This is a genomic window from Margalitia sp. FSL K6-0131 (assembly GCF_038008735.1).
GTDB classification, from domain to species: domain Bacteria; phylum Bacillota; class Bacilli; order Bacillales; family Bacillaceae_C; genus Margalitia; species Margalitia shackletonii.
This window is the reverse complement of record NZ_JBBOZS010000001.1, coordinates 115343-172083: the sequence shown is the minus strand read 5'-3', so window position 1 is coordinate 172083 and position 56741 is coordinate 115343. Positions and strand designations below refer to the sequence as shown.

Here is a 56741-nt window from a genome sequence, read left to right as displayed (position 1 = left end):
GCAATACGTTAAAACAAGCCTAAGCGCAGTGTCTGAGTCACGTGGCGCTTGGGTTAAACGATTTTGAAAATACTCTAGTCCGCTGCTATCAATCCACGGATATTGCTGTTCCAGTACTTTAATTCGCTTTGAGATTAAATCCGGTGAAAATAATTCTGTTAATGAGGAGGCAACCGCTTCAATCCATGGTTTTGTCCGTGCAAAGTTTACATAAGCGTCAACGGCAAAGCGAACGCCCGGAACAACATGCTTCTCGTTCAATACGTTTTCACGGGATAACCCCACAGCTTCTCCTAGCCTAAGCCATGCCTCAATACCGCCATCTTCTCCATGCGTTCCGTCATGGTCGATAATTCGGCCAATCCAGTCACGTCTCAGCTCCAATGACGGCAAATTCGACAGGATGGCGGCATCTTTAATCGGAACAGATTTCTGATAGTAATACCGGTTAGCTACCCAGCCACGAATCTGTTCACGACTTAATTCACCTTGGTGCATTTTCACATGAAAAGGGTGTTTATCATGATAATAAGAACGCCCCACATTCTTTAAACGTTCTGTAAATTCATCTGCGGTCCATAACACTTTTCTTTCTTGTTCTGGTTTCTTTTCGTGATTGACGAAACCTCCTTTTTCAAGCATGATTACACCTCCACTTCCATTCCATCAAAGGCAACCTCAAATCCAAGTCTTTCTAAAGTAATCCTTTCCCTGGAGCCCATTTTTAATATTGGGTTGCTATTGTTAATGTGTATTAGAATTTTTCGCTCTGCCGGAAATGTCGCTAACTTTTCCGCTGTTCCCCCTCCTCCGCCAATTGGCAAGTGTCCCATATTTCTTGCATCACGCATCGTTGCACCCATCTCTACCAATTCATCCTCTGACCAAAACGTACCATCAACCATTAAAATATCCGCTTTCTTTAAGCTTGCTTCTATAACAGGCGTAATCTCTTCCAACGTAGGAAAATACGCAAGGCATTTGCCGGATTTTTCATTATGAAGAATTAACCCGACCTCCCAAATATCATCCTTATTTGACTTCGTATAAAGCGGTGGCTTTCTGGAAACAGGAACTGTCTCGACGATCATTGTTTCTTCTGCTGTCCCTATCCTATGTGGAAATTCAGGGGAAAGAGATTCCCACTCCCATGAGCAATAGTTTTCCAGCATCGGAAACACTGGAAAGGTGGAATGTAAAGTCTTTCGTACCATTTCCGTTCCATAAATGCTCAAGCAAGAGCCTTCCCGCAGGGACAATAATCCGATTGTATGATCAAGCTCGGCATCCGTTAAAATAACACCGGCTAAAGGAGTTTCTCTTATTCCAGGTCCTGCATGCAGCGCAGGGAATGACTCGATTTGTTGATGAACGTCTGGCCCGGCATTTATTAGGTACCAATCCTTTTCATTCGCACTCACTGCAAGTGAAGATTGTAATAACGGGTGAAATGCATCGTTTTCTTTCCGAACCTCGCGACAGTTTTCACAAGCACAGTTCCACTGTGGAAATCCTCCACCTGCTGCTGAACCTAAAACTCTAATTCGAATTTGGCTTCAGTCCTTTCTCCGGCGAGTCAAGAACTTCATTTTTACTAACATCCCGCGATTTTCCCACTAATCTTCCAACCTGCCATCCAATCACTATATTGGACAAAGCCATGAGGGAAAATAATAGATAGTCGCCAATTGGCTCAGGCGTCAGAAGATCAACACCTAACCACACTCCTGTTGTGGCAGCTCCAATAATCGCGCCTAACAATGACTTTAAGTAACGATTCATTCTATTTGCACCACCTCTTGTATTTGTTGAACCCCATTAGAAGTCGCGAAAGCCCATACTATTTACCAACATATGCATACATCGTCACCTCAGAAGACGTATTTATCACTTTGTATTCAGGCTTCTTCCACATGTTAGTCACCACCTTTCATGACACCAACATTTGTGAAAATGGTCTTAAAGTGTGTCTGATTTTCTCTTTCAAATTAATCTTATGTCGTTCGATTCCCCGAAATAACCAGAATTTTGACTGGAAGTTGTCCAAAAGTGTACGGCTATTTGCAATTTATTACAAAAAGGGACAAGAAGAGATGAGACACTTGTCACTGAAAATAACGTAAAATCGAGTAGGAGGAGGTGACTAACCCCCGACCTCTCACACCACCGTACGTACGGTTCCGTATACGGCGGTTCCATTTATGTCTGACGTAGTTGAGAATATCTCACATAAAGACTCTTCAGCCCTCGCATCTCCCAATAGGAGTTTGTGAGGGTTTTCTGTAGGATTGGGCTTCTGGCTATTCTCCAATATTTCTTTCTAGAGTTTCCCCATTCGTATGCCTTCTCTTTTGGAATCCCTAATCCAATGAGTTTTCTTACTTTGGTTTTTGGTTTCTTCCATTCTTTCCATTGGCACATTCTGAGACGCCTTCTAATCCATTCGTCTAATTCTTTGAAAATAGTGGGTGTATCTGCTAATGCATAATATCCGCACCAGCCAATCAAATATTGATTCAGCTTCTCTATTCTATAATCCATTGGAATTGGTTTTGACCTTGAAGTTAATTCTCGTATCCGTTTCTTGACACGTTGAATACTTTGGTTTGACATCCGCACCTTCGGTTTCTTATGAAATGTGAAGCTAAAACCTAAAAACTTTCTTTTCCAAGGTCTGTCTACAGCTGACTTTTCTCGATTCACCTTTAGTTTTAGAGTAAATTCAATGAAAGTAGTAATCGAGTCCATTACTCGCTCTCCGGCTCTTCTCGATTTTACGTAGATATTACAATCATCTGCGTATCGGACAAACTTGTGCCCTCTCTTTTCTAACTCTTTGTCTAGTTCATCTAGAACGATATTGGAGAGTAAAGGACTTAATGGTCCACCTTGGGGCGTACCCTCCTCGGATTTCGTTATGACTCCATTAATCATAATGCCAGACTGTAGATACTTCCGAATTAGTGATAGGAGCGTTCTGTCTTGAATCCTTTTGGATAGAGTCCGCATTAATCTATCATGATTGACTTTATCAAAGAATTTCTCCAAGTCCATGTCGACTACCCATCGGTATCCCTCTTCGATATATTTCTTCGCTTGTCTAACACCGTCATGACCTCGTTTGTTTGGTCGAAAACCATAGCTCTGTGTTGAAAAAGTCGGGTCGAAGATAGGGGTTAAAATCTGAGTAATCGCCTGTTGGATGAAACGGTCTGTCACGGTTGGGATACCTAATAACCTTACTCCACCGTTCGGTTTTGGGATTTCAACCCGACGGACAGGAGAAGGTTGATAAGTACCCTCCATTAAGGATGTTTTAAGTGTATCCCACGTTTCGAGAATATGTCTTCGTAGGTCTTTTACGGACATATTGTCTACTCCATGACTTCCTTTGTTCTTTTCTACTCGCTTTAATGCCAATAAAAGATTTTCCCGTGACAGCATTCGTTCCATTAACATTGAGATTTATCCTTTCTACGTGAACAATACATTCTCATTAAGTGGGTTCTTTACTAAGCCCTCCCGAAGTCCCCCATGGAATTCACCATTTCTTCCTTTCAGGTAGGTTCCGTAAGAATTTTCTGCTTTCATACATAAAGAACCGTTTGCCGAGTGTTTGTTCTCCTAAAATGGTTCAGTCCTTCCTTGATTCTCTCGAGCAAACCAAGTACTACGACTTCGGCTGACTTCTGATTGTTCAGCTATCCATTACTAGATAGGTTACCAAGTGTACTTGGCGTATCAACCAGACCTCCCCGGGTAAGAGTGCAATCTTTCCTTCCATCTATCTGCTTCATTTACTTTGTATCACCTTCGGCAGAAAGGACTTTGTTTTGTATTGCAAACTCATCCAATGATACCTAGCCTTGTATGAAGTTCGTGTTCCTCAGACCGGAAGTTTGCCGCTCGCTTCCTTCAGATTCCGCGTCACCACGGACACCCTTGCGTTAAGCTAACTGCTACTTCTGCCTTCACAGTTCGGGACTTTCACCCTAGAGACTACACCCATGCCGGGCGCACAATAAAACAACCTGAGTCTTATTGAAACTCAGGTTGTTTACATTACAGTATCCACTTTAAAACATCATTAACTCAGAACGGTTATTTCTTTTGAGACAACCATCTTGCCAACGTTTTCGCATCGTCTCCTGTTGCCATACCAGCAGGCATGCGGCCGCCTCCGTTTATTATCTGATTTAATATATCTTGTTCAGACATTTTACTTCCGATATGCGTTAGGTCAGGACCGACGCCTCCACCAAGATTTTGTCCATGACAGGAAGCACAGCTCTTTTTGTAAATTGCTGGTGCCTCAGTATTACCAGGCTGCTTCTTGCCTTTTTCTTTATTACCGCTACTTCCATCATTGGCATTATCATTTTTACCCGATTCTTCTTTTCCTTGTTCAGGAATAAGTGACTTCTTGCCGCCGAGTCCGTAGGTAACAACCTTGGTGCCCGTAACAAAGGTAACGAATTGTTTACCGTTATCCATATAGATCGCTGGTGCCATCATAACCTGTTGTCCACCGGTTTTTGCGTTCCATAATTTCTTTCCAGTTTTGATATCCATAGCACTAACGGTTCCATCCAACTCTCCGTAAAAAGCAAGTCCGGTAGTCGTACTCGTAAAACCTCCACGCATTGGTTGTTTTGTTTTATTCTGATAAACTTTTTTACCGGTATTCAAATCGATTGCTGTAATGGTACCGGATGACTCCGTACCTTTAGGGCTGGGAAGAACTTCTGTCCCTGGGAATAAACCATTTTTTTGCTCCACTTCTTTTTCATCTTTAGCGGCAACAGCTAAAGATGGCATATTAATTCCAGGAATTAAAACATAATTAGTTCCAGGATCATACGTTTCTGTACCATAATTTTGTCCACCTTCCACCCCTGGCCATTGGAGTACAGCTTTGCTTTTATCCGTTGGTGCCGGCGTATGCTTGATTTTAACAAATGGAACTCCGTCGTAAATGGTATTTCCTGATTTAGCATCCCAAGCAAACCATTTTCCGTTTTTTCCCCCATGAACAACGACTTTTTTCTTTTTGCCTCCCACTGTGGCATTGAGAACCATTGGAGTGGAAGCTGCATCATAATCCCAAACATCATGGCCGACTTCTGATTTTGCCCAAACCAATTTTCCTGTTTTACTATCAAGAGCAACAACCGAGTCAGTGTGTGGATTGTTGCCAGGGCGAATGTCTCCAAAATAGTCAGGAGCTGGATTTCCTACACCGAAATACATCATATCCGTATCCGGATCAAAAGCCATTGGGTTCCATACGGCTCCACCGCCTGTATATTTACCCTTCACCCAATCTTTCCCTTTTTCAGGGATCGTCCAAAATGGCGCGTCCCAAGCAGGTGATAAATCGCTTGCTTTAAAAGCCATAACAAAGCCTCGAATTCCGTTATCACCACCGCTGCTTCCTACATAAATATTTCCTTTGTAGTACATAGGAGCTGAGGTTTCATAATACCTATTTTCAAGAGTGACTCCCTTCATATCCTTAACATCCCAAAAGTTAACCATTTTTTCCATTTTACCAGTTTTCGCATCAAGCTTAATTAAACGATTATCTGCCATAAGTACAAATACTTTGCCCTCCGCAACAGCTACACCGCGGCTGGCAACAATTTCTAAAAGACTTAAATCTGCATGGTCCAGATGGTTTTGTACCTCTTTTGGCGGCGTCCATTCCCATATTTTTTTCCCATTTGAAGCATCCATTGCAAATACTTTGTTTAATGATGTCGTTACATACATGACACCATCTTTAACAACTGGGTAGTCCTCCGAGGCATTGGGTGCTTTTTTATCCCAACCTGCCAAATCTGACTGCCAAACAACGCCTAACTTATTCACATTGTCTTTAGTAATTTTGTCATAAGGAACATGTCTAGTTTGTTGAAGATCATAACCCCAGTTGGGAAATCCCGTTTCCTTCGTTGCTTTGGCTGGTTGATTCGCATTATTAGCATTATTTTTCTGCTTATTTCCTTGATTCGTTGCACAGCCAGCAATCACGAATACCGCGAGCAAAGCAATACTTACCGCTTTTAAATAGCGCTTCAAGAAAAGTCCTCCTATTCTGCAGAATCTAGAGTGGTCAAATGCTTTAAATTTTTCCCTGTTACAGAAAGACTCCTATGTTGTGAGACCTACCTCTTTTTCTAGATTGAGTAAAACAGACCTTAATTATGCAAAAGAAAAAGTAAATAGAGAAAAAGGATATGGAAGACTGTCCTTTTTGCAGAAAAATCATGTTCAGAGTGATAGAGAGGAATATTTCCTAAAAGTGGAGACAATCTAAAATCGAAGGTGACATAAAGCGTAGACATTCTAATTTTTTTACAAACGCAAAGACTTTCTTGTCAGGTTTTATGTACACATACATAAACAATAATAGGATGGTGGTTTCAATTGAAGACTTTCACAAAGATAACGAATTGTTTTGGAGTGTTTGTTTTAACCATTTGCTTACTTGTTGGGTCGACAATCGCCTCTTCCCAAAATTCGAAGGCGGAATCGATTCTTGGATCGACAGAAGATAATGGTATTAAGCTTACACTTCATAGCTATGAAATTCAAAACTATGGCCAAGAAATGATAGTAAATTACACTATTCAAGCGTCAACAGGTTCACTTACGAATGAGGATGGGATGGCACTTATAAAAGACCTGGACTTTTCGATTGGAAGCAGAGTAGTAAAAGGAAAAGATGCTTGGCATAAAAAAATTGGCAATCAAAAATACCAAGGCGTCATGAAGGTTGACCTGCCACAATACAGACCCGCTACCTCTAATGTAATATTCAATACTGACTCTATTTCTAACCAAAAGGGAAAGTGGACTATTAACTTCCAAATACAAAAATAAAGATTATTTCAAATGATAAAAGCCTTAGACTTAGTCTAGGGCTTTCTTTTTAAGATTCTATAAACTTTCCATCACAAACAGTTAAAGTTAACAATCTGTTCCATTTATTAATCCCGTACCATTTTAAAATTTGATACGGGATGCTTATAGGTATTTAACACTTATCTTAGTATTTATCGGTCCTAAGGAGAAATTTAACCGTCCATTGACCCTTTTGATGCAATAACCCATGTGTATGAATGGACATTTCAGAATTATCGGGTCTGTAATGCTGCAGTTGTGCTGTTATTGTTCCTTTATACACGTTATTACTTACCTTTTTAAATGATTCGGATTGCTCCCGAACTAACGTATGTCCAATCCAAATATGCGGATTTTCGACCAAGCTAGTAGTATCCGGATTAACTTGTATATTCGAATTTGATTGTATCGTATAATGCAACTGGATGTTTTGACCGTGGTTTACTATGGAATAGCTATTGATTGTTAGCCTGATTCCTTTATCCTCGGATGAACCTAATCCCTGACTTGATTGGGCTTCTGCACTAGGAGAAGCAAAGCCAAAGAGCAAGCAAATCAATAAGGGGACACTAAAGAATCGCACGGTATATTTCGGTAGATTCCTCATTTTTCCACCATCCTTATTTCGTTTATATTTTTCGACACTTTAAAAAGTCTTTAAATGAAACAACCTGAGTCCGAATAAAAAGATCGGACTCGGATTGCTTCGAGAAAAACATCATTTCTTTTTGGATAGCCAATCTGCTAATGCTTCTGCCTCTTTACCTTTAGCCAAGCCTGCAGGCATGCGGTCGCCACCGTTTAAGATTTGATTCAATATATCTTGTTTGGACATTGTTTTACCTATGTGTTGAAGATTTGGAGCTGTTGCACCCTGAAGATTATCCCCATGACAAGAAACGCAGCTTCTTTTGTAAACGGCCATCGGGTCAACTTTAACAACATCTGCTTGCCCTTGTAATTTTGCATTTTTATTAATAGCTCCAGGTTTTAACTTACCACCAAGTCCATAAACGACAACCTTCGTACCGCCAGTGATTAACGCTACATATTCTTTGCCGTCAACGGTATAAATGGTAGGTGCCATTTTGATTTGTTTTCCTCCACTGTCCATGCTCCATAACACTTTATTGTTTTTAATATCAAGAGCATTCACTTTTCCGCTCAATTCCCCGTAAAAGGCAAGACCAGTGGCTGTACTTGTGAATCCTCCATACATAGGATCGTCCGTTTTCCTTTGATATACCTTTTTCCCCGTATTCATGTCAATTGCTGTAATGGTACCAGAAGGCTTAACATTCTTTGGTAAAGGAAGTATCTTTGTACCAGGGAATGTATTATTATCTTTCGCTATCTCTTTGGCATCTTTAGCTGCTACCATTAAATTCGGGCTATTAATACCCGGAATAAGCACATAGTTGGTGTCAGGATCATAAGTCTGTGGAGCATAGCTTTCTCCACCTGGTGTACCAGGCCATTGTAGTTTAACTTTACCCTCATCGCTTGGTACGCTCGAATGTTGAATTTTCACAAATGGTACGCCATCATAAATGGTTTTTCCCGTTTTTGCGTCCCATGCATACCACTTTCCATTCTTACCGCCTTCAACCACAACCTTTTGTTTTTTTCCGCCAACCTTTGTATTGAGAATCATAGGTGTCGCAGCAGCGTCATAATCCCATACATCGTGATCTACTTGGGAGGATGCCCACTTAAATTTCCCTGTTTTACTATCCAAAGCAACGATAGAATCGGTGTATGGATTTTTTCCTTTTCTATCTGCATCGTAAAAGTCAGGAGCCGGGTTCCCTACTGCAAAATACATCATATCTGTATCTGGATCGAACGACATTGGCGTCCATACGGAGCCTCCGCCCGTATATTTACCTTTCGCCCAGCTCGTTCCTCTTTTAGGAACGGTCCAAAACGGCTCTTTCCATAACGGTTCGAGGGTATCAGCTTTAAATGCCCAAACAAAACCTCGTGTACCATTATCGCCACCGCTGCTTCCAACGTAAATGTTGCCATCATAATACATTGGTGCCGAAGATTCATAATATCTGTTTTCTAACTTGATAGTAGGTTCATGATCCCAAAAGTTAACCATTTTTATCAGTTTTCCGGTTTTCGCATCAAGTTTAGCAAGACGATTGTCTATCATCAAAACATAAACATTTCCATTAGCTACAGCGACACCTCTACTTGCCACATTAGATTGCCATGGCAAACTATTTAGATGGTCAAGTACATTCTTAGGAGGTGTCCATGCCCAAAGTTTCTTTCCGCTTGCGGCATCAATTGCAAACACATGATTCTTGGCACTAGTCACATACATGACCCCGTCATGCACGACAGGGAAATCCTCTTGTAAATTAGGAACATCCTTATTCCAATCCAAGATATCTTGCTGCCATACAATCCCCATTTTATTCACATTATCTTTTGTAATCTCCTTGTAGGGCACATGTCGGGTATGTTGAAGGTCATAACCCCAATTTGGAAATCCTGTCTCTTTTACTTGATTTGCCTGGTTGGATTTCGTGGTTTGCCCTTGGTTATTTGCATTGTTCTGGTTGTTTTTCGTTTGACAGCCAACAATCACTGTACTGGCCAGCAAAACTAAACCTGTTGCCTTTAAAAAACGCCTCACGAAAATACCCTCCTTACACTGTGAAATTTTCATACTTTTGAATTCTGATGACGGAATGCCTCACCTTGTGCTTTATTCCTCCTTAAAACAATCTTATTTTAATAAGACAATGGTATATTGACCTAAAACTTCTTAAATTATACAAATTGAGAACAACCTCCCCATACTTTTTGTTTGAAATTTGAGCTAGACGCTTTTTACATAATTTTCCGCACAGACGATGACTAATACCTCTGAGCTACTACATACCATACTAATATCAAAAGTTTTATTGACTGAGATGCGTGGACAAAAGCATTTTTAAGCATAAAAAAAACCCCCAGCCAAAATAGCTGAGAGTCTTGCAAACGTCCAAAATTAACGTTTTGAGAATTGTGGCGCGCGACGTGCACCTTTAAGACCGTACTTTTTACGTTCTTTCATACGTGGGTCACGAGTTAATAGACCTGCTGGTTTTAATGTTGCACGGTAACCAGGATCTGCTTGTAGTAACGCACGAGCGATACCATGACGGATCGCACCAGCTTGACCAGTGAATCCACCGCCGTTTACATTTACTAATACATCATAGCTGCCAAGTGTTTCAGTAGCAACTAGTGGTTGTTTAATTACTTCGATTAGAGCTGCAAATGGGATGTAGCTTTCTACATCACGACCGTTAATAACAATGCTGCCGTTACCTGGAACTAGGCGTACACGAGCAACAGAGCTTTTACGACGTCCTGTTCCGATATATTGAACTTGTGCCAAAATAATACCCTCCCTTATTTATTATCCGCGAAGTTCGTACACTTCTGGTTTTTGAGCTTGATGTTGATGTTCTGCACCTGCATAAACATGTAATTTTTTGATCATTTGACGTCCTAGAGAACCTTTTGGAAGCATGCCTTTAATAGCAAGTTCAAGCATTTTCTCAGGATAGTTTGTACGCATTTCGTTTGCTGTACGAGTTTTTAAACCGCCTGCGAATTGAGTATGACGGTAGTAAATTTTGTCAGAAAGTTTTTTACCAGTTAATTCGATTTGAGATGCGTTGATGATAATCACATGGTCACCAGTGTCAACATGTGGTGTGAAAGTTGGTTTATGTTTACCGCGTAAAATAGATGCTACTTCACTAGCTAGGCGACCTAAAGTCTTGCCAGCAGCGTCTACAACATACCATTTACGTTCAACTGTATTTGCATTAGCCATATACGTAGTACGCATTCGTTACCCTCCTAAAAATAAAAAATGTCCATTCTCTTGTATTTATTTCATCACAATAAGTTTCCGGGGCTTATCGTGGGGTTAAAAACAATACCATAGGTTATAATATCTTTTTCTGACAACAATGTCAAGAAAATGTTACACCTGGATTAGTTGTTTTGTGAAAAAAGCGGAACGCCATGCTCATCTGCTTGCCGATAGGCGCTATAGCTAGACTTCTCTAAAAGCGAATATCCATCATTCATAAAACACTTTCCATAAATATAATCCTTCTGGACCTGCTGTTTTGCCAGCTAATTTTCTGTTTTTCTCTTCTATTATTATAGGAATCTGTTCCGGCTTTTTTCTGCCTCTGCCTACTTCCAAGATCGTGCCCATCATAATTCGCACCATATTATATAAAAAGCCATTTCCGACGAATTTAAAAACAAGTTCATCTTTTTCTTGGGTAAAACTAATTTCATGTAAAGTCCTTATCTTACTTGTAACAGTTGTTTTGGCAGAACAAAAGCTCGTAAAGTCATGGGTTCCTAGGAAGTAACCTAGCGCCTTTTCGATAGCTTGTAGATCCAATTTATATGGATAATGATGCGAGTAAAAGCGTTTGAACGGATCCCTTTCCGGACTAGTATATACTCTATAGCGATATTCCTTCCCAACGGCCTTATGTCTGGCATGGAAATCATCCTCCACCAGCTCTGCGCTTTTTACCAAAATATCATCCGGTAATGTCGTATTTAGAACAGTTGGCCACTTATCAACCGGAACATCTAGCGGTGAATCAAAATGGATCACTTGGCCATATGCATGAACACCTGCATCTGTCCTTCCTGAACCTTCCACCAAAATATGCTGCTGCTTATGAATCCGGCGGAGAGCCTTTTCTAGCTCCCCTTGAACCGTGCGATCCTTTGGTTGGATTTGATAACCGCAAAAGCCAGATCCATCATAAGAAATAATACATTTATAACGTGACATAGCGAACCTCGTTATGATCTTAGAATAGTTAAAATTGCTGTAATGAAAATTAATACGATTAGACTTGTAGTATCGGGCAGATGCCACAATAACAGCCGATACTTCGTTCTGCCTTCTCCTCCTCGATATCCTCTTGCTTCCATCGCCGTTGCCAGCTCCTCGGCACGCTTAAAAGAACTAACAAAAAGAGGAATCAATAACGGAACAATTGCTTTAATCCGATCCTTTAGAGGACCACTAGAAAAATCGACCCCTCTGGCCATTTGTGCTTTCATAATTTTATCTGTCTCGTCCATCAGAGTAGGAATAAATCGCAAGGAGATAGACATCATCAAAGCCAGCTCGTGAACAGGGAATTTGATCTTTTTTAAAGGATTTAATAATGTTTCTAAACCATCTGTTAACGAAATTGGCGATGTGGTTAAGGTTAGTAAGGAAGTTACAAATATCAGATTCATAAATCTTAATGAAATAAAAATTCCTTGCTTTACCCCTTCTTCATAGATTTTAATAAATCCAAAATGAAATAGAAGATGACCTTGCCTCGTAAAAAACAAATGCAAAACCAATGTAAATAGGATTAACCAAAGAACCGGCTTTAATCCATTAATAAAAAACCGAAGTGGAATCTTGGAGACAAAAATCAGAAAGAATGTAAAAACCGTTAAAATTGCATAGGTAACAAAATTATTTGCTAAAAAAACTATACAAATAAAGGCGAATACAAATATAAGCTTCGAGCGTGGATCTAAGCGATGTACGATGGAGTCCGCTGGTACATAGCGCCCGAATATCATTTTCTCCATCATGTCCGCACACCTCGCAATTCAACATTCTTTAGGGCTTCCGTTAATTCCTCAATGGTAAGGCAAGTCTTTCCTAACTTCAAATGGAATTTTTCCTCAAATAAATATTGAAAGCGAACAACATCCGGAACGTTAAGACCTAGAGACATTAATTCTTGAGGAGCAGAAAAAATCTCTCGCGGACTTCCTTTTTGTTTTAATTCTCCATGCTGCAAAATAACAATTTCATCCGCATACATAGCGGCATCCTCCATACTGTGTGTAACAAGAATGGTAGTAAGTCCTTTTTCCTTATGCAAATGATAAAACATGTCCATAATCTCTCTACGGCCTCTTGGATCCAAGCCCGCAGTAGGCTCATCCAAAACAAGAACTTCCGGTTCCATCGCTAACACACCTGCAATCGCAACCCTTCTCATTTGTCCTCCAGATAAATCAAACGGTGACTTCTCCAGAACTTCTTCAGGCAAACCAACCTGTGAGATTAGCTCTTTTGCTCGCTTCTGAGCATCTTCTTTTGCTACACCAAAATTCATTGGCCCGAAACATATATCCTTTTCCACTGTCTCTTCAAAAAGCTGATGCTCCGGAAATTGAAAAACAATTCCAACCTTTTGACGTATTGGACGCAATTGTTTTTCCTTTTTACCAGATGTAACAGTACGATCACCGATTGTAATTGTACCAGCAGTCGGCTGCAGCAACGCATTAAGATGTTGTAATAAAGTTGATTTCCCCGAACCTGTATGGCCGATTATTGCTAGAAATGTCCCTTGTGGAATATGGAGATTAATATCATGAAGAGCCCGTCTTTCAAATGGCGTACCTGCTTGGTATTTGTATTCTACTTGTTCAAGTGTAATGTCCATAATGCGTCCACCAATTCTTCTTCTGTTAGATAATATGTTGATAAAGGATAACCTACTTCTTTCAGTGATTTAGACATTTTAATCGAAAAAGGAATATCTAAACCCAATTTTACTAATTCTTCATCCATCTCAAATATTTCACTAGGGGAACCTTCCCCATATACCTTGCCACCGTTCATAATGATAATACGATCTGCTTTTGCGGCTTCTTCCAAATCATGTGTAATGGAAATAACAGTAAGACCTGTTTTATCCTTTAATTCTCGAATCGTATTTACTACCTCTAATCGTCCCTTAGGATCTAACATCGAAGTTGCTTCATCTAATATAATTACATTCGGCCGTAATGCAATGATTCCGGCAATGGCTACTCTTTGCTTTTGTCCTCCTGATAAATGGTGCGGCTCTTGATTCAGAAAGCCTGACATATTGACTTTTTCTAAAGCGTCGTGAACTCTTTCAACCATCAGTTCTCGCGGTATTCCGTTATTTTCTAAACCAAAAGCCACATCATCCTGAACTGTTGTTCCAACAAACTGATTATCTGGATTTTGGAAGACCATCCCGATTCTTTTCCTTACATCCCAGACAGTCTCTTCTGATAATGAAATACCATCTACTATAACGTCCCCTTTTTCCGGGAAATGAAGTCCGTTTAAAAGCTTGGCCAATGTTGATTTCCCCGAACCATTATGACCAACAATAGCAAGCCATTCCCCCTCCATCACTTGCAGGGAGATATCTTCTAATGCGTAATTTTCCTGGCCTTCATATTTAAAAAATATATTATTTATTGTAATTATTGGTTCTGCCAACTTCTTTCCTCCTCATTCTAAGCTAGTCTAATCTAGTCTGATGTTTTCTTTCTCTGCTCTTCTATTATGTCATTAAAAAGGAGAATTTACATAATAAATAAAAAAGCCCGCACCCCTCTCCAAGGTTGTGCGCGCCCTTTTTATCATAACTCTTACATAAGAGATGGAGAGGGATACAAGGAGCTAGACGGGACACCTAATAAAAGAGAGATGCCCATCGTAACACTCTAATAGCTTTAACATTATACAAAAAGGGCATTGAAGCAGTTATGAATAACTGTCCTGCCCTTGATGTAAAAAAATATTATACTAATTCAATAATTACTACAGGTGCACCGTCACCGCGACGAGGTCCAAGTTTCATAATACGAGTGTATCCACCTTGGCGTTCTTGGTAGCGAGTTGCAATGTCACCGAATAGCTTTTGAACAGCATCTTCGTTTGTTTCAGCATTTGCTACTTCATGGCGAATATATGCAGCTGCTTGACGACGTGCGTGTAAATCACCACGTTTACCAAGTGTAATCATCTTTTCAACAACTGAACGTAATTCTTTAGCACGAGCTTCAGTTGTTTCGATGCGTTCGTTGATGATTAAGTCAGTTGCTAAATCACGAAGTAATGCTTTACGTTGGGCACTTGTACGTCCTAACTTTCTGTAAGGCATGAAGTTTCCCTCCCTTGTTGAATTATACTTTTTTCATCAATCGTCTTTTCTTAAGCCTAAACCAAGTTCTTCTAACTTAGCTTTTACTTCTTCTAAAGACTTGCGACCTAAGTTACGTACTTTCATCATATCTTCTTCAGTCTTGTTAGCTAATTCCTGAACAGTGTTGATTCCGGCACGTTTTAAACAGTTATAGGAACGAACGGAAAGATCTAATTCTTCAATGGTCATTTCAAGAACCTTTTCTTTCTGATCCTCTTCTTTTTCAACCATGATCTCAGCATTTTGAGCCTCATCCGTTAATCCGACAAAGATATTTAAATGTTCATTTAAAATCTTTGCACCAAGAGAAATGGCTTCTTTTGGTCCAATGCTGCCATCAGTCCAAACATCGAGTGAGAGCTTGTCAAAATTGGACATTTGTCCTACACGTGTATTTTCCACTTGGTAATTTACACGTTGAACAGGAGTATAAATAGAGTCGATAGGAATAACTCCGATAGGGAGATCTTCACGCTTATTAAGATCTGCCGGTGTATAGCCGCGACCTCTTGTTGCAGTCATACGCATACGGAAATGAGCATTCTTTGCCAATGTAGCAATATATAAATCTGGATTTAAGATTTCTACATCACTATCATGCGTAATATCTGCAGCTGTTACAACTCCTTCTCCCTGTACATCAATTTCAAGCGTCTTCTCTTCGTCAGAATAAATTTTCAATGCTAGCTTTTTAAGATTTAGGATAATAGATGTAACATCTTCTACGACGCCTTCAATTGTTGAGAACTCATGCATTACCCCATCTATTTGAATAGACGTGACAGCGGCACCTGGGAGTGAGGATAATAGGATACGACGTAAGGAGTTACCCAAAGTTGTACCATATCCACGCTCAAGCGGTTCTACGACGAACTTTCCATAAGATGCATCATCGTTGACCTCAACCGTTTCAATTTTTGGTTTTTCAATTTCAATCATTCAAATTTACCCTCCTTCAAAACGTCGAAACCCCGGTAAGAATCTAATTCTAATAACCCGAAATTCCCCATGTATACATTCCCGTTTGTGCACAACAACTGGATTAATCTTATCTGTTTCAAAAACATATCATATCCCATTATAGACAGGGATACAAAATCTCATACAGAAAAAATTAAACACGACGGCGTTTTGGTGGGCGACATCCATTATGTGGAACTGGTGTTACATCTTTAATAGCTGTTACTTCTAATCCTGCAGCTTGAAGAGCACGGATTGCAGCTTCACGACCTGCACCAGGACCTTTAACAGTTACTTCAAGAGTTTTCATACCATGCTCCATAGAAGCTTTTGCTGCTGTTTCAGCTGCCATTTGTGCTGCGAATGGAGTAGATTTACGAGAACCTTTAAATCCTAATGCACCCGCACTTGACCAAGCAAGAGCATTACCATGTGGATCTGTAATAGTTACAATTGTATTGTTAAATGTAGAACGAATGTGTGCAACACCTGATTCGATATTCTTTTTCACACGACGTTTACGAGTATTAGTTTTGCGTGCCATTCTATTAAGAAACCTCCTTTACTAATTATTTCTTTTTACCTGCAACAGTTTTACGAGGACCTTTACGAGTACGAGCATTGTTCTTCGTATTTTGACCGCGAACTGGTAAGCCACGACGATGGCGTAAACCACGGTAAGAACCAATTTCCATTAAACGTTTGATGTTTAAAGAAACCTCACGGCGAAGGTCACCTTCTACTTTAAGTTTATCGATAATATCGCGAATTTTATTTAACTCTTCTTCTGTTAAATCACGAACGCGAGTATCCTCAGATACACCTGCTTCAGCTAGAACCTTTTGAGCAGTTGGTTTACCAATACCATAGACATAAGTTAATGAGATCACTACACGCTTATCACGTGGAATGTCAACACCTGCAATACGTGCCATTGAAAAAGCGCACCTCCTTCAAATTATCCTTGTTTTTGTTTATGTTTAGGGTTCTCACAAATAACCATAACTTTACCTCTTCTGCGAATAACTTTACATTTTTCGCAGATTGGCTTTACTGATGGTCTGACTTTCATTTGTCTTTACCTCCTTAACAGTACGGAGTGCATTCATATTATTTATAACGATACGTAATTCTTCCGCGTGTCAAATCATATGGAGAAAGCTCAACCGTAACTTTATCTCCTGGTAAAATACGAATAAAGTGCATTCTGATTTTACCGGATACATGCGCTAAAACGGTATGGCCATTCTCTAATTCTACCTTAAACATTGCATTTGGCAAAGTTTCACTTACAGTACCTTCAACCTCGATAACATCGTCTTTCGCCACCGAACCAGTCTCCCTTCTATCTAACATTTGGGACCACATTTAATACCTCTTTTAGGAGGTATTGGTGTGTCTTCATGTAATTCTTGACCAATCCTATGTTCGGCATACTTGCCAACACGGAAAAAGCCCTTTTGCTACGACAATTAATGAATCGCATGAGAGATGTTCGAAAGACGCTCACCAGGCTTTCATTCTTGTAAGCCATGATTAGTGATTTCTCAAGTCACCTCTAATAGCTTCCCGGTTTCTATGTCAATTGTACCTAAAGGATAGGTCAATAAAGAATCACCATGACAGCCATTATAAATTAACATCGCAAAAGATGCTAGATGATTCCATCTTAAGAACGATCTTATGAAATATAAAGAACAAATTTCTTTGTTCATTTAAGCACATATGCACCCACGCATTTCATTATAACGTTTATAAGAAGGAATTGCATCAAACCTTAAAAGAAATTTTTCAGCAATTACATCCAATTCAGTGTTGTAATTCCTATTTTATTGGAAAATTATTAGCTTAGAAGATTATTTTGATAAACCTTCTAGCAAATTTTCAATATCAGCAAATACTTTATTAATATCTTGCTGACCGTTAATCGTACGCAAATATCCTTTTTGCTCATAAAAATCAAGTAGTGGCTGAGTTTGCTTAATGTTAACCTCTAAACGGTTTTGAACAGTTTCTTCATTATCATCAGCTCTTTGATATAATTCTCCGCCGCATCGATCACAAACACCCGGATTAGCAGGAGGATTAAAGACAAGATGATATGTGGCACCGCAATTTTTACAAATACGACGACCAGTTAAACGCTCCATTAAAATATCTTTGTCTACTTGAATATTTACACAAAAATCTATTTGCTTATTCAAATCAGTAAGAATTGCTTCTAGGCTTTCAGCTTGCGGAACTGTTCTTGGGAAACCATCAAGTAAGAAACCATCTTCACAATCCTTTTTGCTTAATCGTTCTCGAACAATGCCGATTGTAACTTCATCTGGAACAAGCTCACCTTTATCCATAAAGGACTTGGCTTTTACACCTAGCTCCGTGCCCTCTTTTATAGCAGCGCGGAACATATCTCCAGTGGAGATGTGTGGAATATGATACTTATCCACGATTCGTTCGGCTTGTGTTCCTTTTCCGGCACCGGGAAGACCCATTAACACTAAATTCACCAGTACTTCCCCCTTAAGACTTAATCCATGTTTTAGGAACAAGCGACCTGCTCCTAAAACATAGTATTACTTAATAAAACCTTTATAATGACGCTTTACAAGCTGTGATTCTAATTGTTTCATTGTATCAAGTGCCACACCGATCATAACAAGTAAGCTTGTTCCACCGATTTGAACTGCCGGCGGTAACCCTGCAATCGAAGTGAATATTACCGGTAAAATCGATACAACTGCAAGGAAAATAGATCCTACAAATGTTAAGCGATACAATACACGTGTAAGATATTCTTGTGTACTTTTGCCAGGTCGAATTCCCGGAATATATCCGCCTTGTTTCTTCAGATTATCAGCCATTTGTTCTGGATTCACTTGAACAAACGCATAGAAATAAGTGAAAGCTATAATTAACGCAACATAGATTATAGCACCCACCGGTTTCGTATAATCGAATACCCACTGAATCGTATCTGTTACATTGTTGGAACCAAAGAAAGATGCGATTGTTCTTGGTGCTACGATAAACGATACCGCAAAGATAACTGGAATAACCCCTGCTGCATTTACTTTTAATGGTAAATGAGTCGTTTGTCCCCCAACAGGATTACGACCTGCAAGACGTTGTGCATATTGAATTGGAATTTTACGTAAAGCTTGTTGTACGAATATTACTCCAACTACAATTGCTATCACAACTAAAATAATAAGTAATAAGATTATAATTTTTAAAAATAACTGTTGACCAGCATTTTTAAATTGTTGCTCAAATACTTGGCTAATCATGTTTGGCACTCTGGCAACAATACCTGCGGCAATTAGAATAGAAATTCCGTTACCAACACCATATGCCGTAATTTGCTCACCTACCCACATTAAAAATGCAGTACCGGCAGTCAAAACAATAGCTATGATCAGATAAGTTCCCCAGTTAGGATTCAAAATTAACTGCCCTTGTGTCAAGGAGTTGAATCCATATGCCATACCGAGGCCTTCTATAAAAGCAAGAATGATTGTGAAGTAACGTGTAAATTGAGCTAATTTACGACGTCCCACTTCACCTTGTTTAGACCATTCCGTAAACTTAGGAATAACATCCATTTGCAATAACTGAATAATGATGGAAGCGGTGATATACGGCATAATTCCCATCGCAAATAGTGAGAATTTATAAAGCGCTCCACCGCCAAATGTATTTAGGATATTGAAAAATCCATTTTGATCATTCGCTTCCAATGCAGCCGCATTTACAAATGGAACAGGAATGTAAGCTCCAATTCTAAAAACAACTAACATTAAAAGAGTAAAGAAAACTTTACGTCTAATATCACGCACACGCATAAAATTGGAGATTGTTGAGAACATTAAATCACCTCGGTAGTTCCGCCAGCAGCTTCAATTGCTTCTTTAGCAGCAGAGGAGAATTTGTGAGCTTTTACTGTTACTTTTTTCTCAAGCTTACCATTAGCAAGAATTTTCACTCCTGCTTTCTCTTTGCTTACAACACCTGTTTCGATAAGAAGAGCCGGTGTAATTTCAGTACCGTCTTCAAAGCGATTTAATGCATCAAGATTAACGATAGCATAATCTTTACGGTTGATATTAGTGAAACCGCGTTTTGGTAAACGGCGGAATAAAGGTGTTTGACCACCTTCAAAACCAAGACGAACTCCGCCACCTGAACGAGCGTTTTGACCTTTATGGCCTTTACCAGCTGTCTTACCATTTCCGGAACCAATTCCACGACCAACACGATTACGCTGTTTGCGTGATCCTTCTGCAGGTTGTAATTCATGAAGTTTCATTTGTCGGCACCTCCTTGTATAAGAAAAATTAGATTACTGTTCTTTTACTGTTACAAGATGAGCAACTTTAGTGACCATACCACGGATAGCGGCATTATCTTCATGCTCAACAGTTTGATTTACTTTACGCAAACCAAGAGCTTTAACTGTGTCACGTTGATCCTGAGGACGACCGATCAAGCTGCGAGTGAGGGTAATTGCTAATTTGTTTGCCATTATAATTCCCTCCTTATCCTAACAGTTCTTCTACTGATTTATTACGTAATTTTGCAACATCTTCTGCACGCTTCAATTGTTTAACACCCTCGATTGTTGCACGAATCATATTAATAGGTGTGTTAGAACCTAAAGATTTAGATGTGATATCAGCTACCCCAGCTAATTCAAGTACCGCACGCACTGGACCGCCGGCGATAACACCAGTACCTGGTGAACCTGGCTTCATAAGAATAGAACCAGCACCAAAACGACCGATCACTTCGTGTGGAATTGTTGTACCTACCATAGGTACTTCAACTAAGTTTTTCTTAGCATCTTCAACCGCTTTACGAATTGCATCAGGTACCTCTTGTGCTTTTCCAGTTCCGAAACCAACATGGCCGTTTCTATCTCCTACAACGACTAGTGCAGAGAAACGGAAGCGACGTCCACCTTTAACAACTTTCGCAACACGGTTAACAGTAACAACGCGTTCTTCTAATTCAAGTTTGTTAGGATCAATGTTACGCATCTATTTGTCCCTCCTTTTTCTATTAAAATTCTAGTCCGTTTTCACGAGCTGCATCAGCAAGAGCTTTAATACGTCCGTGATAGAGATATCCACCACGATCGAATACAACAGATGTATAGCCTTTTTCTACAGCACGTTTAGCGATAAGTTCGCCAACTTTCTGAGCAGCCTCAACATTGCTTGTAGATTCTAAGCTAAGGTCTTTATCAAGTGTTGATGCACTAGCTAATGTAACGCCACTTAAATCATCGATCAATTGTGCATAAATGTTTTTGTTAGAACGATATACGTTTAAACGAGGACGTGTCGCAGTACCACTTAATTTAGCGCGAACACGAGCATGTCTTTTTTTACGTACTTGATTCTTATCTGGCTTAGTGATCATTTGTGGGTCACTCCTTTCTACTGTCTACGCAGCATTATTTACCTGTTTTACCTTCTTTTCTACGTACATATTCGCCTTCGTAACGAATACCTTTACCTTTATAAGGCTCTGGCGGACGAACGTCACGAATATTAGCAGCTAACGCACCAACGCGTTCTTTACTTGTACCTTTTACAATTACTTTTGTATTGGAAGGTACTTCGATCTCAAGACCGCTTTCAGGTTCAAATTCAACAGGATGAGAATAACCAACGTTCAATACAAGTTTGTTACCTTGTTTTTGAGCACGGTATCCAACACCGACTAATTCTAAAGTTTTTTCATATCCTTTTGAAACACCTTCAACCATGTTTGAAAGCAAAGCACGAGTCGTACCATGTAATGCACGATGTGCTTTTGAATCAGAAGGACGAGTAACATTGATTACATTTTCTTCAACGTTAATTCCGATTTCAGGGTTAAATCCGCGAGAAAGCTCGCCTTTAGGACCCTTCACTGTTACATTGTTATTTCCGTCTACTGTAATCGTTACACCAGATGGAATCTCAATAGGTTTTTTACCTACACGGGACATTTACCTGCACCTCCGTTCATTTCAAGTATTACCAAACGTAAGCTAGTACTTCTCCACCAACTTGTTTGTTACGAGCTTCTTTATCTGTTAGTACACCTTGAGAAGTAGATACGATTGCTATTCCAAGGCCGTTAAGAACTTTAGGAACCTCATCAGCTTTTGCATATACACGTAATCCAGGTTTACTGATACGTTTAATGCCAGTGATTACACGCTCATTGTTAGCGCCGTATTTTAAGAAGATACGGATGATTCCTTGCTTGTTATCTTCGATATATTCAACATCACGAACGAAACCTTCACGCTTTAGAATTTCAGCAACATCTCTTTTGATTTTAGAAGCAGGAACTTCTAATTTTTCGTGACGCACCATGTTTGCATTTCGAATACGAGTAAGCAAATCTGCGATTGGATCTGTCATTACCATAAGTTTTTACCTCCTTCCCAAATTCGGGTTTTACCAGCTAGCTTTTTTAACACCAGGAATTTGACCCTTGTATGCGAGTTCACGGAAACAAATACGGCAAAGTTTGAATTTGCGAATTACTGAATGTGGACGGCCACAACGTTCGCAGCGTGTATAAGCTTGCACTTCAAACTTAGGTGTGCGCTTTTGTTTCACGATCATAGATTTTTTAGCCACGTTTTCGCCTCCCTTTTTTTAGCGATTACTTTTGAAATGGCATTCCGAATAGAGTTAATAACTCACGAGCTTCTTCATCTGTATTAGCAGTTGTTACGATAACAATGTCCATACCGCGAACTTTGCTTACTTTATCGTAATCAATCTCAGGGAAGATAAGCTGTTCTTTAACACCAAGTGTATAGTTTCCACGGCCGTCAAATGACTTCTTAGAAATACCGCGGAAGTCACGTACACGTGGAAGTGAAACTGAAATTAATTTATCAAGGAATTCATACATACGCTCTCCACGAAGAGTTACTTTACATCCAATTGGCATACCTTCACGAAGACGGAATCCAGCGATGGAGTTTTTCGCTCTTGTGATAACTGGTTTTTGACCAGTAATTAATGTTAATTCCTCGACAGCATTGTCAAGTACTTTTGAGTTTTGAACTGCATCACCAACACCCATGTTGATAACGATTTTTTCAATTTTAGGTACTTGCATTACTGATTTATAATTGAATTTGCTTGTTAAAGCAGGAGTTAATTCTTTTTCGTATTTTTCCTTTAGGCGGTTCATGTAGTGTACCTCCCTTCATCTAAGAACTATTTATCTAAAACTTCACCAGATTTTTTCGCTACACGTACTTTTTTGCCATTTACTTCTTGATAACCAACACGAGTTGGCTCATTTGATTTTGGATCTACTACCATTACGTTTGATACGTGAATAGGTGCTTCTTGGCTAATGATTCCACCTTGTGGGTTAACTTGTGAAGGCTTGGAATGTTTTTTAACAATGTTTACACCTTCGACAATCACACGGTCTTTTTTAGGAAATGCAGCAAGGATTACACCTGTTTTTCCTTTATCTTTACCTGTAATAACCATTACTTTGTCGCCTTTTTTTACATGCATCTTAATCGCACCTCCTTGATTATAAATCTAATTATATTAAAGAACTTCTGGAGCTAAGGATACGATTTTCATGAAATTATTGTTACGTAGTTCACGAGCAACAGGTCCAAAGATACGAGTTCCACGAGGACTCTTATCATCACGGATAATTACACATGCGTTTTCATCAAAACGGATGTATGATCCATCAGGACGGCGCATACCGCTTTTCGTACGAACAACAACAGCTTTAACGACATCACCTTTTTTAACAACGCCTCCTGGTGTTGCTTGTTTTACTGTACAAACAATAACATCACCAATATTTGCTGTTTTGCGGCCTGAACCACCTAGAACTTTAATCGTTAAAACCTCTCTAGCACCAGAGTTGTCAGCAACTTTTAAACGAGTTTCTTGTTGAATCATGATTGTTTACCTCCCTTCGGAATAAACATGAATCCGATACTTTATATTAGATAATAACAGCTTTTTCAACGACTTCTACAAGACGGAAACGTTTTGTCGCAGATAATGGACGTGTTTCCATAATGCGAACAACATCGCCAATTTTCGCTTCATTTTGCTCATCGTGAGCTTTGAATTTTTTAGAGTACTTCACGCGTTTGCCGTAAAGTGAGTGTTTTTTATAAGTTTCTACAAGAACAGTAACTGTTTTGTCCATTTTATCAGAAACCACTCGTCCTGTATAAACTTTTCGTTGGTTACGTTCACTCATTGTGCAAACCTCCTCTCATTATCGATTGTTAACACCGATCTCTCTCTCACGGATCACGGTTTTCATGCGAGCAATCGCTTTGCGTACTTCACGGATGCGAGCAGTATTTTCAAGTTGCCCAGTAGCTAATTGGAACCTTAGGTTAAACAACTCTTCTTTTAACGATTTTACTTTTTGTTCTATTTCTGCAGTGGTAAGGTCACGAATTTCATTAGCTTTCATTTGATTCACCACCAATTTCTTCTCGTTTTACGAATTTACATTTAACCGGTAATTTATGAGCAGCTAGACGAAGTGCTTCACGAGCGATTTCTTCAGATACACCTGCAATTTCAAACATAATTTTACCTGGTTTAACAACTGCTACCCAGCCTTCAGGAGCACCTTTACCGGAACCCATACGAACTTCTAGTGGTTTTGCAGTATATGGTTTGTGAGGGAAGATTTTAATCCAAACTTTACCTCCACGTTTCATATAACGAGTCATCGCGATACGAGCAGCCTCAATTTGGCGGTTAGTGATCCAAGATGCTTCTTGAGCTTGTAAACCATATTCACCAAATGCTACTTCTGTACCACCTTTTGCACGACCACGCATTTTTCCACGATGTTCGCGGCGATATTTAACGCGTTTAGGTAATAACATGATTATTTTCCTCCTTCCTCAGTCTTTTTCTTCGTAGGAAGAACCTCTCCACGATAAATCCATACTTTTACGCCAAGTTTACCGTAAGTTGTATCTGCTTCAGCATGTGCATAATCAATATCTGCACGTAGAGTATGAAGTGGAACAGTTCCTTCGCTATAGCCTTCTGTACGAGCCATATCAGCTCCGCCAAGACGGCCTGAAACTTGTGTTTTAATTCCTTTTGCACCAGCGCGCATTGCACGTTGAATAGCTTGCTTTTGTGCACGACGGAATGATACACGATTTTCTAATTGACGAGCAATATTTTCTGCTACTAATTTAGCATCAATATCAGCTTTTTTAATTTCAACAATATTAATGTGTACGCGTTTGCCAGTTAGTTCATTTAATGCTTTACGAAGTGCTTCCACTTCAGTACCGCCTTTACCAATGACCATACCTGGTTTCGCAGTGCGGATTGTAATGTTAATACGATTTGCAGCACGTTCGATTTCAACACCAGAAACAGATGCATCGCTTAAACGTTTTGCAATGTATTCACGAACTTTAATGTCCTCATGTAGAAGGTCAGCGTAGTCCTTTTCCGCGTACCATTTAGATTCCCAGTCACGAATGACTCCGATACGTAAACCTATTGGATGTACTTTTTGTCCCACGAATTATCCCTCCTTCTTTTCTGATACTACGATAGTAATGTGGCTAGTACGTTTGTTAATTGCGCTTGCACGTCCCATAGCACGTGGACGGAAACGTTTAAGTGTCGGTCCTTCATTTACATATGCTTCAGTAACTACAAGGTTATTAACGTCCAAATCATAATTATGCTCTGCATTAGCAATAGCAGATTTTAATACTTTTTCAATGATCGGTGAAGCTGCTTTTGGAGTATACTTCAAAATAGCAATTGCTTCGCCTGCTTGCTTTCCTCGAATTAGATCAACAACTAGGCGTGCCTTACGAGGAGCAATTCGAACTGTTCTTGCAACAGCTTTAGCTTGCATCGGGATGCCCTCCTCTCATTAGCGTCTTGTTTTCTTATCGTCACCAGCGTGACCTTTATAAGTACGAGTTGGTGCAAATTCACCAAGCTTATGACCTACCATATCTTCAGTAACATAAACCGGTACATGTTTACGACCATCATAAACTGCAATTGTATGTCCGATGAATGCTGGGAAGATTGTAGAACGACGAGACCAAGTTTTGATTACTTGTTTTTTCTCTGATTCATTAAGCTTTTCGACTTTAACCATCAAATGTTCATCAACAAAAGGTCCTTTTTTCAAGCTACGACCCATGCTCGAACCTCCCTTCGTGATTGCGCTACGGCCCTATACCTGAACCGTAGTTCAATCGCGTTATTTTTTGCGACGACGCACAATAAATTTATCTGATTTATTCTTTTTCTTACGTGTTTTGTAACCAAGTGTTGGTTTACCCCATGGAGACATTGGTGATTTACGTCCGATTGGAGCGCGTCCTTCCCCACCACCGTGTGGATGGTCATTAGGGTTCATAACAGATCCACGAACAGTTGGGCGCTTGCCTAACCAACGAGAACGACCTGCTTTACCAATGTTGATTAATTCGTGTTGTTCATTACCAACTTGACCGATAGATGCACGGCAAGTAGCAAGAATCATACGAACTTCACCAGAAGTTAGTCGTACTAGTACATATTTTCCTTCTTTACCAAGAACTTGTGCAGAAGTTCCTGCAGAACGTACTAATTGTCCACCTTTACCAGGCTTTAACTCGATGTTATGAACAACTGTACCTACTGGGATGTTAGCTAACGGAAGTGCATTACCAACTTTGATATCTGCATCTGGTCCAGATACAACTTCCATACCCACTTTTAAGTTTTTAGGAGCTAAGATGTAACGCTTTTCTCCATCAACATAATTAATTAGTGCGATATTTGATGAGCGGTTTGGATCATATTCGATTGTAGCAACGCGTCCTGGTATACCATCTTTATCACGTTTGAAGTCGATAATACGGTATTGACGCTTATGACCGCCACCTTGATGACGAACTGTTAACTTACCTTGGTTGTTACGGCCGCCTTTGCTTTTTAGAGGCGCAAGTAATGATTTCTCTGGTTTATCAGTAGTGATTTCCGCGAAATCAGATACCGTCATGCCGCGACGTCCATTAGAGGTCGGTTTGTATTTTTTGATCGCCATGTTTTTCCCTCCTCTTCTATTCTTTCAAGAACTTATAATTAAACTTCGAATAACTCGATTTCTTTGCTATCAGGAGTTAAGGTAACAATTGCTTTACGGCGCTTGTTAGTATATCCTGCGTGTTTTCCCATACGTTTGAACTTACCTTTATAGTTCATCACATTAACTTTTGCAACTTTCACACCGAAGATTTCTTCTACAGCATCTTTTACTTGTGTTTTGTTAGCACGTACATCTACTTCGAATGTATATTTTTTGTCAGCCATTACATCAGTAGATTGTTCTGTGATGACGGGGCGCTTAATGATATCACGTGAATCCATTAACCAAGCACCTCCTCTACTTTTTCAACTGCAGCTTTCGTGATGATTAATTGATCATGTGAAACTACATCTAAAACATTAATACCATTTGCTTCAACAACAGTAATACCAGGGATATTACGAGCTGAAAGGGCAACATTTACATCAGAACCATCTGTTACTACTAATGCTTTCTTAGAAACAGAAAGGTTTTTAAGAACTGCTGCAAATTCTTTTGTTTTTGGAGCATCAAAAGATAATGATTCTAGTACAAGAATATTAGCTTCTAATACTTTTGAAGATAGTGCAGATTTAATAGCTAAACGGCGAACTTTCTTTGGTAATTTGTAGCTATAGCTACGTGGAACTGGGCCAAATACTGTACCGCCTCCACGCCATTGTGGTGAGCGAATAGATCCTTGACGAGCACGTCCAGTACCTTTTTGACGCCATGGTTTCTTACCACCACCGCTAACTTCTGAACGGTTTTTCACTTTGTGAGTACCTTGACGTAAAGATGCTCTTTGCATAACAATTGCATCAAATAATACGTTTTGGTTTGGTTCAATACCAAATACGGAATCTTTAAGTTCTACTTCTCCAACTTGAGATCCAGCTTGGTTGTATAGAGCTACTTTCGGCATTCCTGTTTCCTCCTTTCCTTCGTGTTAAATTACTTTGCTTTAATCGCTGATTTGACTTTAAGCAATGCTTTTTTAGGACCAGGAACATTACCCTTAACAAGGATAAGGTTGCGTTCTACATCAACTTTAACAATTTGTAAGTTTTGAATCGTAATTTGCTCTCCACCCATGCGTCCAGGTAATGCTTTTTGCTTGAATACACGGTTTGGAGCAACTGGACCCATTGATCCAGGGCGACGATGATAACGAGAACCGTGAGCCATAGGTCCACGAGATTGTCCGTGGCGCTTAATTACACCTTGGAAACCTTTCCCTTTAGAGATTCCAGTTACATCTACGATGTCACCTTCTGCAAAAATATCAACTTTGACTTCTTGACCAATTTCATACCCATCTAAGTTTTCTGCGTTAAATTCGCGAACGAAGCGCTTAGGAGCAGTATTGGCTTTAGTTACATGACCTTTTTCAGGTTTGTTAGCAAGCTTTTCACGTTTGTCTTCAAAACCAAGCTGAATTGCTTCGTAACCATCAGTTTCAACAGTTTTCTTTTGAAGAACAACGTTTGGAGTTGCTTGAATTACTGTTACAGGAATAAGATCACCATTCTCAGCAAATACTTGCGTCATACCGATTTTTCTTCCTAAGATTCCTTTGGTCATGAGTCACACCTCCTGTTTTCCATAAAATATTTATTAAAGTTTGATTTCGATGTCTACACCAGACGGTAAATCTAAACGCATTAATGAATCTACTGTTTGTGGAGTAGGGTTCACAATATCGATTAGACGTTTATGCGTACGCATTTCGAATTGTTCACGAGAATCTTTATACTTGTGCACAGCACGAAGGATTGTGTAAACAGATTTTTCAGTTGGAAGCGGAATCGGACCAGATACAGCTGCACCAGATCTTTTTGCGGTTTCCACGATTTTCTCTGCAGATTGATCAAGGATTCTGTGATCATATGCTTTTAAACGAATACGAATTTTTTGTTTTGCCATTACTTTCCCTCCTTTTTCGCCTATTTTAAATAGACATTCTCCATGGAAATTTCCCCCACACTCGCCATGGCAAAGCGGCCGGGTGTGTCGGCAACCTTCCACTTCATCGCAGTCAAAGACCAACATTGTCTATTATACATAAAACACAAATAATATGCAACACTATGCGGCATATTTGTTAGGTCACTTGCACTTTTTTTATTATACATACTTTGTATAGCAGGTTCAAGCTATTCTGTCTTACGTAGAATTTTCAATTTCTTTTCGAATTTAGTAGGAAATTATCTCTATTAAATAGAAGAAAAGATTATTACGGAAATTTTGGAGATAGATTTTAGTAAACAATGGATGCAGAAATAAAAAAGCAGACGATCGTCACCGTCTGCTTTTTTATTTATTTTAATTATTATTTGTTGATTGTAGTTACAACACCTGAACCAACAGTACGTCCACCTTCACGGATTGAGAAACGAGTTCCTTCTTCAATCGCGATTGGTGAAATCAATTCAACACTCATTTCAGTGTTATCACCAGGCATTACCATTTCAGTACCTTCTGGAAGTTGAACAATACCAGTTACGTCAGTAGTACGGAAATAGAATTGTGGACGATAGTTTGAGAAGAATGGAGTATGACGTCCACCTTCTTCTTTAGATAATACGTAAACTTCTGCTTTGAAGTTAGTGTGTGGTGTAATTGTTCCTGGCTTTGCAAGAACTTGACCACGTTGGATTTCTTCACGAGCAACCCCACGAAGAAGTGCACCAATGTTATCTCCAGCTTCAGCATAATCAAGAAGCTTACGGAACATTTCAACACCAGTTACAGTAGTTGATTTTGGTTCTTCAGAAAGACCGATGATTTCAACAACGTCACCAACTTTAACTTGACCACGCTCAACACGTCCTGTAGCAACAGTACCACGACCAGTAATTGAGAATACGTCCTCAACTGGCATCATGAATGGTTTGTCAGTGTCACGTTCTGGAGTTGGGATGTACTCATCAACTGCATTCATTAATTCAATGATTTTTTCTTCCCAAGCAGGATCTCCCTCAAGTGCTTTAAGAGCAGAACCTTTGATAACTGGTACATCATCACCAGGGAAATCATATTCAGATAGAAGGTCACGAACTTCCATTTCAACTAGTTCAAGAAGTTCTTCGTCGTCTACCATATCACATTTGTTTAAGAATACTACTAGGTATGGTACACCTACGTTACGAGATAATAGAATGTGCTCACGAGTTTGTGGCATTGGACCATCAGCAGCAGAAACTACTAGGATACCACCGTCCATTTGAGCAGCACCAGTAATCATGTTTTTAACATAGTCAGCATGTCCTGGGCAGTCAACGTGTGCATAGTGACGAGTATCAGTTTCATACTCAACGTGTGCAGTGTTGATTGTGATACCACGCTCACGCTCTTCAGGAGCACCGTCAATTTGATCATAAGCACGAGCTTCTGCTTTACCTGACTTAGCAAGTACAGAAGTGATCGCAGCTGTTAAAGTAGTTTTACCATGGTCAACGTGACCAATTGTACCGATATTAGCATGTGTTTTGGAACGGTCGAATTTAGCTTTAGCCATTAGAAAATCCTCCTCAATTTAAATAATTTAAATTTAAAATAAGTATATATGGTGCTTAAAAGATGTGTACATCATCTTTTAAGCAATCATAGCATATAATGTATTTATACTTTATTAAAGGCGATAAATCAATTATTCACCTTTATTTTTTTTGATAATTTCTTCAGAAATAGATTTCGGTACTTCTTCGTAGTGGTCAAAGTGCATAGAGAATACTCCACGACCTTGTGTACTAGAACGAAGTGATGTTGCATATCCGAACATTTCTGAAAGTGGAACCATCGCACGAACTACTTGTGCATTTCCGCGAGCTTCCATACCTTCAACACGTCCGCGGCGTGCTGTGATTTGACCCATGATATCTCCTAAATATTCTTCAGGGATAACAACCTCAACCTTCATTACAGGTTCAAGGATAACAGGGTTACATTTTGAAGCAGCATTCTTAAGTGCTAGTGATGCAGCAATCTTGAACGCCATTTCACTTGAATCGACATCATGGTAAGAACCATCATATAGTTTTGCTTTAACATCTACTAATGGATATCCAGCAAGAACTCCTCGCTCAAGCGCATCTTCAAGTCCTGCTTGAACTGCTGGAATGTATTCACGAGGAACCACACCACCAACAATAGCATTTTCGAACTCAAAGCCTTTTCCTTCTTCGTTTGGAGAGAATTCAATCCAAACATGTCCGTATTGTCCACGTCCACCAGATTGACGAGCAAATTTACCTTCAACCTGTGCAGATGAGCGGAAAGTTTCACGATAAGAAACTTGTGGCGCACCAACATTTGCTTCAACTTTGAATTCACGTTTCATACGGTCCACGATGATATCTAAGTGAAGCTCACCCATACCGGCAATAATGGTTTGTCCAGTTTCTTGATCAGTATGTGCACGGAAAGTTGGATCTTCCTCTTGAAGTTTTTGTAAAGCTGTCGTCATTTTATCTTGGTCAGCTTTTGATTTAGGTTCTACAGATAATTCAATAACTGGTTCAGGGAATTCCATTGATTCTAAGATTACAAGGTTCTTTTCATCACACAGAGTATCACCAGTTGTTGTATCTTTCAAACCTACAGCAGCAGCGATATCACCAGCATGAACTTCTGAAATCTCAGCACGGTGGTTCGCATGCATTTGCAGGATACGTCCTACACGTTCGCGTTTACCTTTAGTAGAGTTTGTTACATATGAACCTGATTGTAACGTACCTGAGTAAACACGGAAGAATGTTAGTTTACCAACATAAGGGTCAGTCATAACCTTAAATGCTAGTGCAGCAAATGGTTCATCATCACTTGAATGCTTTTCGATAACTTCATCAGAATCAGGAGCAGTACCTTTAATTGCTGGTACATCCAATGGAGATGGAAGATAATCGATTACAGCATCAAGCATTAATTGAACACCTTTGTTTTTAAATGCAGATCCGCAGATAACTGGGTAGAATTCTACATTAACGGTACCTTTACGAATAGCAGCTTTTAGCTCTTCAACAGTGATTTCTTCACCGCCAAGGTATTTTTCCATTAAATCTTCATCAAGTTCAGCAACTGCTTCAACTAATTTTTCATGATATTCTTCAGCTTGATCTTTATATTCAGCAGGAATTTCAATCTCTGTGATTTCAGTTCCTAAATCATTACCATACATAATAGCTTTCATTTCAACAAGGTCAATAATACCTTCAAATTGATCTTCAGCACCAATAGGTAATTGAATTGCATGAGCATTTGCTTGTAGACGCTCATGTAATGTTTTTACTGAATAAAGGAAGTCAGCGCCGATTTTATCCATTTTGTTTACGAATACTACACGCGGTACTCCGTAAGTTGTTGCTTGACGCCAAACTGTTTCAGTTTGAGGCTCAACACCTGATTGCGCATCAAGAACAGCTACAGCTCCGTCTAGTACACGAAGAGAACGTTCAACTTCAACAGTGAAATCCACGTGTCCTGGAGTATCAATAATATTTACGCGGTGACCCTTCCATTGTGCAGTTGTTGCAGCGGAAGTGATCGTGATACCACGTTCTTGTTCTTGCTCCATCCAGTCCATTTGAGATGCACCTTCATGAGTTTCACCGATTTTATGAATCTTACCAGTGTAATAAAGGACACGCTCAGTTGTTGTTGTTTTACCAGCATCGATGTGTGCCATGATACCGATATTACGAGTATTTTGTAGAGAGAACTCTCTTGCCATGTGGTTTTCACCTTCCTTTGTATGAATAATTTTTTAAAACTGAAGGTTTTATTACCAACGATAGTGAGCAAACGCTTTGTTCGCTTCAGCCATCTTATGAGTATCTTCGCGTTTCTTAACAGATGCACCAGTGTTGTTAGCTGCATCTAGAATTTCGTTAGCAAGACGCTCTTCCATCGTTTTTTCACCGCGAAGACGAGCATAGTTTACTAACCAACGAAGACCTAAAGTAGTACGACGTTCAGGTCTTACCTCTACTGGTACTTGGTAGTTAGCACCACCCACACGGCGAGCTCGTACTTCAAGTACTGGCATAATGTTCTTAAGTGCTTGATCGAACACTTCGATAGGCTCTTTACCTGTACGTTCACGAATTAAATCAAATGAATTATATAGAATAGTTTGAGATTTACCTCTCTTACCATCTACCATCATCTTGTTGATTAAACGTGTTACTAGTTTTGAATTATAAATAGGATCTGGTAAAACATCTCTTTTTGCTACTGGGCCTTTACGTGGCATTATGTTTTCCTCCTTTCAGAAAGGGTTTTATCGTTTTATAAGATTATTTTTTCTCTTTTGGTTTTTTTGTACCGTATTTTGAACGGCCTTGCATACGCTTATCAACACCTGCAGTGTCTAATGCACCACGTACAATGTGATAGCGAACCCCTGGTAAGTCCTTAACACGTCCACCGCGGATTAATACAACGCTGTGTTCTTGTAGGTTATGGCCAATACCTGGGATATAAGCAGTTACCTCGATACCGTTTGTTAAACGAACACGAGCATATTTACGTAATGCAGAGTTCGGTTTTTTCGGTGTCATTGTACCAACACGAGTACATACCCCACGTTTTTGAGGTGAAGATAAGTCTGTGTTTACTTTCTTAAAGCTGTTATAGCCTTTGTTTAGTGCTGGTGATTTTGATTTTTCAATTTTAGATTTACGAGGTTTGCGCACTAATTGGTTAATAGTAGGCATTTTATGTTTCCTCCCTTCACATTTTATAAGCCCACACATCCAGGTGGTTCATTTTAAAGCAAAAACAAAGTTCTTGCAGTTTCGTCTATCTGCAAAAACAGTTTTTAATAACTAATGGCAACAGCTGCTGCACCCACATCAATACCACAAGATTTACCAAGTTTCTTCATCGATTCCACTTGTGTAACAGGTATTTTCATTTCGTCCGCAACTTGAATAACTTTTTTCGTAATAATTGGATCAGCATCCTCCGCTACGATTAGTTCATTCACTTTACCGGATTTCAGTGCCTTCACTGTTTGCTTTGTTCCTATAACGATATTTTTCGCCTGCAATACTTTTTCATAAGACATATTTATATCCTCCAAAGCATCAGGTATTCATAGGAGCACCTTGAATATAGTATCATTTTCGTTTTTTATTGTCAACAGAAAATGAATTCTTTCTTAATCAAAAGTACTTTTCTTTACCATTGTGTATTTTAAAGCAATAATAATTGCTTCAAAAAACTTCTTAAATATATTTGCCGGCCAAATGGCCGGCAACAGATTTTATTGTTCTACAAGTACACTTTCATCATCTTCCATCAATTGCGCAGTTGCTTTACGGTAGCGTTGCATACCTGTTCCAGCAGGAACCAGTTTACCGATAATAACATTTTCTTTCAAGCCAAGAAGCTCATCACGTTTACCTTTAATAGCAGCGTCGGTAAGTACACGTGTTGTTTCTTGGAATGATGCCGCAGATAAGAAGGAATCCGTTTCAAGTGATGCTTTCGTAATACCCAATAATACAGGTCGACCAGTTGCAGGCATTCTTCCTTCCAATAATGCTTGCTCATTGGCATCCGTAAATTGATGAATATCGAGTAATGAGCCTGGTAATACATCTGTTTCACCTGCATCCACTACACGAACTTTACGAAGCATTTGTCTCACCATTACTTCAATATGTTTATCGCCAATTTCTACACCTTGCATACGGTATACTTTTTGTACTTCACGAAGCAAGTATTCTTGGACAGAATTAACATCACGAACTTTTAATAATTCTTTAGGGTCAATAGATCCCTCTGTTAACTCTTGACCTCTTTCCACTCTTGAGTTTACAGAAACTTTTAGACGTGAAGTATAAGGTGCATTATAGGTTCTGGTTTCAACATCACCTTGAATAGTAATTTCATGTTGACGGTCTCTTCCTTCGCTAATTGAGACAACCACACCATCGATTTCAGAAATAACCGACTGTCCTTTTGGATTACGCGCTTCGAAAAGCTCTTGAATACGAGGTAAACCTTGTGTAATATCGTCTCCTGCAACCCCTCCGGTATGGAAAGTACGCATGGTTAACTGTGTACCTGGTTCACCGATAGATTGAGCAGCAATGATACCAACTGCTTCACCAACTTCAACCTCTTGACCAGTAGCAAGATTTCGCCCATAACATTTCTTACATACACCATGACGAGTATTACAAGTAAATGCGGAACGAATCCAAACTTGTTCCACTCCGGCGTTTGTAACTTCTTTCGCTAAATCTTCTGTAATAAGTCCATTTTCAGGAACCATTACTTCGCCAGTCTCAGGATGTTTAATTGCTTTTCTTGCATAACGTCCAATAAGACGTTCTTCCAGACTTTCAATAATTTCCGTACCTTCTTTAAGTGCGCCAACAAGTAATCCTCTGTCAGTACCGCAATCATCTTCACGAACAATTACGTCTTGTGCAACGTCTACAAGTCGACGAGTCAAGTAACCTGAGTCAGCTGTTTTTAAGGCTGTATCCGCAAGACCTTTACGTGCACCGTGGGTAGAAATAAAGTATTCCAATACGGTTAAACCTTCGCGGAAACTCGATTTAATCGGTAACTCAATAATACGTCCAGCAGGGTTGGCCATTAATCCACGCATACCTGCAAGCTGAGTGAAGTTAGATGCGTTACCACGGGCACCTGAATCACTCATCATGAAGATAGGGTTTCGAGGATCTAATGATGCCATTAGTTTTCCTTGGATTGTATCCTTAGCACCAGACCAAATAGAAATTACACGGTCATAACGTTCATCTTCCGTAATTAATCCACGTCTGAACTGTTTCATAACGTTATCTACTTTTGCTTGTGCTTCTGCAAGAATATGTTCTTTTTCACGTAATACGACGATATCCGCAACACCAACCGTAATCCCGGCTTTAGTGGAATATTTAAATCCTAAGTCTTTCATACGGTCCAGCATCTTAGAGGTTTCTGTGATTTGGAATCGTTTAAAGACTTCTGCAATAATATTTCCTAAGAATTTCTTAATAAACGGTTTAATAGGTGGTTGATTTTTAATGAATTCTTTTACATCCACATTTGTATCAACAAAATATTTTTCTGGAGTTTTTTCCTCTAGATTCGTTTTTGTCGGCTCATTCATATATGGGAATGATTCAGGTAAAATTTCGTTAAAAATCAGTTTTCCTACCGTTGTAACAAGCAATTTTGTACGTTGCTCATCTGTGAATGTTTCATTTTTAATCGATCCAGCACGAACAGCAATCCTTGTATGCAAATGCACATAACCATTTTGGTAAGCAAGAAGTGCTTCATTGATATCATTGAAGACTGTACCCTCTCCAATTGCACCCTCACGTTCTAATGTTAAGTAATAGTTACCTAATACCATATCCTGCGAAGGAGTAACAACCGGTTTACCGTCTTTTGGATTTAAGATATTTTGTGCAGCAAGCATTAATAGACGTGCTTCCGCTTGTGCTTCAGCAGATAATGGAACGTGAACAGCCATTTGGTCGCCGTCAAAGTCAGCATTATAAGCTGTACATACAAGCGGGTGAAGACGGATAGCTCTACCCTCAACTAAAGTAGGTTCAAATGCTTGAATACCTAATCTATGCAAAGTAGGGGCACGGTTTAGAAGTACTGGATGTTCCTTAATAACTTCTTCTAACACATCCCAAACCTCAGGTGAAAGGCGTTCAATCTTCCTTTTTGCGCTTTTAATATTATGAGCAAGTCCTTTTTCCACTAGTTCTTTCATAACGAACGGCTTAAATAGCTCAATGGCCATTTCTTTAGGAAGACCGCATTGATACATTTTTAAATACGGACCAACGACGATAACCGAACGTCCTGAATAGTCTACACGTTTACCCAGTAGATTTTGACGGAATCGACCTTGCTTCCCTTTCAACATATGTGAAAGTGATTTTAACGGGCGATTACCTGGACCTGTAACAGGACGACCACGACGGCCGTTATCAATAAGCGCATCCACCGCTTCTTGAAGCATGCGTTTTTCATTTTGCACAATAATACTTGGAGCTCCAAGATCCAATAAGCGTTTTAAACGATTATTGCGGTTGATAACACGACGATATAAATCATTTAAATCAGATGTTGCAAACCGACCACCTTCTAATTGAACCATAGGGCGCAATTCTGGAGGAATAACCGGTAGCACATCTAAAATCATCCAGTCAGGTGAATTTCCGGAATGACGGAAAGCTTCTAAAACTTCCAAGCGTTTAATCGCACGAGTACGGCGTTGTCCTTGGGCTGTTTTTAGTTCTTCTTTAAGTAAATCTACTTCCTTATTCACATCAATATCTTGAAGAAGCTTTTTAATTGCTTCTGCACCCATTGATGCTTGGAATTTATTACCGTATTTTTCACGATATGCACGGTATTCTTTTTCCGAAAGAAGCTGTTTCTTTTCTAGTGCAGTATCTCCAGTTTCCGTTACTACATAAGAGGCAAAATAAATAACTTCCTCTAATGCCCGAGGCGACATATCCAATACAAGTCCCATTCGACTTGGGATACCTTTAAAATACCAAATATGTGAAACAGGGGCTGCAAGTTCGATATGGCCCATCCGTTCACGACGAACCTTCGCTCTTGTTACTTCAACACCGCAACGATCACATACTACACCTTTGTATCTAACACGTTTATATTTACCGCAATGACATTCCCAGTCCTTTTGAGGGCCAAAAATCCGCTCACAAAATAAACCGTCTTTTTCCGGTTTTAGTGTACGGTAGTTAATAGTTTCTGGTTTTTTTACTTCGCCATAAGACCAAGAACGAATTTTGTCTGGTGAAGCAAGACCAATTTTCATATACTCAAAATTGTTTACATCTATCAAGGGGTCTACCTCCCTTTTAGTCTATAGGTTCTACCCTTAAATAAAGGCCAGAAATCAGAAATCCCACATCCATAAGATGCTAATTTCTGGTTTCCAGCTATTTGACCATATCTAGCGCAAGCAGCCGATGAGCAAGGCACTTTCGCTTTTCAATTATTATTCCTTTGATGCGACGATTTCAATTTCTTCTTCTTTTGATTCAGGAGCGATGTTTAAAGTATCTGCTTGGTTAGCATCATCTTCATCTTCCAAATCACGCATTTCAATTTCTTCGTCATCACTTGATAGAATTTTTACATCCAATCCTAAACTTTGCAGTTCTTTAATGAGTACTTTAAATGATTCTGGTACGCCTGGCTCCGGTACGTTTTCACCCTTAACAATAGCTTCGTAGGTTTTAACACGTCCGACCACATCATCCGATTTAACGGTTAGGATCTCTTGAAGTGTATATGCAGCACCATAAGCCTCAAGTGCCCATACCTCCATCTCACCGAAACGCTGACCACCGAATTGTGCTTTACCGCCAAGTGGCTGTTGTGTTACTAACGAGTATGGTCCGGTTGAACGAGCATGAAGTTTATCGTCAACCATGTGAGCCAATTTGATCATGTACATGATTCCAACAGAAACACGATTATCAAATGGTTCCCCAGTACGGCCATCGTAAAGAATCGTTTTCGCATCACTAGCCATGCCTGCTTCTTCAATAGTAGCCCATACATCTTCTTCACGTGCCCCGTCAAAAACAGGTGTTGCAACGTGAATTCCAAGCGTTCTTGCAGCCATACCAAGATGCAGTTCAAGAACTTGCCCGATATTCATACGGGAAGGCACCCCAAGTGGGTTTAACATGATATCAACAGGTGTTCCATCTGGTAAGAACGGCATATCTTCTTCAGGTAGAATCCTGGAGATAACCCCTTTATTACCATGGCGACCTGCCATTTTGTCCCCTTGGTGAATTTTACGCTTTTGAACAATATACACACGAACTAATTGATTTACACCTGGAGGTAATTCATCCCCATCTTCACGATTAAAGACTTTTACATCTAGGACTATTCCTCCGCCGCCATGTGGTACACGAAGCGAAGTATCTCGAACTTCACGAGCTTTTTCACCAAAGATGGCATGTAATAGACGTTCCTCCGCAGTTAGCTCCGTTACACCTTTAGGGGTAACTTTACCAACAAGAAGATCTCCATCTTTTACTTCCGCCCCAACTCGAATAATTCCACGCTCATCTAAATTACGAAGGGCATCTTCCCCAACGTTTGGAATATCACGTGTCATTTCTTCAGGTCCAAGTTTCGTATCACGAGCCTCTGATTCATATTCTTCAATATGAATAGAAGTATAGACATCATCTTTGACAAGTCTTTCACTCATGATAATCGCATCTTCGTAGTTATAACCATCCCATGTCATGAAGGCAACAAGAACATTACGACCTAACGCTAACTCTGCCTTTTCCATAGAAGGTCCATCAGCAAGTACTTCGCCTTTTGTAACACGGTCACCAATACTTACAATTGGACGCTGATTATAACAAGTACCTTGGTTAGAACGAATAAATTTTTGTAACTTATATTTATCAAGGTCACCTTTTACTTCTTGACCATCAATTTCTTTTACACGTCGAACCCAAATAGAACGTGCTTCAACATGCTCAACAATCCCATCATGCTTACAAATAACTGCAGCACCTGAGTCTTTAGCTGAAACATATTCCATACCTGTTCCGACAATTGGCGCTTCCGGCTGCATAAGAGGAACCGCTTGACGCTGCATGTTCGCTCCCATTAGAGCTCGGTTAGAGTCATCGTTTTCTAAGAATGGAATACATGCTGTCGCAGCAGAAACTACTTGTTTCGGTGAAACGTCCATATAATCAATACGATCACGTTTAACAGCAGTGTTTTCCCCTCTAAAACGAGCGATAACTTCTTCATCAATAAAGGATCCATCTTCAGATAATCTTGCATTTGCTTGTGCAACAACATAATTATCTTCTTCATCTGCTGTTAAATAATCAATATGATCCGTTAATTTTCCTGTTTCAGGATCAACACGACGATAAGGAGTTTCGATAAATCCAAATCGGTTAACTTTCGCAAATGTAGATAACGAGTTAATTAACCCGATGTTTGGACCCTCTGGTGTTTCAATCGGACACATACGACCATAATGCGAATAGTGAACATCACGAACTTCCATTCCGGCACGTTCACGAGTCAAACCACCAGGTCCTAATGCGGAAAGTCTTCGTTTATGCGTTAATTCCGCAAGCGGATTCGTTTGATCCATAAATTGAGACAACTGGGAGCTTCCGAAAAACTCTTTAATTGCTGCAATAACTGGACGAATATTAATCAGTTGCTGCGGAGTGATGGTATTGATATCTTGAATGGACATTCTTTCACGAACAACACGCTCCATTCGAGATAAACCAATACGGAATTGATTTTGTAATAATTCTCCAACTGAACGTAATCGTCGATTACCTAAATGATCAATATCATCCGTATCTCCAACCCCATGAAGCAGGTTAAAGAAATAGCTGATGGATGCAATGATATCTGCCGGAGTAATATTCTTCACTGCTTCTTCCACATAAGCATTACCTATTACGTTAATTACCTTTTCTCCATCATCTATCGGAGCATAAATTTTAATGGATTGAAGAACGACATCTTCTTCTACTACCCCGCCGACTTGAGAGTACACTTTAAAACCGGCGCCATTTTCTAAATTAGGTAAAATTTTATCTAACGTTCTACGGTCTAATACAGTTCCTTCTTCTGCAATAATCTCTCCTGTTTCAGGATCAGCTAAAGTTTGAGCTAACTTTTGACCAAAGAGACGATTTTTCAAATGCAGTTTCTTATTAATTTTATAGCGACCCACATTTGCTAAATCATAGCGTTTAGGATCAAAAAAGCGTGAAACAAGGAGACTTTTTGCATTTTCTACGGTTGGCGGTTCACCAGGACGTAGGCGCTCATAAATTTCCAAAAGTGCTTTTTCCGTACTTTCGGTATTGTCTTTCTCCAATGTATTTCGTAGGTACTCATTATCACCTAATAAATCAATAATTTCTTGATCGGAACCAAATCCTAATGAACGTAACAGAACTGTTACAGGGAGCTTTCTTGTACGATCGATACGAACATAGACAACATCCTTCGCATCTGTTTCATACTCAAGCCATGCCCCACGGTTTGGAATTACAGTTGCTGTAAAACCTTGTTTACCGTTTTTGTCCATTTTTCCACTGAAATATACACTTGGTGAACGTACAAGCTGTGATACAATGACACGCTCTGCACCATTTATAATAAATGTTCCAGTTTCTGTCATCAGCGGGAAATCACCCATAAACACATCTTGATCTTTCACTTCACCAGTTTCCTTATTTACAAGGCGTACTTTGACACGAAGAGAAGCGGAATAGGTTACATCACGCTCTTTTGATTCATCGACAGAGTACTTTGGTTCACCAAGACTATAATCAATAAATTCTAAGGAGAGATTCCCGGCGAAATCCTCAATTGGTGAAATGTCTTGAAACATTTCTCTCAAACCTTCATCTAAAAACCATTGATAAGATGCAGTTTGAATTTCGATAAGATTTGGTAATTCTAGAACTTCACTAATTCGCGCGTAACTTCTACGCTCCCGGTGACGTCCATACTGAACTAGTTGACCTGTCAACTGATTCACCCCTCAAATCATGCGTTTTGGTTGGCATCTATTAAAGTCTTATCATAGGTCAACCACCCCATCATAAGACAAAAAGAAAAAGGGTTTTTCCATTAAAAACCGCAATTTTCACATGACGAACTATTATTTTATAAGTATTTTCCATAACTACCATAAAATATACTTGACATTTTGAAATTAAAGTAGTTTACAAAAAATATGATATTGGCATTTTATAATATTACCATAGCCCCACAAACGAGTCAACCTTTTTTTGCTTTTAAAATATAATATCCTTTATCTTTACAAACAACTTCTACTTCATCAAATATTTCGCTCATTTTTTCCTTTGCAGATGGAGCACCTTGCTTTTTCTGTATTACTACCCATAACTCTCCCTTAGATAGTAAATATTCATAGCTTTTGGTCAGAATTTCATGAACTATTTTCTTTCCCGCACGAATAGGAGGGTTCGTAACAATGGCTGAGAAGTTTTGTTCCGATACATTTTCAAAACGGTCGCTTTCATAAATTTTTACATTCGGGATTTGATTAGAGGACGCATTTTCCCTCGCAAGTTCTATTGCCCTTTGATTCACATCCACCATATGAACTAAGCAATCGGGTTCTGATTTAGCGATAGATAAACCGATAGGTCCATATCCGCATCCGACATCAAGAATTGGTCCTTGTATTTCAGGCATTGCGAAGTTTTCAATTAGCAGTCTCGATCCAAAGTCTACTTCGCTTTTTGAAAATACACCTTGATCCGTTTTGAATCGAAATAAATTTCCTCGAAGAGTAAAATTCCAATATACAGGCTTGCTTTCCACCTCTGGGTTTCGGGAATAATAATGTTCGCTCATTGTATCACCTCCATCTCTCTGTCTAGCTACAATGCCTATCGGCTAGCGGAAGTACAAGGCGCCTTTCGCTTTTCTTAAGAATAGACAAAAAAAGCCCGCTTTAAACAGCGAGCTTTTTCCAATCTAGATGATTACTTAACTTCAACGTTAGCTCCAACTTCTTCAAGTTTCGCTTTGATTTCTTCAGCTTCTTCTTTAGATACGCCTTCTTTAAGTGGTTTTGGAGCGTTATCAACAACTTCTTTCGCTTCTTTAAGGCCAAGACCTGTAATTTCACGAACAACTTTAATAACTTTAATTTTTTGATCTCCAGCACTAGCAAGTACTACATCAAATTCAGTTTTTTCTTCAGCAGCACCGCCAGCAGCAGCTCCACCTACAACTGCAACTGGAGCAGCAGCTGTTACACCAAATTCTTCTTCAATAGCTTTTACAAGATCATTTAATTCAAGAACTGTCATACCTTTGACAGCTTCAATGATTTGTTCTTTAGTCATTTTAATATCCTCCTAAAAGTTTAAATTGTAGTTTATTCGTTAATGGATAGTAATTTACTTTTATAGACTTAAGCGCCTTGTTCTTCTTTTTGATCTGCAACTGCTTTAGTAGCAAGAGCAAGGTTGCGGATTGGAGCTTGAAGAACGCTAAGCAACATTGAAAGTAAACCTTCGCGAGATGGAAGTTCAGCAAGAGCTTTAATTTCCTCAACTGTTGCAGTATTTCCTTCAATAACACCTGCTTTGATTTCAAGAGCTTCGTGTTTTTTAGCAAAGTCGTTCAAAATTTTAGCTGGTGCTACAACATCTTCAGTACTGAATGCGATCGCATTCGGACCTACTAATGCCTCATTAAGACCAGAAATTTCTGCTGCTTCTGCAGCACGGCGAGATAATGAGTTTTTGTAAACTTTAAATTCAACACCTGCTTCACGAAGTTGTTTACGAAGTTCTGTTACTTCCGCAACATTTAAACCACGATAATCAACAACAACTGTAGATACGCTTGATTTGAATTTTTCAGCAATCTCTTGTACGACTACTTTCTTTTGTTCGATTGCATTGCTCATCTTTACACCTCCTATAGATTTACTAGATGAACACATTCATACCGCAAAAATAAAACCTCCAAATCGAATTAGACATGGAGGTTTTATGCATATAGCCAGCGAACGACTATAAATATATATCGCATTACCTCGGCAGGAAATTAAGCTGCTTATCAGCACCTGCTGTCTTTGGTATAAATGTTATTCTATTAACAACGTTTTAAATAATATCAAACAATTCTATGGAAGTCAATATTATTTTACGTTAAAGGAAGATGGATCAACTTTCACACCAGGTCCCATAGTTGAAGTAACAGAAATGCTCTTCATATAAGTACCTTTTGCTGCAGCTGGTTTCGCTTTAACAAGTGTTTCGAAAACAGTTGTAAAGTTTTCAGCTAATTTATCTGTATCAAATGAAACCTTTCCTACTGGAACATGAATAATACCAGCTTTATCTAAACGGTATTCTACTTTACCAGCTTTAATTTCATTAATAGCTTTTGTTACGTCAAATGTTACAGTACCAGTTTTAGGGTTTGGCATTAAACCTTTAGGTCCAAGTACACGACCAAGCTTACCAACTTCACCCATCATGTCTGGTGTTGCTACGATAACATCAAATTCAAACCAACCTTGGTTGATTTTGTTAATATAGTCAGCATCTCCTACATAATCTGCGCCTGCAGCTTCTGCTTCTTTCGCTTTTTCACCTTTTGCAAATACTAATACACGTTGAGTTTTACCTGTACCATTTGGAAGTACAACAGCTCCACGGACTTGTTGATCTGCTTTCTTAGGATCTAATCCAAGACGAAATGCAACTTCAACTGTAGCGTCAAATTTTGCATAGCTTGTTTTTTTCACAAGTTCAACCGCTTCATTAACTGCATAGAACTTTGAACGGTCTACTAATTTTAAAGCTTCAACATACTTTTTACCTTTTTTAGCCATTCTATTTTTCCTCCTCGAATGTGGTTTTAACGGAATAACCTCCCACGAATAAAGGTTGCGAGTGAAAAGTTTTTCGCATCGCAACCCCGTCGGACAGAAACCAATTGTTTACATGGATTAATCTTCGATTGTGATACCCATGCTGCGTGCAGTACCTTCAACCATACGCATTGCTGCTTCAACGCTAGCTGCGTTTAAGTCAGGCATTTTTGTTTCAGCGATTTCACGTACCTTGTCACGCTTAACAGTTGCTACCTTTTTACGGTTAGGCTCACCTGAACCTGACTCGATACCAGCTGCTTTTTTAAGTAAAACCGCAGCAGGTGGGGTTTTTGTAATGAATGTAAATGAACGGTCTTCAAATACCGTAATCTCAACAGGGATAATTAAACCAGCTTGATCAGCTGTACGAGCATTAAACTCCTTACAGAATCCCATGATATTAACACCGGCTTGACCTAGTGCAGGACCGACTGGTGGAGCAGGATTCGCTTTTCCAGCAGGGATTTGTAATTTTACAATTTTAATTACTTTTTTAGCCACGAGACACACCTCCTTAAGTCCGTGATGTGGTAATAGGGTTGTCCCCTCCCACTCATCTTATAAAATCTTTATTTTATTAAAGATATTCTTTAATTGTTCAGCTTTCTCAGCGAGAATAAATACTGACCTAAAGAATATTACCATTTATCAAGAAATATTTCAAGTTGTTTAAGTTTATATTTTATCAATTTGTGTAAAAACAAGATCGACAGGTGTTTCACGTCCAAACATGTTAACACTAACTTTAGCACGACCTTTATCACGGTCAATTTCCTCAATTTTACCAGTAAAATTAGCAAATGGTCCTTCTTTTACCGTAACGGTTTCGCCAATTTCAAAGTTTACGTCCACGCGTTTTTCTTCCATACCCATATGTTTTAATATTACATTTACTTCTTCCGGTAATAGCGGAGTTGGTTTTGAACCAGAACCGGCTGATCCGACAAAGCCTGTTACTCCCGGTGTATTTCGAACAACATACCAGGAATCATCTGTCATGATTATTTCTACAAGTACATAACCTGGGAAAACTTTCCTCTTTACTACTTTCTTTTTCCCGTTTTTAATATCAGTTTCTTCTTCTTCCGGTACTACCACTCGGAAAATCTTATCCTGCATTCCCATTGACTCGACACGTTTTTCTAAATTTGCTTTTACTTTATTTTCATAACCTGAATACGTATGAACAACATACCAATTCTTTTCCATTATTAAGGACTTGTGTCCGTCCCTCCCTAACATTAATTAACTATTTGATTACTACCAAGTGGTCGTTATCTTTGTCCAGCTACGTCGCCTATCGACTAGCAAACTTCTGGTCTCCTCCCTACGATAAGTCAACATCAGCTCGTGAACTACCTCAGCACAGTTTCCTTTATCTCAGTCGAAGCCCGAAAGGAAGTACGTCGATGAACAGTCGGCTTCGCTTTTCTTTTTCCAAATGAAAAAACCCGTTAAACGGGCTGAAGAACAATAAATGATTATTTTCCATTATACCATGTAATATGGCAAGTTATTCAAGCTAAAGTTTTTATTTCTATTGATTTAAGCTAAGAATCCATTTTACGAGATTAGAAACGCCAAAATCTACTATTACAAAAAACACAGTCAAAAAGACTACTGTACCAATAACGGTTGCTGTGTAGGTGATTAACTCTTTACGCTTTGGCCAACTTACCTTTCTCATCTCTGAAGAAACGTTACTAAAAAACTTCGCTATTGACATCTTTGTACCTCCAACAAAAAACAAAATAAATGCACTGCTACTTCGTTTCACGATGAATCGTATGTTCGTTGCAATGTTTACAAAACTTCTTGAGTTCCAGTCTTTCTGTTTGGGATTGTTTATAATCAGCTGTGTAATTACGAGAACCGCATTTTTCACAGGCTAACGCAACTTTTTTTTGCATAAAAACACCTGCAATCTATATCAAATCCTGATGATTTCTATTAAAATTAAAAGAATTACAAAAAGTATAATTTAAATATACCATTCTTTTTAAGAACTTAACATGGTAAATCTGCATTTGTCAATATAAGGTATTACTTACATGCTAAATTCACGCACTTCTAAATACCGTTCTAGTTTTCTCTTAACCCTTTGCAGTGCATTATCAATAGATTTAACATGACGATTTAATTCCTCAGATATTTCCTGATAAGATTGTCCATCCAGATACAACGCGAGAACCTTTCTTTCTAAATCACTTAGAAGTTCCGTTATTTTCCCTTCAATATTATCGTACTTTTCCCTATTAATAATAAGCTCTTCAGGATTTAATATTTTTGCACCAGTGATGACATCCATCAATGTACGATCTGACTCCTCATCATAAATTGGCTTATCAAGAGAAACATATGAGTTAAGCGGGATATGCTTCTGCCGGGTGGCTGTTTTAATTGCAGTAATAATTTGGCGGGTAATACATAGCTCAGCAAATGCCTTAAAGGAGGTAAGCTTGTCCTCTTTATAGTCGCGAATTGCCTTATAAAGACCAATCATGCCTTCTTGAATAATATCTTCTTTATCCGCACCTATTAAAAAATAAGAACGCGCTTTAGCTCTGACAAAATTTCGATATTTGTGGATTAGATAATCTAACGCTTCACTTTCCCCATTATGAACAGATTCAATCAATTGCTCGTCTTCCATGATTTCATACTTTTCGTTATGCTTGACCTCGATATTAAGGTTCACATGAATCCCCCCGAACGCGAAAGCAATAGATAGAAATATTATACATTACTGAAAATTCAAGCGTCAACAATCATTGCTTACCTCTCCGTAATTTTTCGAAATATTCGGCTACCTCCTTACTTAAAGGGATTCTAGATATTGGCTTTTCCTCTTGGATTTCCTTCACATTTTTTGTGATATTTTGGTTATTCATCTCTACTTCTGTTAATAACTCTCTAGCAGAAATACGCAAAGCACCTTGCCCAAAGATTGCCCACTGTTCCGTATAATCAGAGGTTGCTACATGAATTTGTGTCCTTTTATTATTAAGTTCTATCGCCATTTTCTCAATTCTTTCATCAGCAGATTCATTTTCCTTTGTATAAATGACTTCTACATTATGATGACGATATTTTTTTTGAATTCCCTTTACATCATATGCATCAAAAACAATGATTACTTTGTAACCAGTGTATCCTTGATACTCTGCCATTTTTTCTATTAGGCGGTCTCTTGCTGCACTAAGATTTGTCTTCCTTAACTTTCGAAGCTCTGGCCAAGCACCAATGATGTTATATCCATCAACAAGCAAAATATCCATTATTATTCACCGATAGGATAACGTTGTCGGTAAACCTCATAGATTAATAAGCTGGCTGCAACAGAAGCGTTTAACGATGTTACATGACCAACCATCGGTAAGTGAATAAGAAAATCACAGCTTTCCCTAATTAAACGACCTATTCCTTTACCTTCACTGCCTATGACCATTGCTAACGGAAGAGATCCATCCATTTTACGATAATCCTGACTTCCTTTCGCATCCGTACCGAAAATCCATATACCGCGTTCTTTAAGCTCTGCAATGGTTCTAGCTAAATTTGTCACCCTAACAACTGGAACATGTTCAATAGCTCCAGTTGATGCTTTTGCCACTGCTCCCGTCAATCCAACCGCTCTGCGCTTTGGAATAATAATTCCATGAACACCTGCAGCATCTGCCGTTCTTAAAATAGATCCTAAATTATGTGGATCTTCGAGCTCATCCAATATTAAAAAGAAAGGTGTTTCCTGTCTTTGTTCTGCCCTTATGAATAAATCATCTATTTCAGCATATTTATAGGCAGCTACCTGCGCTACAACACCTTGATGGTTTTCACTTACCATCTGATCAATTTTTTGCTTTGGAACATACTGAACTAAAACTCTTGCTTCTTTTGCTAATTGAATGATTTGCTGCATTTGGCCTTTTTGTGAACCTTCCGCTATCCAAATTTTATTAATTTCCCTATCTGACTTTAATGCCTCGATAACAGGGTTTTTCCCGCTGATATAATCCTGAGCCATTTATACGACCTCCTATCCAGTATTATTTTTTTCTTGTACCTTGTTCTTCAGCGATGGCAACGGCCATATCGATAATAGTTTGCAGCCTTATTTGATTATCAATTAAGTATAAATAGCCAATTAAAGCTTCAAATGCTGTGCTATGCCGATAAGTAAGTACATCTGTGTTTTTGGGTACTGTTCCTGATTTAGCGTTTCTTCCTCTTCTTACAACGGCCAGTTCTTCCTCTGTTAATATCTCTTTTTCCAAAAGCTCGTGTAAAATGGCGGCTTGAGCTTTCGCGGAGACAAATTTTGTTGCTTCACGGTGAAGCTGATTTGGCTTTGTTTTCCCTAAAAGGAGAAGATGGTGACGCACTTGTACTTCGTATATAGCGTCACCCATATAAGCAAGAGCCAGACTATTTAATCCTTTAACATCGAAGCTATGATTATTCGTTTCGGACATATTTATCCTCTTCTCCATCTAATACCTTGTGGTGTATCTTCTAAAATAATGTTCATCTCTTTCAAACGGTCACGAATTTCATCTGCAAGTGCAAAATTCCTTTCTTTTCTTGCAGTATTGCGCTTTTCAATTAGATCCTCAATTTCTTCATCTAGTAATTCTTCATTTTCTAATTTTAGCCCTAATACAGAGAAAAGATTTTCAAATTGCTTCATAAACGCTTCAATCACTTGATTGGAAGTGTTTTTTTCACGCAAATAGTAATTTGCTTGTTTAGATAAATCAAATAGTACCGAGATTCCATTGGCAGTATTGAAGTCGTCATCCATTTCATTCACAAATGATTGATGAAGTTCTTCTAGTTTTTGCAGCCATTCCTGATCATCATGAGTTAAGTTTGCGCTAACCTGCTTACGGTGCTTAAGGTTTTGATAGGATGTTTTCAATCTTTCTAACCCTGCACCTGCATTTTCCAATAATTCCTCACTATAATTAATTGGATTTCGATAATGTACAGATAGCATGAAAAATCTTAGCACCTGCGGATCATGATGTTGAATAATATCATGAACAAGAACAAAATTGCCCAGTGATTTTGACATTTTTTCATTATCAATATTAATATAACCGTTATGCATCCAATATCTTGCAAATGTTTTTCCTGTTAGTGCTTCAGACTGTGCAATTTCATTTTCATGGTGAGGGAATGTTAAATCTTGACCACCGGCATGAATATCAATCGTATCCCCAAGATACTTTCGAGCCATTGCCGAGCATTCAATATGCCATCCGGGTCTTCCTTTTCCCCATGGGCTCTCCCAGTATATTTCCCCTTCCTTCGCCGCTTTCCAAAGAGCAAAATCCAAGGCATCGTCTTTTTTCTCCCCAACTTCTATACGCGCTCCTGATTTTAAATCATCAATTGATTGGTGTGATAGCTTACCATAACTGGAGAAGCTGCGTGTTCTGTAATACACATCCCCCGCTGATTCATATGCATAACCCTTCTCGATTAATGTTTCAATAAATTGAATAATAATATCCATATTCTCCGTTACTCTTGGATGTACATCAGCCTTGTTGCAGCCTAATGCAGATACATCCTCGAAGTAAGCCTTAATAAAACGATCAGCAATTGTAGGGACATCTTCCCCCAGTTGATTGGCTGCTTTGATTAATTTATCATCGACATCTGTAAAATTGGAAACAAAGTTTACATCAAATCCGCGATATTCCAAATAGCGGCGTACTGTATCAAATACGATTGCCGGGCGGGCATTCCCTATATGAATATAATTGTATACGGTTGGCCCGCACACATACATTTTGACTTTTCCTTCTTCCAATGGGATAAATTCTTCTTTCTTTCTTGTCAGCGTATTATAAATTTGAATCGGCATGTTCCTTTTGAACCCCTTTCCTTTTCAATTCCTCGAATTCTACTTGTAATTGTCTCATTTTCTCTTCAATAGCCCAACATCGATCGGCTACTGGATCCGGCAAATCACTATGGTTTAAATCTTTTTTCACTTTTACCCCATCTCTAATGACCACTCGTCCTGGTATTCCGACAACTGTGGAATTCGGAGGTACATTCTTTAAAACAACAGATCCGGCGCCTATTTTAGCATTTTCTCCAACGGTGATAGATCCTAGAACCTTTGCACCGGTTGCGATAAGTGCATTATCTTCAATAGTCGGATGTCGTTTTCCTTTTTCCTTGCCAGTTCCTCCTAACGTTACACCTTGATAGACCGTAACATTATTGCCTATTTCGCAGGTCTCTCCAATCACCACGCCCATTCCATGATCGATGAAAAAGCGTCTGCCTATTTTAGCACCCGGATGGATTTCAATACCGGTAAAAAAGCGACTAACCTGTGAGATGACACGGGCAATAAAGAAAAGTTTCCTCTTATAGAAGCTATGAGCAATTCGATGAGCCCAAATAGCATGGAGCCCAGAATATGTTAGGATCACTTCCAGATAACTGCGGGCTGCAGGGTCCTGCTCAAAAACAACCTCGATATCTTCCTTTATCCTTCTAAACATTTTTTTCGCTCCTTAATATCAAATCCGTACGCCGATAGGCGCTGGTGAAATTTGAAGTGCCAATTTCACTTGAAGCTAGACGTGGACAATTCCCCAAACAAGTTATCCACGGGTATTCATTTTAAAACAAAATCGAGTAGGAGGGGGTGACTAACCCCCGACCTCTCACACCACCGTACGTACCGTTCGGTATACGGCGGTTCACTTAAGTATGACGCAAATGGTTGTATCTATCTAACAGACTTTTAAGCTTTTGATTTCTCCAAAACTTTAGATTTAGTGTTGTGTGTAAGATAGGACTATTCGAAATGCGCCAATATTTCTTACGAGAATTTCCCCATTCATGGGCCTTCTCTCTTGGAACGCCAAGGGATATGAGCCTTTTAATTTTTGTTTTGGGTAGTTTCCATTGTTTCCAAAGGCACATTCGGAGTCTTCTTCGAATATGTTCATCCAGTTGTTTAAAGGGAGTTGGCGTGTCTGCCAGCGCAAAATATCCGCACCAACCAACAAGGTATTCATTTAGTTTCTCAATACGCAATTCCAATGGAATGGGTTTTGACCTTGATGTTAGTTCTTTTATTCTACTTTTAGCTCTCTTTATACTTTCTTTTGCGATACGGATTTTTGGATTACGGTTTGATGTGAAGCTGAATCCAAGAAACTTTCGTTTCCACGGTCTGTCCACCGCACTTTTCTCTTCATTTACTTTTAGTTTAAGCTTCTTTTCAATGAAAGTAGTGATAGAACTCTTGACACGTAAACCTGCCTTCTTGGTTTTTACGTAAATATTACAATCATCTGCGTAGCGGACAAATTTGTGTCCTCTTTCCTCTAGTTCCTTATCTAATTCATCTAACATGATATTGGAAAGTAGTGGACTTAATGGTCCACCCTGAGGAACACCTTCTTCGCTGATAGTTTCCACACCGTTTATCATAATCCCCGACTCTAAGTATTTTCTAATTAACTTTAGAATCGTCTTATCCTTGACTCTTTTTGCTAGGAGTCCCATAAGCATATCGTGATTTACCTTGTCGAAGAACTTTTCTAAGTCCATATCTATTACCCATCTGTAGCCCTCTTCTATATATTGCCTTGCTTCCCTAACGGCATCATGTGCCCTTCTTCTGGGTCTAAACCCATAGCTATGTTCGGAAAAGGTTGGGTCATAGATTGGGGTTAATATTTGGGCAATCGCTTGTTGGACAAAACGGTCTGTCACGGTAGGAATACCTAATAAACGAACGCCGCCATTTGGTTTCGGGATTTCGACTCGTCTGACTGGCATAGGCTCATAGGTTCCGTCCTTTATTGAATTTCGGATTTCTTGCCAATTTTGTAGAATATGCGCTCGTAGGGATTTTACAGGCATTTCATCTACTCCATGGCTACCCTTATTCTTTTCGACACGTTTCAATGCCGAAAGTAGATTGTCCCGTGACAGTATTCGTTCCATCATTTCGATACATCCTTTCACGTGAATATACGTGCTATTTGTGCCATTGTTTATTCCACCCTCTTAAAGTCCCCTGTGGAATTCACCACTTCCTCCTTTAAGTAAGTCCAATTGGATTGTCTGTATCATCATAAACAATGAACGCCTAGTGTATATTCTCCTTAAATGTTCAGTCCTTCCCTAACCATCTTAAGCTAGTCAGGTACTATGACCTCTGCTGACTTCTGGCTGTTCAATTACCCTTCACAAAGTAAGTTACCGAGTGTGCTCGGCATTTCAGCCAGACCTCCCCAGGTAAGAGTACAGTCTTTCTCCCCATCTATCTGCTTCATTTACTCTGTATCATCTTTGGCAGAAAGGACTTCGTTTTGTTTGGCAAACTCATCCAATGATACCTAGCCTTATATGAAGTTCGTGTCCCTCAGACCGGAGATTTGCCGCCCGCTTCCTTCAGATTCTGCGTCACCACAGACACCCTTGCGTTTAGCTACTGCTACTTCTGCCTTCACAGTTCGGGACTTTCACCCTATAGACTGCACCCATGCTGGGCGCACCAAAAAAGCGTCTCTGAATAGACAGAGACGCTTCACACGCGGTTCCACTCTGTTTGAACATAGAAACTTCACTATGTCCCAACTTTCCCTTTTAACGGAAGGTTTTCCGCTTACTCCTACTTGTGGGAACGTTCGGAATAAGGCTCAGAGGTGCATTTCAAAAAACGAGAGGCCTAAACCACTTTCAGCCGGTGATGGTTCTCTCTTAAAAGCTTCGTTCAAAATTATGAACGCTGCTTTTGTAAGCAATCGTTTTTTTACTTCTCCTCATCAACACTTTACGATATATAATCCCTGCATGACAGGTGTTAATAATAAGATATTTAATCTTACTATATAATATTTTGAACAAAATGTTAATCTAAAATACTTTCAATACGATTAATTATTTTTTGCTTTCCAAATAACTGAATCGCTTTTGGTAAATCTGGTCCATGGACTTGTCCGCTCACAGCAGCCCGGATCGGCATAAACAGTTTTTTTCCTTTATGTCCTGTCGCTTTTTGAACGGCCTTAATAGCTTTATTAATATATTCCGCCTCAAATACTTCAAGAGCATTGATTTCTGCTAAAAACGCACGTAAAACCTCCGGTACTTGTTCCTCAGCGAGCACAGCTTTTGCTTCTTCTTCATAGGTTATATCTTCTTTGAAGAATAGTTCGGAAAGTTCCACAATTTCCGCTCCATAACTCATTTGTTCTTGATATAAAGATACCAAGTTACGAACCCAATTGCTTTCCTCTTCCGTTAAATTATTTGGTACACGACCCGCTTTCATAAGATGCGGCAAAGAGAGCTCTACTGCTTTATCGAGATCTACTTTTTTCATATATTGATTGTTCATCCAAGCAAGTTTTTGTTTATCGAACAATGCTGGTGACTTAGATAGACGGTCTGCATCGAATATATTGATAAATTCTTCTCTTGAGTATATTTCCTCTTCCCCTTGAGGAGACCAGCCTAATAGAGCAATAAAGTTAAATAAGGCTTCTGGTAAATACCCTAACTCTTCGTATTGTTCGATGAATTGAATAATACTCTCATCACGTTTGCTTAGCTTCTTACGGCTTTCATTCACAATAAGCGTCATATGGCCAAAAATTGGAGGTTCCCATCCAAATGCTTCGTAAATCATCAATTGCTTTGGAGTATTTGAAATATGGTCATCTCCACGTAATACATGAGAGATTTTCATTAAATAATCATCTACAGTAACGGCAAAGTTATAAGTTGGAATTCCGTCTTTCTTAACGATTACAAAGTCTCCAATTCCATCGGATTCAAAGGATACCTCGTCTTTTACCATATCGTGAAAAGTATATATTTTTCCTTTTGGAACTAAGAAACGGATACTTGGCTTTCTGCCTTCCTTTTCAAGGCGTTCTTGATCCTCTTTTGTAAGGTGGCGGCATTTTCCTGAATATTGAGGGGTTTCACCGCGAGCAAGTTGTTCCTCCCGCTCTGCCTCAAGCTCCTCCTCCGTACAATAACATTTGTATGCCTGTCCATTCTCAAGCAACCGATTATAATACTCCTGATATATATGATTCCGCTCAGATTGGCGATAAGGTCCAAACTCACCTTCCTTATCAACACTTTCATCCCAATCCATTCCAAGCCATTTTAAATATTTGAGCTGACTTTGTTCGCCGCCTTCAATGTTGCGCTTTGTATCCGTATCTTCTATACGGATAATAAAGGAACCTCCTTTACTGCGAGCAAATAAATAATTGAACAGTGCTGTTCTTGCATTTCCTATATGTAAATGTCCTGTTGGACTCGGTGCATACCTTACCCTAATATCCTTTGACATTTTGAAAAGTCCTCCTCGGTTTGTCTAAGAAATCTATTAATCCTGTACTATTTTACCACTGTCATTGTTTTAAGAAAAGCGCCGGCGCCTTGCTCATCCGCTAGCCGATAGGTGCCGAAGCTAGACAAAAGAAAAAAAGGGTGCTTACTTTACTGCTTGTAAAAGAACCACAGCTTGGGAGGCAATTCCTTCCCCGCGGCCAGTAAATCCAAGTTTTTCTGTAGTTGTGGCTTTAACATTTACCTGTGAAATGTCACCTTCTAACAACTCGGCAATTCTGCCTCGCATTTGTTCGATGTAAGGAGCCATTTTAGGCTTTTGGGCAATGATGGTACAATCAATATTTCCCAAACAATAACCCTTTTCTTTTACTAAATTCCAAACATGTGATAATAACTTAGCGGAATCTGCATCTTTAAAAGCAGGATCAGTATCAGGAAAATGCTTGCCAATATCGCCTTCTCCAATCGCTCCCAAGCATGCATCTGCCACTGTATGTAATAACACGTCCGCATCGGAATGCCCTAGTAATCCTTTCTCATAAGGAATGTCAATCCCGCCAATAATCAAGGGGCGACCCTCGGTCAACTGATGAACATCATAACCTTGTCCAATTCGAAACATAATTTTGCTCCTTTTCCACTTCTTTTACTTATTTAAAGATCGATGTTTTAAAATTGCCTCAGCAATATAGAGATCCTCTGGAGTTGTTAATTTAATATTATCATAATCTGCTGTCACAATTTGGACAGGATACTGCAGCCTTTCTACTAACGAAGCTTCGTCTGTACCAAGAAAATTTTCCTGCAAAGCTTGATGATGAGCTTCCCACAAAAGAGAAAAGCGAAAAGCTTGTGGGGTTTGTACCTGCCACAAGCTTGTACGCTCAATCGTCTCCACTACTTGGAAATCCTGAACCTTTTTAATGGTATCCTTGACTGGAACAGCAGCAATCGCAGCCCCTTTTTCATGGGCGGCTTTTGCAAGTTGATGAATGACTTCATGTCTAATAAATGGTCTAGCTCCATCATGAACTAATATAATGTTACTGTCTTTTATAACTTTCAAACCATTAAAAACACTATATTGTCTTTCTGCTCCACCAAAAACCAAATGAATTTTTTTGGTAGTACTGTAGGTGTTTAATAACTTTTTGAAAAAATCCTCATCATCAGGTTGAATAGCTAAAATAATTCCACTGCACTTTTCATCATCAAGAAAAACCTTAAGGGTATGAGAAATAATCGGTTTTCCATTTAAGTGGAGAAACAATTTATTTTTTCCCGCTCCCATACGTTTTCCTTGACCAGCAGCTGGAATAATTACCTGATATTCCATTATTCTATACCCCTATCACCTTTTATAATGCCTTCTCTAACAATTTGGGCTTGGCAAATATCATTCGACCGGCAGATGTTTGCAGTACACTTGTAACTAAAACATCAATCCGTTTTCCAATATAGTTTCTGCCCTCTTCCACAACGATCATTGTACCATCATCTAAATAGGCAATGCCTTGATGATATTCTTTTCCGTCTTTAATTAATTGAACATTTAGCTCTTCTCCTGGTAAAACAACTGGCTTTACAGCATTCGCTAAATCATTTATATTCAATACTTGTACATTTTGCAGTTCACAAACTTTATTTAAGTTAAAATCATTCGTGACTACAATACCATTCGTCAATTTTGCAAGTTTAATTAACTTACTGTCCACTTCTTGAATATCATCAAAGTCACCTTCATAGATTTGCACTTCAATTGGAAGCTCTTTTTGAATACGGTTCAAAATATCTAATCCTCTTCTCCCTCTATTACGCTTCAAAGCATCGGAAGAATCGGCAATATGCTGAAGCTCCATTAAAACAAATTGAGGAATAACAATTACACCATC

General features: G+C 39.2%; 70 protein-coding genes and 1 other annotated feature (2 of these 71 running past the window's edge). Of the genes, 1 reads left to right on the top strand and 69 read right to left on the bottom strand.

The window, feature by feature from the left end; translation table 11 throughout:
* The 6 genes from pqqC to NSQ59_RS00900 all read right to left on the bottom strand — a co-directional run.
* Positions 1–642 carry the 5' portion of a pyrroloquinoline-quinone synthase PqqC gene (pqqC, locus tag NSQ59_RS00920; protein WP_126649846.1) on the bottom strand. 108 nt of this gene lie to the left of the window's left edge, so 642 of the gene's 750 nt are visible here — the first part of the coding sequence; the start codon lies at positions 640–642; its stop codon lies off the left edge, out of view.
* Between the two features lie 2 nt (positions 643–644).
* Positions 645–1544: a pyrroloquinoline quinone biosynthesis protein PqqB gene (pqqB, locus tag NSQ59_RS00915; RefSeq protein WP_340833114.1), complete on the bottom strand. Its 900-nt coding sequence runs from the start codon at positions 1542–1544 to the stop codon at positions 645–647.
* Positions 1540–1782 carry a hypothetical protein gene (locus NSQ59_RS00910; RefSeq protein ID WP_055737835.1) on the bottom strand — a complete coding sequence of 81 codons (243 nt, stop codon included), beginning with the start codon at positions 1780–1782 and terminating at the stop codon, positions 1540–1542. Before NSQ59_RS00910 ends, pqqB begins: the two co-directional genes overlap by 5 nt.
* Positions 1783–1840: 58 nt before the next feature.
* On the bottom strand, positions 1841–1915 hold the full coding sequence (gene pqqA, locus NSQ59_RS27855; RefSeq protein WP_152982403.1) for a pyrroloquinoline quinone precursor peptide PqqA: 75 nt from the start codon (positions 1913–1915) through the stop codon (positions 1841–1843).
* 284 nt (positions 1916–2199) lie between these two features.
* Positions 2200–3459 carry a group II intron reverse transcriptase/maturase gene (gene ltrA / locus NSQ59_RS00905; protein ID WP_055737770.1) on the bottom strand — a complete coding sequence of 420 codons (1260 nt, stop codon included), beginning with the start codon at positions 3457–3459 and terminating at the stop codon, positions 2200–2202.
* Between the two features lie 642 nt (positions 3460–4101).
* Entirely contained in the window at positions 4102–6081 is a 1980-nt protein-coding gene (locus NSQ59_RS00900; protein WP_340828621.1) for an outer membrane protein assembly factor BamB family protein, read from the bottom strand.
* A gap of 348 nt (positions 6082–6429) precedes the next feature.
* On the opposite strand from NSQ59_RS00900, the gene NSQ59_RS00895 reads away from it, so the two are divergent.
* Entirely contained in the window at positions 6430–6885 is a 456-nt protein-coding gene (locus NSQ59_RS00895) for a hypothetical protein (protein ID WP_055737833.1), read from the top strand.
* A 166-nt stretch (positions 6886–7051) separates the two neighbouring features.
* Here NSQ59_RS00895 and NSQ59_RS00890 read toward each other — a convergent pair whose 3' ends face one another.
* From NSQ59_RS00890 to NSQ59_RS00580, 63 genes are all read right to left on the bottom strand, one after another.
* Positions 7052–7513, bottom strand: a complete 462-nt coding sequence (locus tag NSQ59_RS00890; protein ID WP_055737832.1) for a hypothetical protein — start codon at positions 7511–7513, stop codon at positions 7052–7054.
* A gap of 111 nt (positions 7514–7624) precedes the next feature.
* Complete coding sequence (locus NSQ59_RS00885) at positions 7625–9556, bottom strand: outer membrane protein assembly factor BamB family protein (protein WP_055737831.1); 1932 nt, start codon at positions 9554–9556, stop codon at positions 7625–7627.
* 357 nt (positions 9557–9913) lie between these two features.
* Positions 9914–10306 carry a 30S ribosomal protein S9 gene (gene rpsI, locus NSQ59_RS00880; protein ID WP_055737830.1) on the bottom strand — a complete coding sequence of 131 codons (393 nt, stop codon included), beginning with the start codon at positions 10304–10306 and terminating at the stop codon, positions 9914–9916.
* A 21-nt stretch (positions 10307–10327) separates the two neighbouring features.
* Complete coding sequence (gene rplM, locus NSQ59_RS00875; protein ID WP_055737829.1) at positions 10328–10765, bottom strand: 50S ribosomal protein L13; 438 nt, start codon at positions 10763–10765, stop codon at positions 10328–10330.
* Positions 10766–11002: 237 nt separating this feature from the next.
* Positions 11003–11743: a tRNA pseudouridine(38-40) synthase TruA gene (gene truA, locus NSQ59_RS00870; RefSeq protein ID WP_055737828.1), complete on the bottom strand. Its 741-nt coding sequence runs from the start codon at positions 11741–11743 to the stop codon at positions 11003–11005.
* A gap of 11 nt (positions 11744–11754) precedes the next feature.
* The gene (locus NSQ59_RS00865) at positions 11755–12552 is read right to left on the bottom strand and encodes an energy-coupling factor transporter transmembrane component T family protein (protein WP_055737827.1); all 798 of its coding nucleotides are present in this window, start codon (positions 12550–12552) and stop codon (positions 11755–11757) included.
* Entirely contained in the window at positions 12549–13418 is an 870-nt protein-coding gene (locus NSQ59_RS00860) for an energy-coupling factor ABC transporter ATP-binding protein (RefSeq protein WP_055737826.1), read from the bottom strand. Before NSQ59_RS00860 ends, NSQ59_RS00865 begins: the two co-directional genes overlap by 4 nt.
* On the bottom strand, positions 13394–14233 hold the full coding sequence (locus NSQ59_RS00855) for an energy-coupling factor ABC transporter ATP-binding protein (protein ID WP_055737825.1): 840 nt from the start codon (positions 14231–14233) through the stop codon (positions 13394–13396). The genes NSQ59_RS00860 and NSQ59_RS00855 overlap by 25 nt, the downstream gene beginning before the upstream one ends.
* Before the next feature lie 304 nt (positions 14234–14537).
* Positions 14538–14900 carry a 50S ribosomal protein L17 gene (rplQ, locus tag NSQ59_RS00850; RefSeq protein ID WP_055737824.1) on the bottom strand — a complete coding sequence of 121 codons (363 nt, stop codon included), beginning with the start codon at positions 14898–14900 and terminating at the stop codon, positions 14538–14540.
* 36 nt (positions 14901–14936) lie between these two features.
* Positions 14937–15881, bottom strand: coding sequence for a DNA-directed RNA polymerase subunit alpha (locus NSQ59_RS00845; RefSeq protein ID WP_055737823.1), 945 nt, complete (start codon positions 15879–15881; stop codon positions 14937–14939).
* Between the two features lie 175 nt (positions 15882–16056).
* Positions 16057–16446, bottom strand: coding sequence for a 30S ribosomal protein S11 (gene rpsK / locus NSQ59_RS00840; protein WP_055737822.1), 390 nt, complete (start codon positions 16444–16446; stop codon positions 16057–16059).
* A 25-nt stretch (positions 16447–16471) separates the two neighbouring features.
* Complete coding sequence (gene rpsM, locus NSQ59_RS00835; protein WP_055737821.1) at positions 16472–16837, bottom strand: 30S ribosomal protein S13; 366 nt, start codon at positions 16835–16837, stop codon at positions 16472–16474.
* Between the two features lie 23 nt (positions 16838–16860).
* A complete protein-coding gene (rpmJ, locus tag NSQ59_RS00830; protein ID WP_000868344.1) occupies positions 16861–16974 on the bottom strand; it encodes a 50S ribosomal protein L36 in 114 nt (37 codons plus the stop codon).
* 38 nt (positions 16975–17012) lie between these two features.
* Entirely contained in the window at positions 17013–17231 is a 219-nt protein-coding gene (infA, locus tag NSQ59_RS00825; RefSeq protein WP_055741079.1) for a translation initiation factor IF-1, read from the bottom strand.
* A 527-nt stretch (positions 17232–17758) separates the two neighbouring features.
* Complete coding sequence (locus tag NSQ59_RS00820) at positions 17759–18412, bottom strand: adenylate kinase (RefSeq protein ID WP_055737820.1); 654 nt, start codon at positions 18410–18412, stop codon at positions 17759–17761.
* A gap of 66 nt (positions 18413–18478) precedes the next feature.
* Complete coding sequence (secY, locus tag NSQ59_RS00815; RefSeq protein ID WP_055737819.1) at positions 18479–19771, bottom strand: preprotein translocase subunit SecY; 1293 nt, start codon at positions 19769–19771, stop codon at positions 18479–18481.
* Positions 19771–20211 (bottom strand): 50S ribosomal protein L15, encoded by a 441-nt coding sequence (rplO, locus tag NSQ59_RS00810; RefSeq protein ID WP_055737818.1) that lies wholly within the window; start codon positions 20209–20211, stop codon positions 19771–19773. Before rplO ends, secY begins: the two co-directional genes overlap by 1 nt.
* 33 nt (positions 20212–20244) lie before the next feature.
* Entirely contained in the window at positions 20245–20427 is a 183-nt protein-coding gene (rpmD, locus tag NSQ59_RS00805) for a 50S ribosomal protein L30 (RefSeq protein WP_055737817.1), read from the bottom strand.
* A 13-nt stretch (positions 20428–20440) separates the two neighbouring features.
* On the bottom strand, positions 20441–20941 hold the full coding sequence (gene rpsE / locus NSQ59_RS00800; protein ID WP_055737816.1) for a 30S ribosomal protein S5: 501 nt from the start codon (positions 20939–20941) through the stop codon (positions 20441–20443).
* A 22-nt stretch (positions 20942–20963) separates the two neighbouring features.
* Positions 20964–21326, bottom strand: coding sequence for a 50S ribosomal protein L18 (gene rplR, locus NSQ59_RS00795; RefSeq protein ID WP_055737815.1), 363 nt, complete (start codon positions 21324–21326; stop codon positions 20964–20966).
* 34 nt (positions 21327–21360) lie between these two features.
* Positions 21361–21900, bottom strand: coding sequence for a 50S ribosomal protein L6 (gene rplF, locus NSQ59_RS00790; RefSeq protein WP_055737814.1), 540 nt, complete (start codon positions 21898–21900; stop codon positions 21361–21363).
* A 28-nt stretch (positions 21901–21928) separates the two neighbouring features.
* Positions 21929–22327: a 30S ribosomal protein S8 gene (gene rpsH, locus NSQ59_RS00785; protein ID WP_055737813.1), complete on the bottom strand. Its 399-nt coding sequence runs from the start codon at positions 22325–22327 to the stop codon at positions 21929–21931.
* A gap of 30 nt (positions 22328–22357) precedes the next feature.
* Positions 22358–22543, bottom strand: a complete 186-nt coding sequence (locus NSQ59_RS00780; protein WP_055737812.1) for a type Z 30S ribosomal protein S14 — start codon at positions 22541–22543, stop codon at positions 22358–22360.
* A gap of 25 nt (positions 22544–22568) precedes the next feature.
* A complete protein-coding gene (gene rplE, locus NSQ59_RS00775) occupies positions 22569–23108 on the bottom strand; it encodes a 50S ribosomal protein L5 (protein WP_055737811.1) in 540 nt (179 codons plus the stop codon).
* Positions 23109–23134: 26 nt separating this feature from the next.
* Positions 23135–23446 carry a 50S ribosomal protein L24 gene (gene rplX, locus NSQ59_RS00770; protein ID WP_055737810.1) on the bottom strand — a complete coding sequence of 104 codons (312 nt, stop codon included), beginning with the start codon at positions 23444–23446 and terminating at the stop codon, positions 23135–23137.
* 36 nt (positions 23447–23482) lie between these two features.
* Positions 23483–23851: a 50S ribosomal protein L14 gene (rplN, locus tag NSQ59_RS00765; protein WP_055737809.1), complete on the bottom strand. Its 369-nt coding sequence runs from the start codon at positions 23849–23851 to the stop codon at positions 23483–23485.
* 46 nt (positions 23852–23897) lie between these two features.
* Entirely contained in the window at positions 23898–24161 is a 264-nt protein-coding gene (rpsQ, locus tag NSQ59_RS00760; RefSeq protein ID WP_041966521.1) for a 30S ribosomal protein S17, read from the bottom strand.
* A gap of 18 nt (positions 24162–24179) precedes the next feature.
* Positions 24180–24383 carry a 50S ribosomal protein L29 gene (gene rpmC, locus NSQ59_RS00755; RefSeq protein ID WP_003351417.1) on the bottom strand — a complete coding sequence of 68 codons (204 nt, stop codon included), beginning with the start codon at positions 24381–24383 and terminating at the stop codon, positions 24180–24182.
* Positions 24373–24807, bottom strand: a complete 435-nt coding sequence (gene rplP, locus NSQ59_RS00750; protein ID WP_055737808.1) for a 50S ribosomal protein L16 — start codon at positions 24805–24807, stop codon at positions 24373–24375. The genes rpmC and rplP overlap by 11 nt, the downstream gene beginning before the upstream one ends.
* Positions 24808–24809: 2 nt before the next feature.
* Positions 24810–25466, bottom strand: a complete 657-nt coding sequence (gene rpsC / locus NSQ59_RS00745; RefSeq protein WP_055737807.1) for a 30S ribosomal protein S3 — start codon at positions 25464–25466, stop codon at positions 24810–24812.
* A 3-nt stretch (positions 25467–25469) separates the two neighbouring features.
* Positions 25470–25811 (bottom strand): 50S ribosomal protein L22, encoded by a 342-nt coding sequence (gene rplV, locus NSQ59_RS00740; RefSeq protein ID WP_055737806.1) that lies wholly within the window; start codon positions 25809–25811, stop codon positions 25470–25472.
* A gap of 18 nt (positions 25812–25829) precedes the next feature.
* A complete protein-coding gene (gene rpsS, locus NSQ59_RS00735) occupies positions 25830–26108 on the bottom strand; it encodes a 30S ribosomal protein S19 (RefSeq protein WP_055737805.1) in 279 nt (92 codons plus the stop codon).
* A 60-nt stretch (positions 26109–26168) separates the two neighbouring features.
* Positions 26169–26999 (bottom strand): 50S ribosomal protein L2, encoded by an 831-nt coding sequence (gene rplB, locus NSQ59_RS00730; RefSeq protein WP_055737804.1) that lies wholly within the window; start codon positions 26997–26999, stop codon positions 26169–26171.
* Positions 27000–27037: 38 nt separating this feature from the next.
* Positions 27038–27322, bottom strand: coding sequence for a 50S ribosomal protein L23 (gene rplW, locus NSQ59_RS00725; RefSeq protein WP_055737803.1), 285 nt, complete (start codon positions 27320–27322; stop codon positions 27038–27040).
* Positions 27322–27945 carry a 50S ribosomal protein L4 gene (rplD, locus tag NSQ59_RS00720; protein WP_055737802.1) on the bottom strand — a complete coding sequence of 208 codons (624 nt, stop codon included), beginning with the start codon at positions 27943–27945 and terminating at the stop codon, positions 27322–27324. The genes rplW and rplD overlap by 1 nt, the downstream gene beginning before the upstream one ends.
* Positions 27946–27974: 29 nt before the next feature.
* Entirely contained in the window at positions 27975–28604 is a 630-nt protein-coding gene (gene rplC, locus NSQ59_RS00715) for a 50S ribosomal protein L3 (RefSeq protein ID WP_055737801.1), read from the bottom strand.
* A gap of 33 nt (positions 28605–28637) precedes the next feature.
* On the bottom strand, positions 28638–28946 hold the full coding sequence (rpsJ, locus tag NSQ59_RS00710) for a 30S ribosomal protein S10 (protein WP_003354783.1): 309 nt from the start codon (positions 28944–28946) through the stop codon (positions 28638–28640).
* Positions 28947–29352: 406 nt separating this feature from the next.
* Entirely contained in the window at positions 29353–30540 is a 1188-nt protein-coding gene (tuf, locus tag NSQ59_RS00705; RefSeq protein ID WP_055737800.1) for an elongation factor Tu, read from the bottom strand.
* A gap of 132 nt (positions 30541–30672) precedes the next feature.
* Positions 30673–32751 carry an elongation factor G gene (fusA, locus tag NSQ59_RS00700; RefSeq protein ID WP_055737799.1) on the bottom strand — a complete coding sequence of 693 codons (2079 nt, stop codon included), beginning with the start codon at positions 32749–32751 and terminating at the stop codon, positions 30673–30675.
* A gap of 51 nt (positions 32752–32802) precedes the next feature.
* A complete protein-coding gene (rpsG, locus tag NSQ59_RS00695; RefSeq protein WP_055737798.1) occupies positions 32803–33273 on the bottom strand; it encodes a 30S ribosomal protein S7 in 471 nt (156 codons plus the stop codon).
* A gap of 43 nt (positions 33274–33316) precedes the next feature.
* Complete coding sequence (rpsL, locus tag NSQ59_RS00690; RefSeq protein ID WP_055737797.1) at positions 33317–33736, bottom strand: 30S ribosomal protein S12; 420 nt, start codon at positions 33734–33736, stop codon at positions 33317–33319.
* A gap of 104 nt (positions 33737–33840) precedes the next feature.
* Entirely contained in the window at positions 33841–34089 is a 249-nt protein-coding gene (locus NSQ59_RS00685) for a 50S ribosomal protein L7ae-like protein (protein ID WP_055737796.1), read from the bottom strand.
* Positions 34090–34287: 198 nt separating this feature from the next.
* Positions 34288–37884, bottom strand: coding sequence for a DNA-directed RNA polymerase subunit beta' (gene rpoC / locus NSQ59_RS00680; RefSeq protein WP_055737795.1), 3597 nt, complete (start codon positions 37882–37884; stop codon positions 34288–34290).
* 156 nt (positions 37885–38040) lie between these two features.
* On the bottom strand, positions 38041–41601 hold the full coding sequence (gene rpoB / locus NSQ59_RS00675) for a DNA-directed RNA polymerase subunit beta (RefSeq protein ID WP_055737794.1): 3561 nt from the start codon (positions 41599–41601) through the stop codon (positions 38041–38043).
* 251 nt (positions 41602–41852) lie between these two features.
* Positions 41853–42455 carry a class I SAM-dependent methyltransferase gene (locus NSQ59_RS00670; RefSeq protein ID WP_340828579.1) on the bottom strand — a complete coding sequence of 201 codons (603 nt, stop codon included), beginning with the start codon at positions 42453–42455 and terminating at the stop codon, positions 41853–41855.
* A 131-nt stretch (positions 42456–42586) separates the two neighbouring features.
* A complete protein-coding gene (rplL, locus tag NSQ59_RS00665; protein WP_055737792.1) occupies positions 42587–42952 on the bottom strand; it encodes a 50S ribosomal protein L7/L12 in 366 nt (121 codons plus the stop codon).
* 68 nt (positions 42953–43020) lie between these two features.
* Complete coding sequence (gene rplJ / locus NSQ59_RS00660; RefSeq protein WP_055737791.1) at positions 43021–43521, bottom strand: 50S ribosomal protein L10; 501 nt, start codon at positions 43519–43521, stop codon at positions 43021–43023.
* A 40-nt stretch (positions 43522–43561) separates the two neighbouring features.
* Positions 43562–43711, bottom strand: a sequence feature (ribosomal protein L10 leader region).
* A 44-nt stretch (positions 43712–43755) separates the two neighbouring features.
* Positions 43756–44454: a 50S ribosomal protein L1 gene (rplA, locus tag NSQ59_RS00655; RefSeq protein WP_055737790.1), complete on the bottom strand. Its 699-nt coding sequence runs from the start codon at positions 44452–44454 to the stop codon at positions 43756–43758.
* Positions 44455–44571: 117 nt separating this feature from the next.
* Positions 44572–44997: a 50S ribosomal protein L11 gene (gene rplK / locus NSQ59_RS00650; RefSeq protein WP_055737789.1), complete on the bottom strand. Its 426-nt coding sequence runs from the start codon at positions 44995–44997 to the stop codon at positions 44572–44574.
* Between the two features lie 174 nt (positions 44998–45171).
* Positions 45172–45705, bottom strand: coding sequence for a transcription termination/antitermination protein NusG (gene nusG, locus NSQ59_RS00645; protein WP_055737788.1), 534 nt, complete (start codon positions 45703–45705; stop codon positions 45172–45174).
* Between the two features lie 328 nt (positions 45706–46033).
* The gene (gene secE / locus NSQ59_RS00640; RefSeq protein ID WP_055737787.1) at positions 46034–46222 is read right to left on the bottom strand and encodes a preprotein translocase subunit SecE; all 189 of its coding nucleotides are present in this window, start codon (positions 46220–46222) and stop codon (positions 46034–46036) included.
* 37 nt (positions 46223–46259) lie between these two features.
* A complete protein-coding gene (gene rpmG / locus NSQ59_RS00635; RefSeq protein ID WP_083489161.1) occupies positions 46260–46406 on the bottom strand; it encodes a 50S ribosomal protein L33 in 147 nt (48 codons plus the stop codon).
* A 137-nt stretch (positions 46407–46543) separates the two neighbouring features.
* Positions 46544–47149: an RNA polymerase sporulation sigma factor SigH gene (sigH, locus tag NSQ59_RS00630; protein ID WP_187356718.1), complete on the bottom strand. Its 606-nt coding sequence runs from the start codon at positions 47147–47149 to the stop codon at positions 46544–46546.
* 115 nt (positions 47150–47264) lie between these two features.
* Entirely contained in the window at positions 47265–47774 is a 510-nt protein-coding gene (locus NSQ59_RS00625) for an NYN domain-containing protein (RefSeq protein ID WP_340828574.1), read from the bottom strand.
* 2 nt (positions 47775–47776) lie between these two features.
* Complete coding sequence (gene rlmB / locus NSQ59_RS00620) at positions 47777–48520, bottom strand: 23S rRNA (guanosine(2251)-2'-O)-methyltransferase RlmB (RefSeq protein ID WP_055737784.1); 744 nt, start codon at positions 48518–48520, stop codon at positions 47777–47779.
* 22 nt (positions 48521–48542) lie between these two features.
* The gene (locus tag NSQ59_RS00615; protein ID WP_055737783.1) at positions 48543–48968 is read right to left on the bottom strand and encodes a Mini-ribonuclease 3; all 426 of its coding nucleotides are present in this window, start codon (positions 48966–48968) and stop codon (positions 48543–48545) included.
* Between the two features lie 2 nt (positions 48969–48970).
* The gene (gene cysS, locus NSQ59_RS00610; protein ID WP_126648297.1) at positions 48971–50368 is read right to left on the bottom strand and encodes a cysteine--tRNA ligase; all 1398 of its coding nucleotides are present in this window, start codon (positions 50366–50368) and stop codon (positions 48971–48973) included.
* A complete protein-coding gene (gene cysE / locus NSQ59_RS00605; protein WP_055737781.1) occupies positions 50349–51020 on the bottom strand; it encodes a serine O-acetyltransferase in 672 nt (223 codons plus the stop codon). Before cysE ends, cysS begins: the two co-directional genes overlap by 20 nt.
* A 205-nt stretch (positions 51021–51225) precedes the next feature.
* Complete coding sequence (gene ltrA, locus NSQ59_RS00600; protein WP_340828527.1) at positions 51226–52482, bottom strand: group II intron reverse transcriptase/maturase; 1257 nt, start codon at positions 52480–52482, stop codon at positions 51226–51228.
* 907 nt (positions 52483–53389) lie between these two features.
* Complete coding sequence (gene gltX, locus NSQ59_RS00595) at positions 53390–54847, bottom strand: glutamate--tRNA ligase (protein WP_340828569.1); 1458 nt, start codon at positions 54845–54847, stop codon at positions 53390–53392.
* Positions 54848–54991: 144 nt separating this feature from the next.
* Positions 54992–55471 carry a 2-C-methyl-D-erythritol 2,4-cyclodiphosphate synthase gene (gene ispF, locus NSQ59_RS00590; RefSeq protein WP_055737779.1) on the bottom strand — a complete coding sequence of 160 codons (480 nt, stop codon included), beginning with the start codon at positions 55469–55471 and terminating at the stop codon, positions 54992–54994.
* A 24-nt stretch (positions 55472–55495) separates the two neighbouring features.
* Positions 55496–56185 (bottom strand): 2-C-methyl-D-erythritol 4-phosphate cytidylyltransferase, encoded by a 690-nt coding sequence (gene ispD / locus NSQ59_RS00585; protein WP_055737778.1) that lies wholly within the window; start codon positions 56183–56185, stop codon positions 55496–55498.
* 22 nt (positions 56186–56207) lie between these two features.
* Positions 56208–56741 carry the 3' portion of a PIN/TRAM domain-containing protein gene (locus NSQ59_RS00580; RefSeq protein WP_055737777.1) on the bottom strand. The gene runs 561 nt beyond the window's last position, so the window shows 534 of its 1095 coding nt (coding positions 562–1095); the start codon falls outside the window, past its right edge — the gene reads right to left on this strand; the stop codon is at positions 56208–56210.

Coding starts and splice junctions, on each gene's coding strand:
- rplC (WP_055737801.1), bottom strand. CDS start 28,604: ATGACCAAAGGAATCTTAGGAAGAAAAATCGGTATGACGCAAGTATTT.
- NSQ59_RS00860 (WP_055737826.1), bottom strand. CDS start 13,418: ATGGACATTACACTTGAACAAGTAGAATACAAATACCAAGCAGGTACG.
- rpsK (WP_055737822.1), bottom strand. CDS start 16,446: ATGGCACGCAAAACTAATACTCGTAAACGTCGTGTGAAAAAGAATATC.
- sigH (WP_187356718.1), bottom strand. CDS start 47,149: ATGGAAGACGAGCAATTGATTGAATCTGTTCATAATGGGGAAAGTGAA.
- rpsG (WP_055737798.1), bottom strand. CDS start 33,273: ATGCCACGTAAAGGCCCAGTAGCAAAAAGAGATGTTTTACCAGATCCT.
- NSQ59_RS00890 (WP_055737832.1), bottom strand. CDS start 7,513: ATGAGGAATCTACCGAAATATACCGTGCGATTCTTTAGTGTCCCCTTA.
- rplW (WP_055737803.1), bottom strand. CDS start 27,322: ATGGATTCACGTGATATCATTAAGCGCCCCGTCATCACAGAACAATCT.
- rplX (WP_055737810.1), bottom strand. CDS start 23,446: ATGCATGTAAAAAAAGGCGACAAAGTAATGGTTATTACAGGTAAAGAT.
- cysE (WP_055737781.1), bottom strand. CDS start 51,020: ATGTTTAGAAGGATAAAGGAAGATATCGAGGTTGTTTTTGAGCAGGAC.
- NSQ59_RS00845 (WP_055737823.1), bottom strand. CDS start 15,881: ATGATTGAAATTGAAAAACCAAAAATTGAAACGGTTGAGGTCAACGAT.
- rpsQ (WP_041966521.1), bottom strand. CDS start 24,161: ATGAGTGAACGTAACCAACGAAAAGTTTATACAGGACGAGTGGTTTCT.
- rpsE (WP_055737816.1), bottom strand. CDS start 20,941: ATGCGTAACATTGATCCTAACAAACTTGAATTAGAAGAACGCGTTGTT.
- rplM (WP_055737829.1), bottom strand. CDS start 10,765: ATGCGTACTACGTATATGGCTAATGCAAATACAGTTGAACGTAAATGG.
- rplR (WP_055737815.1), bottom strand. CDS start 21,326: ATGATCACTAAGCCAGATAAGAATCAAGTACGTAAAAAAAGACATGCT.
- NSQ59_RS00625 (WP_340828574.1), bottom strand. CDS start 47,774: ATGGATATTTTGCTTGTTGATGGATATAACATCATTGGTGCTTGGCCA.
- ltrA (WP_340828527.1), bottom strand. CDS start 52,482: ATGATGGAACGAATACTGTCACGGGACAATCTACTTTCGGCATTGAAA.
- rpmC (WP_003351417.1), bottom strand. CDS start 24,383: ATGAAAGCTAATGAAATTCGTGACCTTACCACTGCAGAAATAGAACAA.
- rplV (WP_055737806.1), bottom strand. CDS start 25,811: ATGCAAGCTAAAGCTGTTGCAAGAACAGTTCGAATTGCTCCTCGTAAG.
- rplN (WP_055737809.1), bottom strand. CDS start 23,851: ATGATTCAACAAGAAACTCGTTTAAAAGTTGCTGACAACTCTGGTGCT.
- ispD (WP_055737778.1), bottom strand. CDS start 56,185: ATGGAATATCAGGTAATTATTCCAGCTGCTGGTCAAGGAAAACGTATG.
- truA (WP_055737828.1), bottom strand. CDS start 11,743: ATGTCACGTTATAAATGTATTATTTCTTATGATGGATCTGGCTTTTGC.
- rpmG (WP_083489161.1), bottom strand. CDS start 46,406: ATGCAAAAAAAAGTTGCGTTAGCCTGTGAAAAATGCGGTTCTCGTAAT.
- NSQ59_RS00615 (WP_055737783.1), bottom strand. CDS start 48,968: ATGTCCGAAACGAATAATCATAGCTTCGATGTTAAAGGATTAAATAGT.
- rlmB (WP_055737784.1), bottom strand. CDS start 48,520: ATGGCTCAGGATTATATCAGCGGGAAAAACCCTGTTATCGAGGCATTA.
- rplD (WP_055737802.1), bottom strand. CDS start 27,945: ATGCCGAAAGTAGCTCTATACAACCAAGCTGGATCTCAAGTTGGAGAA.
- rplJ (WP_055737791.1), bottom strand. CDS start 43,521: ATGAGCAATGCAATCGAACAAAAGAAAGTAGTCGTACAAGAGATTGCT.
- gltX (WP_340828569.1), bottom strand. CDS start 54,847: ATGTCAAAGGATATTAGGGTAAGGTATGCACCGAGTCCAACAGGACAT.
- rplL (WP_055737792.1), bottom strand. CDS start 42,952: ATGACTAAAGAACAAATCATTGAAGCTGTCAAAGGTATGACAGTTCTT.
- NSQ59_RS00910 (WP_055737835.1), bottom strand. CDS start 1,782: ATGAATCGTTACTTAAAGTCATTGTTAGGCGCGATTATTGGAGCTGCC.
- rplQ (WP_055737824.1), bottom strand. CDS start 14,900: ATGCCTTACAGAAAGTTAGGACGTACAAGTGCCCAACGTAAAGCATTA.
- rplA (WP_055737790.1), bottom strand. CDS start 44,454: ATGGCTAAAAAAGGTAAAAAGTATGTTGAAGCTTTAAAATTAGTAGAC.
- NSQ59_RS00685 (WP_055737796.1), bottom strand. CDS start 34,089: ATGTCTTATGAAAAAGTATTGCAGGCGAAAAATATCGTTATAGGAACA.
- NSQ59_RS00865 (WP_055737827.1), bottom strand. CDS start 12,552: ATGATGGAGAAAATGATATTCGGGCGCTATGTACCAGCGGACTCCATC.
- rpsJ (WP_003354783.1), bottom strand. CDS start 28,946: ATGGCAAAACAAAAAATTCGTATTCGTTTAAAAGCATATGATCACAGA.
- ltrA (WP_055737770.1), bottom strand. CDS start 3,459: ATGTTAATGGAACGAATGCTGTCACGGGAAAATCTTTTATTGGCATTA.
- fusA (WP_055737799.1), bottom strand. CDS start 32,751: ATGGCAAGAGAGTTCTCTCTACAAAATACTCGTAATATCGGTATCATG.
- cysS (WP_126648297.1), bottom strand. CDS start 50,368: ATGCCGATTCAAATTTATAATACGCTGACAAGAAAGAAAGAAGAATTT.
- secY (WP_055737819.1), bottom strand. CDS start 19,771: ATGTTCTCAACAATCTCCAATTTTATGCGTGTGCGTGATATTAGACGT.
- NSQ59_RS00670 (WP_340828579.1), bottom strand. CDS start 42,455: ATGAGCGAACATTATTATTCCCGAAACCCAGAGGTGGAAAGCAAGCCT.
- rplB (WP_055737804.1), bottom strand. CDS start 26,999: ATGGCGATCAAAAAATACAAACCGACCTCTAATGGACGTCGCGGCATG.
- rplO (WP_055737818.1), bottom strand. CDS start 20,211: ATGAAACTTCATGAATTACAACCTGCAGAAGGATCACGCAAACAGCGT.
- rpmD (WP_055737817.1), bottom strand. CDS start 20,427: ATGGCAAACAAATTAGCAATTACCCTCACTCGCAGCTTGATCGGTCGT.
- rpsL (WP_055737797.1), bottom strand. CDS start 33,736: ATGCCTACTATTAACCAATTAGTGCGCAAACCTCGTAAATCTAAAATT.
- rpsH (WP_055737813.1), bottom strand. CDS start 22,327: ATGGTAATGACAGATCCAATCGCAGATTTGCTTACTCGTATTCGAAAT.
- rpmJ (WP_000868344.1), bottom strand. CDS start 16,974: ATGAAAGTCAGACCATCAGTAAAGCCAATCTGCGAAAAATGTAAAGTT.
- nusG (WP_055737788.1), bottom strand. CDS start 45,705: ATGGAAAAGAATTGGTATGTTGTTCATACGTATTCAGGTTATGAAAAT.
- rplF (WP_055737814.1), bottom strand. CDS start 21,900: ATGTCCCGTGTAGGTAAAAAACCTATTGAGATTCCATCTGGTGTAACG.
- rplP (WP_055737808.1), bottom strand. CDS start 24,807: ATGTTATTACCTAAACGCGTTAAATATCGCCGCGAACATCGTGGAAAA.
- rpsS (WP_055737805.1), bottom strand. CDS start 26,108: ATGGGTCGTAGCTTGAAAAAAGGACCTTTTGTTGATGAACATTTGATG.
- rplE (WP_055737811.1), bottom strand. CDS start 23,108: ATGAACCGCCTAAAGGAAAAATACGAAAAAGAATTAACTCCTGCTTTA.
- tuf (WP_055737800.1), bottom strand. CDS start 30,540: ATGGCTAAAGCTAAATTCGACCGTTCCAAAACACATGCTAATATCGGT.
- secE (WP_055737787.1), bottom strand. CDS start 46,222: ATGTCAATAGCGAAGTTTTTTAGTAACGTTTCTTCAGAGATGAGAAAG.
- rpsM (WP_055737821.1), bottom strand. CDS start 16,837: ATGGCACGTATTGCAGGTGTTGACATTCCACGTGATAAGCGTGTAGTG.
- ispF (WP_055737779.1), bottom strand. CDS start 55,471: ATGTTTCGAATTGGACAAGGTTATGATGTTCATCAGTTGACCGAGGGT.